This window comes from Streptomyces sp. NPDC046821 (assembly GCF_040645335.1).
GTDB lineage: Bacteria > Actinomycetota > Actinomycetes > Streptomycetales > Streptomycetaceae > Streptomyces.
Genome location: NZ_JBEYYB010000012.1, coordinates 168,708 through 226,378, shown reverse-complemented (window position 1 = coordinate 226,378; position 57,671 = coordinate 168,708). Strand labels below are relative to the sequence as shown.

Here is a 57,671-nt window from a genome sequence, read left to right as displayed (position 1 = left end):
CGATGTTCGGCGGTGCGGCGATCCTCGTCGCCGCGACCCTGCTGATGAGGGCGGTCTGATAGCAATGTCGTTTCCTCTGCTGACAGCGACGGCGGCGCTCCCCGCCGTGGGAGCCGTCGCCACGGCCGCCGTCCCGGCGGCGCGGCGCGGCGCGGCGAAGTGGCTCGCGCTGCTCGTCTCGCTCGCCACGCTCGGGCTCACCGCGGTCGTGCTCGCGCGCTTCGAGCCCGGCGGCGCCCGCTACCAGCTCACCGAATCGCACGCCTGGATCAAGGACTTCGGGGTGCGGTACGAGCTGGGGGTCGACGGCATCGGAGTGGCGCTCATCGCGCTCACCGCCCTGCTGATCCCGTTCGTGATCCTCGCGGGCTGGCACGACGCCGACCCGCAAGAGACGGGAGCTGAGTCTCTCAGCAGCTTCGCTGCGGGGCGCTGGCGGCCGACGCAGGGCTTCTTCGCCCTGATCCTCGGCGTCGAGGCGATGGTGATCATCTCCTTCGAGGCCACCGACGTCTTCCTCTTCTACATCTTCTTCGAAGCCATGCTCATCCCGATGTACTTCCTCATCGGCGGCTTCGGAGACCGCGCCCACGCGGGCAGCGACGAGAACGCGGCGGCCCAACGCTCGTACGCCGCCGTGAAGTTCCTCCTCTACAACCTCGTCGGCGGCCTCATCATGCTGGCGGCCGTGATCGGTCTCTACGTAGTGGCGGGGAACTTCTCCCTCCAGGAGATCGTCGCCGCGCGGGCCAACGGTTCGCTCCACATGGCGACGAACACGGAGCGGCTGCTCTTCCTCGGCTTCTTCTTCGCCTTCGCGGTGAAGGCGCCCCTGTGGCCGCTGCACACCTGGCTGCCGAACGCGATGGGGGAGGCCACCGCTCCGGTGGCCGTCCTCATCACGGCGGTGGTCGACAAGGTCGGCACGTTCGCGATGCTCCGCTTCTGCCTCCAGCTCTTCCCGGAGGCGTCGAAGTGGGCGACGCCGGTCATCCTCGTCCTGTCCCTGATCAGCATCGTCTACGGCGCGCTGCTCGCGGTCGGCCAGCGGGACATCAAGCGCCTGATCGCGTACGCGTCGATCTCGCACTTCGGGTTCATCATCCTCGGCATCTTCGCGATGACGAGCCAGGGCCAGTCGGGCGCGACGCTGTACATGGTCAACCACGGCATCTCGACGGCCGCGCTGATGCTGGTCGCGGGCTTCCTGATCTCGCGCCGCGGCTCGCGCCTCATCGCGGACTACGGAGGCGTGCAGAAGGTCGCCCCGGTGCTCGCCGGCACGTTCCTGATCGGCGGCCTCGCGACCCTGTCGCTGCCGGGGCTAGCGCCCTTCGTGAGCGAGTTCCTGGTCCTGGTCGGCACGTTCGCGCGCTACCCGGTCATCGGGATCATCGCGACGTTCGGCATCGTCCTCGCCGCGCTCTACACGCTCGTCCTCTACCAGCGGACGATGACGGGCCCGGTGAAGCCGTCGGTGTCGAAGCTGCCCGACCTGCGGGCGCGTGAACTCGCGGTGGTCTTCCCGCTGATCGCCCTCCTGATCTTTCTGGGCGTCTACCCGAAGCCGGTCACCGACCTGGTGAACCCGGCGGTCCAGCACACCCTGTCCGACGTACACAAGACGGACCCGAAGCCTGCGGTGGAGGCGGCCAAGTGAGCGCAGCAGCTGTCCACAGCCTGTGGACAACGGCGGCCGATCCGATTCTGAAGATCGAAGCGCCGAAGATCGAATACGGCCAATTGTCGCCCACCTTGATCGTCATCGGTGCGGCGGTCATCGGGGTCCTCGTCGAGGCGTTCGTGCCGCGCAGGTCCCGGTACTACGTCCAGGCGTTCCTCGCCGTCGTCGCCCTGGCCGCCGCGTTCGCCGCGGTCGTCGGGCTCGCCGCCGGCGGGTACGGCACCACGAAGGCGCACATCGCGGCCATGGGCGCGATCTCCGTCGACGGACCGGCCCTGTTCCTCCAGGGCGTCATCCTGCTGACCGGAATCGTCGCGATCTTCACGTTCGCCGAGCGCCGCCTGGACCCGGAGGCACACGGCAACCGCGTCGACTCGTTCGCCGCGCAGGCCGCGTCCGTACCCGGCAGCGACAGCGAGAAGGCGGCCGTGAAGGCCGGGTTCACCACCACGGAGGTGTTCCCGCTCGCCCTCTTCGCGATCGGCGGCATGTTGGTCTTCCCCTCGGCGAACGACCTGCTGACGCTGTTCATCGCCCTGGAGGTCTTCTCCCTGCCGCTCTACCTCCTGTGCGCCGTGGCCCGCCGCAAGCGGCTCCTGTCGCAGGAGGCCGCGGTCAAGTACTTCCTCCTCGGCGCCTTCGCCTCCGCGTTCACCCTCTTCGGCATCGCCCTCCTGTACGGGTACGCGGGCTCGGTCTCGTACGCGGCCATCGCCGACGTCGTCGACGGCACCGTCCAGAACGTCGACCCGGCGCTCGCCGACACCATGGGGAACGACGCACTCCTGCTCATCGGCGTCGCCATGGTCGTCATGGGGCTGCTGTTCAAGGTCGGCGCCGTCCCGTTCCACATGTGGACCCCGGACGTCTACCAGGGCGCGCCGACGCCCGTCACCGGCTTCATGGCGGCGGCCACGAAGGTCGCGGCCTTCGGCGCCCTCCTGCGACTCCTGTACGTCGTCCTGCCCGGCCTGCGCTGGGACTGGCGGCCGGTCATGTGGGGCGTCGCGATCATCACGATGCTGGGCGGCGCGATCATCGCGATCACCCAGACCGACATCAAGCGGCTCCTCGCGTACTCGTCGATCGCGCACGCCGGCTTCATCCTCGCCGGTGTCATCGCCACGACGCCGGCCGGTATCTCGTCCGTGCTCTTCTATCTGGCCGCGTACTCGTTCGTGACCGTCGGAGCGTTCGCGGTGGTCACCCTGGTCAGGGACGCGGGCGGCGAGGCCACGCACCTGTCGAAGTGGGCGGGGCTCGGGCGGCGCTCGCCGCTGGTCGCGGCCGTCTTCGCGGTGTTCCTGCTCGCCTTCGCCGGTATCCCGCTGACCTCGGGCTTCGCCGGAAAGTTCGCCGTGTTCAAGGCGGCGGCGCAGGGCGGGGCCGGGACTCTTGTCGTCATCGGTGTGATCTCGTCGGCGATCGCCGCGTTCTTCTACATCCGTGTGATCGTGCTCATGTTCTTCAGCGAGCCGAAGGCGGACGGCCCGACGGTCGCCGTGCCGTCGCCGCTGACGATGACCACGATCGCGGTGGGTGTGGCGGTCACGGTGGTGCTCGGCGTGGCGCCGCAGTACTTCCTCGATCTGGCTAATCAGGCGAGTGTGTTCGTGCGGTAACGCATCCGCTTAGGTCGTCTTAGGTCGTCTTAGGTCGCCGCCGCCCGGTGTCCCCGCGAGGGGGTGCCGGGCGGCGGCGTTTCCGGGCCACCGGCTCCCCAGCCTGTGGATAACTTTCCGGACTGTCGGCGGGGAGCCCTATCGTGGCAGCAGTGGTCGAACCACGGAGTACGGACGTACGGGGGACAGGGCGATGAATGGGATCGGTGGCATGAGCGAGGTGACGGAGCCGGGTGTGGCGCCGGGGATGACTACGGAGACGGGAGCGGTGGGGACGTCGGAGGTGGCGTCGGAAGGGTCGTCCGGGGTGGCGTCGGTCGTGCGGAGTGACGCGCTGGAGACGCTGCACCGGGTCTTCGGGTACGACGCGTTCCGGGGCGAGCAGGAAGCGATCATCGGGCACGTCGTGGACGGCGGGGACACCGTCGTCCTGATGCCGACCGGCGGCGGAAAGTCCCTCTGCTACCAGATCCCGGCCCTGGTCAGGCCCGGTACGGGCGTCGTCGTCTCGCCCCTCATCGCGCTCATGCAGGACCAGGTGGACGCGCTTCGAGCGCTCGGCGTCCGCGCCGGGTTCATGAACTCGACGCAGGACTTCGACGAGCGCCGCACGGTCGAGGCCGAGTTCCTCTCCGGCGAGCTCGACCTCCTCTACCTCGCCCCCGAGCGGCTGCGCCTCGACTCCACCCTCGACCTGCTCTCCCGCGGCAAGGTCTCCGTCTTCGCCATCGACGAGGCGCACTGTGTGGCCCAGTGGGGTCACGACTTCCGGCCCGACTATCTCGCCCTGTCCGTGCTCGGGCAGCGCTGGCCCGACGTGCCCCGGATCGCGCTGACGGCGACGGCGACGCACGCCACGCACCAGGAGATCACCCAGCGCCTCGGTATGCCGGACGCGAAGCACTTCGTGGCCAGCTTCGACCGGCCGAACATCCAGTACCGGATCGTGCCGAAGTCCGACCCGAAGCGGCAGCTCCTCTCCTTCCTCAAGGAGGAGCACGCCGGCGACGCGGGCATCGTGTACTGCCTCTCGCGCAACTCGGTCGAGAAGACCGCCGAGTTCCTCTGCCGGAACGGCATCGAGGCCGTCCCGTACCACGCGGGGCTCGACGCGGCCACGCGCGCCCGCCACCAGGCGCGCTTCCTGCGGGAGGAGGGGCTCGTGGTGACGGCGACCATCGCGTTCGGCATGGGCATCGACAAGCCGGACGTCCGGTTCGTCGCCCACCTCGACCTCCCGAAGTCCGTCGAGGGCTACTACCAGGAGACGGGCCGCGCGGGCCGCGACGGCCTCCCATCGACGGCGTGGATGGCGTACGGGCTCCAGGACGTCGTGCAGCAGCGCAAGTTGATCCAGGGCGGCGAGGGCGACGAGGCGTTCCGGCGCAGAGCCGCGTCGCACCTCGACTCGATGCTGGCGCTGTGCGAGACCGCGTCGTGCCGCCGCACCCAGCTCCTGACCTACTTCGGCCAGGAGGCGTCGAAGGCCTGCGGGAACTGCGACACGTGCCTCACCCCGCCCGAGACGTGGGACGGCACGGTCGCCGCGCAGAAGGTGCTCTCCACGGTGGTGCGGCTCCAGCGGGAGCGCGGCCAGAAGTTCGGCGCGGGCCAGATCATCGACATCCTGCTCGGCCGCAGGACCGCGAAGGTGATCCAGTTCGACCACGACCAGCTGTCCGTCTTCGGCATCGGCGAGGAGCTGGCCGAGGCCGAATGGCGGGGCGTGGTGCGGCAGTTGCTCGCCCAGGGCCTCATCGCGGTCGAGGGGGAGTACGGGACGCTGGTGCTCACGCCGGAGAGCGGGAGCGTGCTCGGCAGGGAGCGCGAGGTGCGGTTCCGCAAGGAGCCGAAGAAGCCGGCCGGGTCGCGCGGGTCGAAGGGCGAACGCAAGGCGAAGGCGGCGGCCGCCGATCTGCCGGAAGAACTGGTCCCGGTCTTCGAGGCGCTGCGCGCCTGGCGCGGAGCCCAGGCCAAGGAACAGGGCGTCCCGGCCTACGTGATCTTCCACGACGCGACACTCCGCGAGATCGCGACGCTGCGGCCCACGTCGGTGCGGGAGCTGGGCACGATCGGGGGAGTCGGCGAGAAGAAGCTGGCGACTTGGGGGGAAGGGGTGCTGGGGGTATTGGCGGAGTGTGCGTCGGGTGGCCCGGGGGCGAGCGACGCGGCGCCGGGTGGCGCGGCGGGGGCGGGTGCTGGTGCTGGGGCCGGGGCGGGCGCCGGGGTCGGCGCTGCGGCTGCGGTGAGGGGCGGGCGTGGCCCGGTCGAGGAGCCCGAGCCGTACTGGGGCCCGGAACCGGATCTGGGGCCGGAGCCGGAGGATGACTTGGGTTGGTGACAGGGCGGGGGCGGTGATCGGGCTGTGCCGGGCGCCCGGGAGTCGGGTGCCGGGGCGGGAGCCTGGCTGGGCCCGAGCGGGGGCGGGGGCTCACGGGCAGGTGGAGTTGAGAGCCCAGGCTCAGCCGTGCTGGCGATCCGTCAGGGACTCAGCCCGTCACCGATGACCTCGACCCATCACCGGCTCAGCCCGGAACCGGCGCCCCCGGCACGTCACCGACTCGGCCCGGCGCCGACGCCCCCGACCCGGCGCCGACTCAGCCCGGCACCGACGCCCCCGACCCGGCACCGATGCCCCCAACCCCTCCCCGACTCACCTCACCCCCACAATCCTCCCCGTCACCTCTCCGATCCCGACCCTCGTCTCCGGGGTCGGGCCCGGGGCCCAGGCCGTCATCGTGACTACGTCGCCGTCTTCGAGGAACGTCCGCTTGCCGTCGGGGAGTTCGATGGGGTCGCGGCCGTTCCAGGTGATTTCGATGAGGGAGCCGCGTTCGTCGTCGGACGTGCCGCTGATCGTGCCGGAGCCGTAGAGGTCGCCCGTGCGCAGGGATGCGCCGGCCACCGTCATGTGGGCCAGCATCTGCGCCGCCGTCCAGTAGAGCGTGGCGGACGAAGTGCGGGAGATGACATGGCCGTTGAGGGTGACCGTGATGTGCAGGTCGTAGCCGCCGGGCTCGTCCGCGGCGGAGTCGTCGAGGTAGGGGAGGAGCGGGACCGAGCGTTCCGGCGGAGCCACCCGCGCCGCGTCCAGGGCATCGAGTGGCGTGATCCAGGCCGACACCGACGTGGCGAACGACTTGCCGAGGTGCGGGCCGAGCGGCACCGTCTCCCACGACTGGATGTCGCGCGCCGACCAGTCGTTGAGGAGGCAGAGGCCGAACACATGGTCGCGGTACGAGGGCAGCGGCACCGGCGTGCCCTGCGCGGACGGCGCCCCGACGACGAAGCCCAGCTCCGTCTCGATGTCGAGCCGCACCGACGGCCCGAAGACGGGGACCGGGTCGGCCGGGCCCTTCCGCTGGCCCGACGGGCGGACCACGTCCGTGCCCGAGACGACGACGGTGCCGGCCCGCCCATGGTAACCCACCGGAAGATGCTTCCAGTTGGGCTTCAGCGGCTCCTCGTCCGGGCGGAACATCCGGCCCAGATTGTTCGCGTGGTTCTCGGACGCGTAGAAGTCCACGTAGTCCGCGACCTCGAAGGGGAGGTGCAGGGTGACGTCGTCGAGCGGGTGCAGCAGGGGCAGCACGGTGTCGCGGTGGGCCGGGACCGTGACCCACGCGGTGAGCGCGCGTCGCACGTCCGACCAGGCGGTGCGGCCGGCCGCGAGCAGCGGGTTCAGGGTGCGCCGCGCGAGCAGGGACACGTAAGGGGAGCCGAGCGCGGCCGCCGCGGCGCCCGCGTCGAGGACGTACGAGCCGAGGCGCACGCCGACCCGGCGGGAGTCCGCGGACTCGCCCGGCAGGGAGAAGACGCCGTAGGGGAGGTTGTGCGGTCCGAAGGGGTCGCCTTCGGGGAGGTCGAGGGGGGTGAGCGGGGTCTGCTCGGACATGCGTACCTGCCTCGCTTTCCATGTGGGTGGGCCACACGTTACGTGGGAGCGGAGCGTTCGGGCAGTGTCTAAAGAGTTCGCAATGTCCCGATAAGCCTTGCTGGAGCGGGCAATTCCGGCTTAGCGTCCTTTCGGGGGACGCGGACGGGGTGGGTCCGGGTCTAGAGGGACACGTGGGGGGACCCGTGGCCGTGCGTACCAGAGGCATTCCCTTCGGGGTGGACCGGGACATTCCGGGCCTGATCGTGAAGTTCGGCGACTATCCGCTGCATCACGGAGGCGTGGGGGCCATCCGCAGCCTGGGCCGCCTGGGCGTTCCCATGTACGCGATCACGGAGGACCGTTACACGCCCGCCGCGGCCTCGCGCTATCTGCACCGGGCCGTGCCCTGGCGGACCACCGGGGCCGAGGAACCGGAGCGCCTCGTCGAGGGCCTGCTGCGGATCGCGCGCCGGATCGGCAGGCCGACGGTCCTGATCCCGACCGACGAAGAGGCGGCCGTGCTGATCGCCGAGCATCAGGAGGCGCTGGGCGACGAGGGAAAGTTCCTGTTCCCGCGCGTGGAACGGGACCTGCCGCGCCGGCTCGCCAGCAAACAGGGCCTACACGAACTCTGCGTGGAGCACGGCATTCCGTCGCCGGCGGCCGCGTTCCCGGACTCGTACGCCGACATCGAGAAGTTCGCCGCGACGGCGCGCTTCCCGGTGGTCGCCAAGAATCGTGAGGCGTTCACCCGCCGAAGCCGGCCCGCGGTGAGCGGGACGACGAGGATCCCCACGCCGGAGGGCCTGCTCCGGCTCGCCCGCGACTGGGGCGCCCACCCAGGGGTGATACTCCAGGAGTACCTGCCGAGGGAGCAGGCGGAGGACTGGATCGTGCACGCGTACTTCGACGCGAGCTCGACGCCCCTCGCGCTGTTCACCGGCGTCAAGGTGCGTTCCTGGCCCCCGCACGCGGGCATGACGGCGAACGCGTTCGTCGTCGACAACCCGGAACTCGCGGACCTCGCCGCACGTTTCATCAAACAGATCGGCTTCACCGGCGTCATCGACCTCGACCTCCGCTTCGACCGCCGCGACGGCCGGTACAAACTGCTCGACTTCAATCCGCGCATGGGCGCCCAGTTCCGGCTCTTCGAGAGCGAGTCCGGGATCGACGTCGTCCGTGCCCTGCACCTCGATCTGACCGGCCGCGCCGTCCCGGAGGGCGAACAGCGCGCGGGCCACCGGTACGTCGTCGAGAACATCGACCTGCCCGCTCTCATCGCCTACCGCCGCAGCGGTTACACGACCCCGCACGCCCCGCCCCGCGCCACCGGCACGGAGCTGGCGTGGTTCGCCACGGACGACCTGCGGCCCTTCTTCACCATGCTCGCCCGGTTCGTGGGCCCGGGCGCCCGCCATCTCCACCAGCTGTGGCGCACCAACCGCCGCGGCGGCGCCTGACGGACGACGACTCAGCGCTTCTCGCGTTTCCCTGGGGAGGGGACTTCGTGATTCATCCGGTAGCTGTCATCGGGGCGGGCCCGTACGGCCTGTCGACCGCCGCCCATCTGCGGGCACGCGGCATTCCGGTACGGGTCTTCGGCGACCCGATGGTGAGCTGGCGCTCGCACATGCCCGAGAGAATGCTCCTGAAATCCGTCCCGTCCGCGTCGAACATAGACGCGCCACAGCCGGGCCATGACCTAGTCGACTACTGCGACGCGGCCGGGATACCGCGCCTCGTGACGGACGAGGACATCATCCCGGTCGAGACGTTCGTCGATTACGGGGACTGGTTCCAGGAGCAGCTCGTGCCCGGCCTGGAGCGGGTGCGGGTGGTGTCGGTCGACCGGCGCGCGCACGGGACCTTCGAGCTGAAGCTGGACTCCGGCGAGCAGTTCACGGCCCGCGCGGTCGTCGTCGCCACCGGGCTCTCGGGCCTGGACCATCTGCCGCGCGAGCTGGCCACGGCGGCGCCCGACGGACCGGCCCCCACGGCGGCCGTCTCCCACAGCTCGCAGCACCACGACCTGTCCCGGTTCGCCGGCAAGGAACTCATCGTGGTCGGCGCCGGACAGTCCGCCCTGGAGACCGCCGCCCTCGCCGCGGAGGCCGGGGCCAGCGTGCGGATCGTGGCGCGCGGCAAGGGCGCGGTGCGCTTCGGCGCGCCACCGTGGGAGCAGCCGAGGCTGCGCCCCGGGACGCCGTTCGGCCGGGCCTGGTCGCTGTACGCGCTGACGTACTACCCGCACCCGTACCGCCATCTCCCGCCGCAGGCCCGGCACTTCCTCGTCCGCAGAGTGCTCGGGCCGCTCGGGGCGTGGTGGCTGCGCGAGCGGTTCGAGGGCAAGGTGCGGGTGCGGGAAGTGGACGCGATCCTGGGTTCCGTCGAGGCCGACGGCGGCGCAGCCCTCACCGTACGGACGCCCGGCGGGCGCATAGCGGAGCTGACCGCGGACCACGTGATCGCCGCGACCGGGTACCGCGTCGACCTCGCCGCGATGGACTTCCTCGGCGACGGCCTGCGGACCCGGATCACCGCCAGCCGCGGCACCCCCAGACTCGGGGCCGGCTACGTCTCGTCGGTGCCGGGGCTCTACTTCACGGGGATGCTCGGCGGGTCCTCGTACGGGCCGGTGATGCGGTTCGTGTGCGGCACGGAGTTCGCTTCGCCGCGCCTGGCGAGACACCTCGCGGCGGCGCATGAGTGAGGCCTTCTGTGCCGTGACCGCAAGGGAGTTGAGAGGAAGAGACCAGGTCGAGTGACGGGCCGGAGTAGGAGGGCCGGGAGGTCCGTATTCTCTCGATCATGGCCGCTCCGTTTCGCTCCGCTCCGTTCGATCTCATCGCCACCGACCTGGACGGGACGCTGCTGCGCGGCGACGACACGGTCTCCGAAAGGACCCGCGCCGCGCTCGCGACGGCGGCCGCTGCCGGGGCGCACCACCTGGTGGTCACGGGACGGCCCGCACCCCGCGTACGGGAACTGCTCGGCGCGCTCGGCGGCCGGGGGCTCGCGGTCTGCGCGCAGGGAGCGCAGCTGTACGACGCGGCGACCGGCCGCATCGTGTGGTCCCTGACCCTCGACCGCGATCTCGCCGAGCAGGCCCTCGGCAAGATCGAGGCCGAGGTCGGGCAGGTCGACGCGGCGGTCGACCAGGCGGGGGAGGACGGACTGACGCTCATCGAGCCGGACTACGTGATGTCACACCCCCGGCTGCCGTCGGTGCGGGTCGGGCGCCGCGAGGAGCTGTGGGCCGCGCCCATCAGTAAGGTCCTGATCCGTCATCCCCGCCTCGCGGACGACGAGTTGGCGGCGACGGCGAGGGCGGTCGTCGGCGATCTGGCCACGGTCACGATGTCGGGCCCCGGCACGGTCGAGCTCCAGCCGTACGGGGTCACCAAGGCGACCGGGCTCGCGCTGGCCGCCGAGCGGCTCGGCCTGACGGCGGAGCGCACGATCGCGTTCGGGGACATGCCGAACGACGTCCCGATGTTCGCCTGGGCGGGCCACGGGGTGGCGATGGCCAACGCCCATGCCGAACTGAGAGCGGTGGCGGACGAGGTGACGCTGTCGAACGAGGAGGACGGGGTGGGGGTCGTGCTGGAGCGGGAGTTCGGGGGCTGAGCCGAGCCGCGTGCCGGGCGGCCACGGGCTCGGTCCCCTCAGCCCAGCGCCTCCACCCGGCCCGCCGCGCGCCTTGGGTGCGTAGTTCGGCGCGGCCGGCTCTGCTGTTGAGGCAGCGCAGTCCGGCGTTCGGTCCGCGTTGTGACAGCCGGAGCGGATCAGGTTTGCGCGGCGGCGGTCCAGCACGCGGCGTCGAGGCGGTCGGGGCCCGTCACGCGGCCCCGCCGCAGCTGTCACCCGGCCCGGCCGCACCCGTCACCCGGCCCGGCCACACCTGTCACCCCGCCCCGCCCCGCCCTGCCCCGCCGCACCCGTAACCCGTCCCCCGGAGGGCCCCGTCACCCCGCCGTCCGCGGAATCCTCTGTTCCCAAGTCCGGTGGAACACCACCTCACTCCCCTCCCGGCACACCACCTCATTACTCGTGATGAAGTCCCGCGCGTCACAGGTGATTTCGGAGCGCGTACGGATGGAGACGTCCCAGCCCAGTTCCGGACGGTGGAGGCGGATCGTCCAGTCGGAGCGGGTGCGTGCGCTCAGCGCGTCCGCCTCCTGGATGACGTACGTCTCCACGGCGTCCTCGGTGAACTCCAGGCCGTCCGGATAGACGCGGGTGCCGCCGTAGCGCGGGTCGACGTCGAGCCGCCATTCGCCCTTGGCGACATCGCGGACCAGGAGCCGTTCGGGGCGCTGCTCGTCGAGCGTCGCGGGGTACACGACGCCGAGCGGCTCGGACTGCTCCGGTCCCTCGAACCCGATGCCGCCGACCGATCCGCCCATCCTGACCGGCAGTTCGAGGGCGCTGCCCGCAGGATCGAGGGTGAAGCCGGCCTCGGAACCGGGCTGCGGCCAGATCCACGGCCAGTACGCGGAGGACACCGCGAGCCGGATGCGGTGCCCGGCCGGGAACGTGTGGCCGATGCCGTTCAGCTCGAAGGAGACCTCGTCCGTCGTGCCGGGCGGCCAGTCGACGGCCTTGTCGCGGCCCTCGCGCGCGGACAGGTTGAGCACGCCGCGCGTGACGAGCGTCGACGAGCCGTCCGGCGCCACGTCGCACACGCGCGCGATGACCTGCCCGCGCGGCACCTCCGAGGTGATCCGCAGCGTCACGCGAGGCCGCCCGAGTACCCGCACTTCGGACGGCACCTCGAACTCGAAGCACGCCGACTTCGCGTCCTCGTCGCGCTGGTCGGGCGGCAGGTCGCCGTCGTTCCCGAACGGGAAGAAGCGGCCCGCGTCCAGGCCCGTCTGCTGCGGGGAGCGCACCAGCACGGGCGGGCCCTGGAGCGCGTAGGCGAGCGGGGCGACGTTCGGGGACGGCCAGGACGGGTCGCCGACCCAGCGGCCGGGGAGTTCGGCGTAGACCGTGGCCGGCGGGTGCGAGTCGCTGATCCAGGAGCGGAGCTTGGGCTCGGCCATGACTCCGTTGTCGATGCCCTTGAGATGGTGGTCCCACCAGCGCAGCGTCTCCTGGAGGAAGCCGATCGCGGGACCCGGCGGAAGGCCGCGGTCCGGGTACTGGTGCGACCAGGGGCCGATGATCCCGCGTACCTGCTGGTCGGGCAGGTGCTCGACGAGGCGCAGGACGGTGTCGCGGTACGGGTCGTGCCAGCCGCCCACCGCGAGGACGGCGGCACGCACGGCCGAGTAGTCCTCGCAGACGCTGCCGTGCTTCCAGTAGGCGTCGCGGGTCTGGTGGCCCAGCCACGTGTGGATGAACGGATCGACGGCTTCCAGGCGCTTCTGCCACATCACGCGCCAGCCGTCACCCACGTACCGCGGGTCGGGCGGGCGGCACACGAAGGCGAGCATGGTCGCCGCCCACGCGTGCATGTCCACCGCGAGGAGGGAACCTCCCATGTAGTGCACGTCGTTGTCATAGCGATCGTCCGTCGAGCAGACGGTGACCACCGCCTTGAGCGGCTCGGGCGCGAGGGCCGCGATCTGGAGGGAGTTGAAGCCGCCCCAGGAGATGCCGAACATGCCGACGCGGCCGTTGCACCAGGGCTGTGCGGCGAGCCAGTTGACGACGGCGACACCGTCGGCGAGCTCCGTCGAGTCGTACTCGTCGCCGGGCATCCCCTCGGAGTTGCCGTGCCCGCGTACGTCGACGCGCACGGAGGCGTAGCCGTGGCCGGCGTACCAGGGGTGGCGCTGCCAGTCGCGGGGGGCGGTCCAGTCGCTGAGGCGGTAGGGCAGGTATTCGAGGAGGGCGGGCACCCGTTCCTCCGTCACCGGGCGCCAGACGCGCGCGAAGAGCGTGGTGCCGTCCGGCAGGGGCACGCGGACGTCCTGACGGACCGTCTCGTAGGGGAAGGAGGTGCGGATGATGACGGCTGGGGTCTCAGGCATGGGGGTCACCTCAGTGGACGGGGTGCATCGTCCTGCGCAGCCACGGCGCGAGAGCGATGACGACCAGGCCGGCGACGACGGCGATGGCGCCGTTGAAGCCGAAGTAGACGGGGTTGGAGACCGTGCCGTAGACCTTCACGGTCTGGGCCTGGATGCCGTTCGCGAGGGCGAGCGACAGGAACCACAGGGACATGGTCTGGCTGGCGAAGGCGTGCGGCGCGAGCTTCGTCGTGGCCGACATGCCCGAGGTCTCCAGGAGGATGTCGCCGAGCCCGAGCAGCAGGTACGAGCCGACGATCCACCAGGCGGCCATCCGGTACGTGTCCCCGCTGTGGCCCGAGGTCGGGATCACCATGAGCAGGAACGACAGACCGCCCAGGATGACGCCGAAGGCGATCTTGTTGGAGGCGTGCGGCTGGCGCGGGCCCATCCGCGCCCACAGGCCCGCCACCACGGGCGCGAGGGCGACCTCGAAGGCGCCGAGCGCCGACGCGTACCAGCCGGCGGGGAAGTGGAAGCCGAGGATCTCGGTCTTGGCGTTCGTCGAGGCCAGCAGGATCATCGTCGAGTAGGCCTGGAACAGGATGAAGTTGAAGACCACGGACGCCAGGAACAGGACGACGTAGGGCCGCAGCCGACCCCGTTCCTCGGCCGTCACGCGCGGGCTGCGGAACATGACGGCGAAGTACACGACCGGCGCGATCACGGATATGACGGTGAGGACGTCGACGAACCGACCCATCGTCAGCCAGCCCGCCCACGCGAGGATCACGGCGAGTGCGGCGACCACGACCGCGCCGGCGACCATCAGCCGGACGGCGCGCCGCATTCCTTCGGGCGGAAGCGCGTACTCCGCCGCGTGCTTGCGTCCGGCCAGGTGACGCCGCCCCAGGACGTACTGGACGAGCCCGAACGTCATGCCGATGGCGGCGGCCGAGAAGCCCCAGTGCCAGCCCTTGTGGTCGCCGAGCCAGCCGGTGATCAGCGGGCCGGCGAAGGCGCCGATGTTGATGCCCATGTAGTACAGCGCGAAGCCGGCGTCGCGGCGCTCGTCGTCGGTGCGGTAGAGCTTGCCGACCATGGTCGCGACATTGGGCTTGACCAGGCCCGTTCCCGCGCTGATGAGGCCGAGTCCGACCCAGGTCATGCCCGCGGTCGGCACGGCCATCGAGTAGTGCCCGCAGGCGATCAGGATGCCGCCGTAGAGGACCGCGCGGTACGAGCCGAGGATCCGGTCGGCGAGCCAGCCGCCGCCCACGGAGACCAGGTAGACGAGCGTTCCGTAGGCTGCCGATACGGACGCCGCCGTTCCGGCGGACATGCCGAGGCCGCCGTGGGCGACCGTGTCCGCGAAGTAGAGGACGAGGATGGCCTGCATGCCGAGGAACGAGAAGCGCTCCCAGACCTCCAGGCCCGACAGCGTGAGCAGGCCGCGCGGCTGGCCGAGAAACGCGTGGTCGTCCTCCGGTGGTGGCTGCCCGGTGTCCGGATCGTTCGGCTCGGCGTCGGCCGTGGTACGGGACATAGGGGTTACCCCCGCTCTACTCGGTCGTATGAGCCCATCAGGAACATACCGGGGGTGTTCGTGGAGCGCTCGGCCTGGACTGTCCGGGCAGGCCCCCACTGTGATCGAAACGCGACCGGATACGCTGACTCGAGTGATGGCAGCGACACATCGACAAACCGTGTCATCGAATAAATGATCGACCGAGTTCGCCATGTGATCGTCAGCAGACAGGAGAACCTCTCGTGACCGTCGTCGGGACTTTCGGTCTTAGCGTGCGGGACCAGGCTCTCGAAGCCGATGTCCAGGCCGGATTGGCGGCTGTCGAGGAGGGCCTGCTCGACGCGACGAAGAGCGAGGTCCCCTTCATCACGGAGGCCGCGCAGCACCTCGTGCGCGCGGGCGGCAAGCGCTTCAGGCCGCTGCTCGTGATGCTCGCCGCGCAGTTCGGCGACCCGTACGCGCCGGGCGTCGTGCCCTCCGCCGTCGTCGTCGAGCTGACGCATCTCGCGACGCTCTACCACGACGACGTGATGGACGAGGCGGACGTGCGCCGCGGCGTCGACAGCGCCAACACCCGCTGGGGCAACTCGGTCGCCGTCCTGACCGGTGACTTCCTCTTCTCGCGCGCCTCCCACATGCTGGCCGACCTCGGGCCCGAGGCCGTCCGCATCCAGGCGGAGGCCTTCGAACGCCTCGTCACCGGGCAGATCCTGGAGACGGCCGGCCCGCGCGACGGCCGCGACCCCGTCGACCACTACCTCGACGTCCTCAGCGGCAAGACCGGCTCGCTGATCGCCGTGGCCGTCCGGTTCGGCGCGATGATGTCCGGCGCCGACGAGCGCGTCGTGGAGATCCTCGCCCAGTACGGCGAGCGGCTCGGCGTCGCCTTCCAGCTCGCTGACGACGTCCTGGACATCGCCTCCGACTCGCACGAGTCCGGCAAGACGCCCGGCACCGACCTGCGCGAGGGCATCCCCACGCTGCCCGTCCTGCGGCTGCGCGAGCGCGCCGAACAGCTCGGCCTGCCCGAGGACCGCGCCCTGTGCGAGCTGCTCGACTCCGATCTGACGGACGATTCGCGGCACGCCGAGGCGCTGGCCAGGCTCCGCGTCCACCCGGCCCTGGAGCAGGCCCGCCGGGACACCGTGCGGTACGCCGAGGAGGCGCGCGCCACCCTCGCGCCGCTGCCCGAGTGCGACGCGAAGGCCTCCCTCCAGGAACTGTGCGACGCGGTGGTGCACCGGGCGGGCTGACGCCTGCGCGCGCCGGTGCGCCGGGTGGGTCTGCGCGCCGCGTTTTGGTGCGCCGGGTGGTTCTACGCGCCGCGCCGGTGCGCCGGGTGGGCTCACGCGCCCCGGTGGCGCGCCGGTCCGGCTCTCGCGCCGAGTTGTGCGCCGGTCCGGCTCTCGCGCCGAGTTGTGCCCCCGGTACGCATCTCGCACCGGGTCGGTGTGCCGGGGCCGGTACGGGTCTCACGCCGCGTCGCGCGCAGGCCCGGCTCTCACGCCGCGGCGGCGCGCCCGTTCGGTCAATAACCGGCGTTCAGCCGCTGTTCGGCTTCGAGACGCTCGGGTCAGTAACCACTGTTCGAGCTGCTCGACCCGCCTCCGCCGCCACTGCTGCTGCCGCTGGTGCTCATGGCCTTCCCGCCGGTGGGAGTGGCCGCGAACCATGTGCCGCCGACGCCCTGGCCGTACGCCTCCTTCGGCTGGTCGTCCTTGGAGTAGCGGTACAGAGGCCAGCCCGCGAGGGTGATCTGCGTGGTGCCGTCCGAACGCTTCACCGTCGAGACCAGTTTCTTGTCGATGCCCTTGACCGTGATGCTCTGCGTGTTCTTGGCGGTGGCGGCCGGCCACAGCGTGGCGCAGGAGCCGTAGCAGGTCACCTTGGTGGGCTTGGCCGAGTCCTGGTCGAAGCGGTACAGGACGAAGCCCTTGTTGTCGGTCACGACCGTGCCGACCTTGTCGACCTTGGCGGCGGTCAGGGTCGCGGAGTTCGTCATGGTGCTGCCGGCCGGCGTCGCGGAGCTGTGGCTCCCGCCGCCGCTGCCGCACCCGCTGAGGACGAGGGCGAAGACGGCGGCGCCCACGGCGGCGAAACCGGTGATGCGGGTGTTCTTCGTGGTGGCGAGCATGGCAACCCCTTTGCCGATGCGGATGTCCTGCCACCAAGAGGTACGGATTCGGGCCGCGTTCTACTCGACGTACTCCGCGGCGTTCTGCCGGGTGGCCGGAGCCGGGGTTTTCCCGTACGTCCCCCTACGGGACGGGAGACGTCTCGCCCGTCGGTGTCATACCGCGGTAGTACACGGAGTTGAGACTGCGGTCTGACGATTCCGTGCCGCCGATTTGGTCAGATGGTTAGCACCACTCCCGACCAATTCGGGTGAGAATGGCGGCTTGGGGTGGGCAGACGAGTGAGAACGACAGGCCGCCGCCCAATACGGAGGTAGGGCTTCAACATGGCACCGAACGAATCCGAATCCGCCGTCCGCCGCAAGGCGACCCGGTACGTGGTCCCGGTCGTGGTGGTGGGGGTGGCCGCGGCGGCGATCGGGCTCGTCCCCGCACTCGCCGACTCCGGAAATCCCGACCTGCCGAAGATCAGCGCGCAGCAGCTCCTCGAGAAGATCGCCAAGTCGGACGTCCAGCAGATGTCCGGCACGGTGAAGATCTCCACGGATCTCGGACTGCCGTCCCTGGGCGGCGCCGCGGGCACGTTCGCCCCGGGCGCCGGCGGCCTGTCAGGACATGGGGGCGGCAAGGGGGGTTCGTCGGCCGACCCGCAGTCCAAGCTGATGGAGCTGGCCTCCGGCACGCACACGCTGCGCGTCGCGACGGACGGCCACGACCGGCAGAAGCTCTCCGTCCTGGACAGCGCCTCCGAGTACAGCGTGATCCACAACGGCGACGAGGTCTGGGCCTACAACAGCGCGACGAACGAGGCGTATCACGCGAAGCACGCCGGGGCGGCCCAGGACCGGGCCGGCAAGCACGACAAGCGCGAGCTGAGGGACGGCGTCCCGGCCACGCCCAAGGAGTTCGCCGACCAGGTCCTGAAGCAGTCCGGCAAGACGACGTCCATCTCGGTCGAGGGCACGTCGCAGGTCGCGGGGCGTGACGCGTACAAGCTGCTCGTGAAGCCGAAGCAGTCCGGTTCGACGGTCGGCGGGATCACGATCTCGGTGGACGCGAAGACCGGTCTGCCGCTGAAGTTCACGCTGACGCCCGCGGGCGGCGGCAAGGCGGTCGTGGACGCGGGCTTCACCAAGGTGGACTTCGCCAAGCCCGCTGCTTCCACGTTCGACTTCACCCCGCCCAAGGGCACCAAGGTCACCGAGGGCGGCGACCACAAGGGGGCCGACGGGCAGCGCGGGCCGCGCGCGCCGCACGCACCTGTCGCGCCGCAGGGCTCCGGGAAGATGCCCAAGGAGATGCGGGGCGGCGGGAAGAACGACCTGAAGGTCCTCGGTGAGGGCTGGACGTCCGTCGCCGAGCTGAAGCTGCCCGGCGGGCACGGGCTGCCGAAGGGCGGTCCGGGCAAGGGCGACGTCCCGCCCGAGGCGCAGAAGTTCATGAACGCGCTGGGCGACCACGTGACGGGCAAGTTCGGCTCGGGCACGGTCTTCTCGACCCGCCTGATCAACGCCCTCGTCACGGACGACGGCAAGGTCTACGTCGGCGCGGTCACCAAGGACGCGCTGGTCAAGGCGGCGAACGCGGCGCAGTAGCCGCAGACGGCCGCCACACGTGGCAGGGGAGTGGGCGGCGCCGGGACCGATCCCGGCGCCCCCGCTCCCGCACTCCTCACTCCGCACGACCTCGGGAGCGACATGGCGGTGGCGACATGGCGGTGAGCACTGTTGGGGAGTCCGTGATCGAGACACGGGCCCTCACCAAGCGGTACGGCGGCGGGCAGTTGGCGGTCGACGGCCTCGACCTGACCGTCCCCGCCGGCAGCGTCTTCGGCTTCCTCGGGCCGAACGGCTCGGGCAAGACGACCACCATCCGGATGCTGATGGGCCTGATCGCGCCGACGTCCGGTGCGGCCCGCGTCCTCGGCAGCCCCATGCCTCGCGCCACCCGCACGGTCCTCCCGCACGTCGGCGCCCTCATCGAGGGCCCGGCCCTGTACGGGTTCCTGTCCGGCCGGGACAACCTGATCCGTTACGACAGCGCCGACCCGAACGCCGACCCGCGCACCCGGCGCGCCCGCGTCGCCACCGCCCTGGACCGGGTGGGCCTGACGGCAGCCGCGGGCAAGAAGGCGAAGGCGTACTCGCTCGGCATGAAGCAGCGCCTGGGGCTCGCCGCCGCGCTGCTCCAGCCCCGCAGACTCCTCGTGCTCGACGAGCCGACGAACGGGCTCGACCCGCAGGGGATGCGCGAAATCCGTTCCCTGGTGCGGGAGCTGGCGTCGGACGGCACGACCGTCTTCCTCTCCTCGCACCTCCTCGACGAGATCGAGCAGGTCTGCACCCACGCCGCCGTGATGGCGCGGGGCCGGCTCCTCACGCAGGGCCCGGTCGCCGAACTCGCGGCGGGCGCCCGCGGCCGGCTCGTCGTCACGACACCCGACCCGGGTGACGCGGCGCGCATCCTGAAGGAACGCGGCGTCACGGACGTGACCGTGACGGACGGCCAGGTGACGGGCGAGCCGCCCGGGCCCGGCACGGACCTCGCCGATCTGAACGCGGCACTGGTCGCCGCAGGCGTCCGCGTCCGCGGCTTCGGACTCGAACGGGCCTCGCTGGAGGACGCGTTCGTGGCGCTGACGGGAGAGGGATTCGATGTCGCAGGCTGAGGCGTCACCGGCTGAGGCCCCCGCGCCCGGGAGCACCGCTCCGGCGGAGGCCGCCCCCGTACGCAAGTGGATCTGGACCTTCGGCCTGTTCCGCAGCGAGCTGGCCACGACGTTCCGACGGTGGCGCACGATCGCGCTGCTCGCCGTCCTGGCCGGGGTGCCGATCCTCGTCGGGATCGCCGTGAAGATCGAGACGAGCGGCGGTTCCCAGCCCGGGGGCCGCGGCGGGGAAGGCCCCGCGTTCATCGCCCAGATCACCAACAACGGCCTGTTCCTGGTCTTCACGGCGCTCGCCGCGACGCTCCCGTTCTTCCTGCCGATGGCGGTCGGCGTGATCGCAGGCGACGCCATCGCAGGCGAGGCGAACGCGGGGACGCTGCGCTACCTGCTCGTCGCCCCCGCCGGCCGCACCAGACTCCTGCTCACCAAATACGCGACGACGATGACGTTCTGCCTGGTCGCGACGTTGACCGTGGCGGTGACCGCGCTCGTCACGGGCGCCCTGCTCTTCCCGCTCGGCGACCTCGTCACGATCTCCGGCACCCGCATCAGCTTCGCCGACGGTCTCCTGCGGGCCCTGCTGATCGCCCTCGTCGTGGCCGCGTCACTCGTGGGGATCGCCGCGCTCGGCCTGTTCGTCTCGACCCTCACCAACAGTGGCATCGCGGCGATGGCGACGACGGTGGGCCTGCTCATCACCGTCCAGATCCTCGACCAGATCCCCCAGCTGCACGCGATCCAGCCGTACCTGTTCTCGCACCGCTGGCTGTCCTTCGCGGACCTGATGCGCGAGCCGGTCTACTGGGACGACCTGCTCAAGAATCTGGGCCTGCAAGGCCTGTACGCCGCCGTCTTCGGCTCGGCGGCCTGGGCGAGACTGACGTCGAAGGACATCACGGCGTAGGAGGTCACCGGCGTAAGGCATCACGGCGTGGGGCGTCACCGGCGTAAGGCGTCACGGCGTAGGGCGTCACCCGCGTAGGACATCACCGCTCACGCACCCCTACTGCACGCAGAACTCGTTGCCCTCCGGGTCCGTCATCACGACCCACTCGCCGCCGGGCTGCTTCACGTGGTCCTGCGCCCTCGCGCCGAGGCCCTCCAGGCGGGCGACCTCGGCGTCGCGTACGGCGGGGCCCGCGTGCACGTCGATGTGGAGGCGGTTCTTCACCGTTTTGGGCTCGGGGACCCGCTGGAAGAGGACGCGCCGGCCGAGCCCCATGCCGCTCCGCTCGTCGACCGGGTCCTCGGGATGCCGTACGGCGATCAGGTCACGCCATGTGAGACGGCCCTGGAACTCGAGGGTGGCCTCTTTCGGCGCCGCGCCGGCGTCGAGGACGTGGGCGATCAGGGCGCTGTTGTCCTCGATCTCGTACCCGAGGGCCGCGGCCCAGAAGGTGGCCTGGGCGTGCGGATCGGCGGCGTCCACGACGAGCTTCCACTCCAGAGTCATGGACCACTTATAGCGCGTGGCGGGGCGTCAGGCGGCGGGTTCGGGCCGGGGCTCCGGGTCGGCCTCAGCCGGTACGGCGGCATCCAGAACGGCCTCCGCCGCCGGTACGCCGGCATCCGGAACCGTCTCCGTAGCGGCCGCCGCCCGTGCCTCCTGCTGCGCCAGGGCGATCCGTCCCTGCCGGGCCGTCCGCAGCGCGTCCCACGTCAGGAGGGTGAGCGCCAGCCACACGAGTCCGAATCCGGCCCACCGCTCGGCGGGCATCGCCTCATGGAAGTACAGGATGCCGAGCAGGAACTGGAAGACGGGCGCCAGGTACTGGAGCAGGCCAAGGGTCGACAGCGGGACGCGGATCGCGGCCGCGCCGAAGCAGACCAGGGGAGCCGCGGTGACGAGGCCCGCCGCCGCGAGCAGCGCCGAGTGGCCCCCGCTGGAGCCGAACGTGGACTCGCCCTGCGTACCGATCCAGATGAGGTAGGCGAGCGCGGGCAGGAACTGGATCGCGGTCTCGGCGGCGAGCGACTCCAGGCCGCCCAGGTTGACCTTCTTCTTCACCAGGCCGTAGGTCGCGAACGAGAAGGCGAGGATCAGCGAGATCCAGGGCGGCTGCCCGGCTCCGAAGGCGAGGACGAGGACCGCGGTGAGGCCGACGCCGACCGCCGCCCACTGCGCGGGCCGCAGCCGCTCGCCCAGGATCAGGACGCCCATGGCGATCGTGACCAGCGGGTTGATGAAGTAGCCGAGCGAGGCCTCGACCACGTGGCCCGCGTTCACGGCCCAGATGTAGACGCCCCAGTTGACGGTGACGACGGCCGCGGCGACGACCACGAGCCCGAGCCTGCGCGGGCTGCGCAGCAGCTCACCGGCCCAGGCCCAGCGGCGTACGAAGAGCAGTGCGACGGCGACCACGACCAGCGACCACACCATGCGGTGGGCGAGGATCTCGGCGGCGCCGGAGGGCTTGAGGAGCGGCCAGAACAGGGGCACGAGGCCCCACATCGCGTAGGCCGCGACGCCGTTCAACAGCCCTGTGCGCTGTTCGCTTCCCGACCGCCCAGCCGTCACGGCCCCTCCTCCACAGAAAAGGCCGCCCCACGACGGCCACTCATGAAGGTAGCGCCGCCGGGCACCGGCTGTCATGTCCGTATCCCTATACGGTCATGACATCCGCTGTCGGCCTGGTCACACGCCCGCGGCGCGGCTCACGGCTGTGCGGAGAGCTCCCGCTCCAGGCCGTCGAGCAGAGCTTGGAGACCGAACTCGAAAGTGCGGTCGGGGGCGGCGGCGTACTCGGCCGCCGCCGGGGTCTCCAGCCGGGCGCGCAGGCGCGGATAGCGCAGGGCGATCTCCCGCGCCTTGGTCATGGCCTCCTCGAACTGCTCCTCGGCGGCGGCCCGGTCCTCGTGGTGCTTCCGGGTGAGGGAGGCGGTCGCGGCGATGCCGGCCGCGTTGCCGAGGACGTAGGTGAAGACGGTGGCCGCGGCCTGGTCGGCCCGGGCGCCGGTGAACCCGGCGGCCTCGTAGACGCCCAGGCTGTGGTCGTCGTGGCGGGCCTTGCCGTCGCCGTAGACGACGTGCGCGGCGAAGACCTGCACCAGCCAGGGGTGCCGGACGAACATCCCGTACAGGTCCGTGGCCATCGCGGCGGCCGCCGCGCGCCAGCCGGCCGCGTCGGGGTCGGGCAGCGTGAGCTCGCCCCACACCTGGTCGGTGGCGAGCAGGACGAGGTTGTCCTTGCTCTTCACGTGCCAGTAGACGGCCGTGGCGGCGGAGTCGAGCCGCTTGCCGAGGGCGCGCATGTTCAGGCCTTCGAGGCCGTCGGCGTCCAGCAGCTCGACGGCGGTACGGACGATCTGGTCACGGGTGAGTGTGTCGCGCGGCATGACCTCACGGTACGCAGCGGCTTGCACAAAGTTCAAGAAGGGGCTTGCACAGTGTTCAAGTCTGGGCTTACGGTCTTTCTCGTCAGCCAGTTGAACTTAGTGCAAGTCGAGTGCGAGCCGAGTCCGAGTCCAAGTCCGAGTCGAAGGAGAGCCCCATGACCCCCATGGCCCCCATGAACACCGTCGCCGCTGTCATGCAGCTGCTCGTCGCCGCCGCTTTCGTCAGCATCCCGGTGGTCCGCCACCGCTTCGGCCCCGCCGCGAAGGCCGCCGCCGTCGCCGAACTCCGCCGCCAGGACGTCCGCCCCGAGGTGCTGGAGGAGAACAAGCTCCGCTTCGACGCCGGCGGTCACGAGACCGCGGCCCCGGTGACCGTCGCCGCGGTCATGGCCGCCACCGCCGCCCTGAACTTCGCGGGCGCCGACCTGGCCCAGCTGTTGACCTGGATCTTCTCCTCGCTGGTCCTGCTGATGAACGCGGTGATCGTCTACAGCAACCTCACCGCGGTGAAGTCCGTGGAGGCCGCGTTCCGCCGAAAGGGCGACCCGGAGCTGGCCCGCGTCGAGGTCGCGCCCTTCCTCAAGGCGGCCGAGGGCGCGTTCCCCGGCTGGGTGCGCGCCCAGACCTACCTGCGCAACACCCTGGTCTTCGGCGGCTCGGCCGTCGCACTGGCAGCGGTGACCCTGATCTGAACGGCGGGCCGAGTGACGGCCGTTGTGAACGACGAAGCCCGGCCCTGACGGTGTCAGAGCCGGGCTTCGTCGTGCCTAGGTTGCGCTTAACCGACCACGGTCCAGGTGTCGCCGCCGGCGAGCAGCGCGGCGAGGTCGCCTTTGCCGTTCTGTTCGATGGCGTCGTCGAGCTGGTCGGACATCTGGGTGTCGTAGACCGGGCGGTCGACGGAGCGGAAGACGCCGATAGGGGTGTGGTGGAGGGTGTGCGGGTCCGCGAGGCGGGACAGGGCGAACGCGGTGGTGGGGGAGGCGGTGTGCGCGTCGTGCACCAGGACCTGCGACTGGTTGGCCTCGGTCACCTCGACGACCTCCAGGTCACCGGTGCGGGGGTCGCGGATGACGCCCTTGGCGCCGTCGGTGCCGAAGCGGATCGGCTGCCCGTGTTCCAGGCGGATCACCGCCTCCTCGGCCTGCTGCTTGTCCTTGAGGGTGTCGAAGGCGCCGTCGTTGAAGATGTTGCAGTTCTGGTAGATCTCGACGAGGGCGGTGCCGGGGTGGGCGGCCGCCTCGCGGAGCACGCTGGTGAGGTGCTGGCGGTCGGAGTCGACGGTGCGGGCCACGAACGAGGCCTCCGCCCCGATGGCGAGGGAGACCGGGTTGAAGGGGGCGTCCAGGGAGCCCATGGGGGTCGACTTGGTGATCTTGCCGACCTCGGAGGTGGGGCTGTACTGGCCCTTGGTGAGGCCGTAGATCCGGTTGTTGAAGAGCAGGATCTTGAGGTTGACGTTGCGGCGCAGGGCGTGGATGAGGTGGTTGCCGCCGATGGAGAGGGCGTCGCCGTCGCCGGTGACGACCCATACGGAGAGGTCGCGGCGGCTGGAGGCGAGGCCGGTGGCGATGGCGGGGGCGCGGCCGTGGATGGAGTGCATCCCGTAGGTGTTCATGTAGTACGGGAAGCGGGAGGAGCAGCCGATGCCGGAGACGAAGACGATGTTCTCCTTCGCCAGGCCGAGTTCGGGCATGAAGCCCTGTACGGCGGCGAGGATCGCGTAGTCCCCGCAGCCGGGGCACCAGCGCACCTCCTGGTCCGACTTGAAGTCCTTCATGGACTGCTTGGCGTCGGCCTTGGGCACCAGGGAGAGCGCCTCGATGGTGCTCGTCGCCTGCACGGTGTCAGCCATCGATGGCCTCCTTGAGAGCCGTGGCGAGCTGCTCGGCCTTGAACGGCATTCCGTTGACCTGGTTGTAGGAGCGGGCGTCCACCAGGTACTTCGCCCGGATGAGGGTGGCCAGCTGGCCCAGGTTCATCTCGGGGATCACCACACGCTCGTAGCGCTTCAGGACCTCGCCGAGGTTGGCGGGGAACGGGTTGAGGTGGCGCAGGTGGGCCTGTGCGATGTGCTGGCCGTCCCTGCGCAGCCGGCGCACCGCCGCCGTGATCGGCCCGTACGTGGAACCCCAGCCCAGGACCAGGGTGTTGGCCTCACCCGACGGGTCATCCACCTCCAGGTCGGGCACGGTGATGCCGTCGATCTTGGCCTGGCGGGTGCGGACCATGAACTCATGGTTGGCAGGGTCGTAGGAGATGTTGCCCGTGCCGTCCTGCTTCTCGATCCCACCGATCCGGTGCTCCAGGCCCGGCGTGCCCGGCACCGCCCACGGGCGGGCCAGGGTCTGCGGGTCCCGCTTGTACGGCCAGAACACCTCGCTGCCGTCGTCCAGGGTGTGGTTCGGGCCGGACGCGAACTGCGTGCGCAGATCGGGGAGTTCATCGACCTCGGGGATCCGCCACGGCTCCGAGCCGTTGGCCAGATACCCGTCCGAGAGCAGGAACACCGGGGTCCGGTACGTGATCGCGATCCGCGCCGCCTCGATCGCCGCGTCGAAACAGTCCGCGGGCGTCATGGGGGCGATGACCGGAACCGGCGCCTCACCGTTACGGCCGTACATGGCCTGGAGCAGATCCGCCTGCTCCGTCTTCGTCGGCAGACCCGTGGACGGCCCACCACGCTGGATATCCACCACCAGCAACGGCAGTTCGAGCGAGACCGCGAGTCCGATGGTCTCCGACTTGAGCGCCACACCCGGCCCGGACGTCGTGGTCACCGCCAGCGATCCGCCGAACGCGGCGCCCAGCGCCGCCCCGATCCCGGCGATCTCGTCCTCCGCCTGGAACGTGCGCACACCGAAATTCTTGTGCCGCGACAGCTCGTGCAGGATGTCGGAGGCCGGCGTGATCGGGTACGAGCCCAGATACAGCGGCAGGTCCGCCTGACGGGACGCCGCGATCAACCCGTAAGACAGCGCCAGGTTCCCGGAGATGTTCCGGTAGGTACCGGTCGGGAACGCGGACGTGGCCGGGGCGATCTCGTAGGAGACGGCGAAGTCCTCCGTCGTCTCACCGAAGTTCCAACCCGCCTGGAACGCGGCGATGTTCGCTGCGGCGATCTCCGGCTTCTTCGCGAACTTCGACCGCAGGAACTTCTCCGTCCCCTCCGTCGGCCGGTGATACATCCACGACAGCAGACCCAGGGCGAACATGTTCTTCGAGCGGCCCGCGTCCTTGCGGGACAGATCGAAGCCCTTGAGCGCCTCGACCGTCAAAGTCGTCAAAGGCACGGGGTGGACGCGATACGCCTCAAGCGACCCGTCCTCCAGCGGACTCTCGGCGTAACCGACCTTCTGCATCGCCCGCTTCGTGAACTCGTCCGTGTTCACGATGATCTCCGCGCCGCGCGGCACATCCGCGATGTTCGCCTTCAACGCCGCCGGGTTCATCGCGACCAGCACGTTCGGCGCGTCACCCGGGGTGAGGATGTCGTGGTCCGCGAAGTGCAGCTGGAACGAGGACACCCCCGGCAGGGTTCCGGCAGGCGCCCGGATCTCGGCCGGGAAATTCGGCAACGTCGACAGGTCGTTCCCGAACGACGCCGTCTCCGACGTGAACCGGTCACCCGTCAGCTGCATCCCGTCACCCGAGTCACCCGCGAACCGGATGATCACCCGGTCCAGACGTTGAACGTCTTTGTCGCTCGCGTGTCTGCGCTGCTCTCCGACGACTGCACCATCGGCCTGCTCGGCCGGGCTACTGACCTGGCTGGTCACTGAACTGGACCTCCCTCGAGGCGGCTCTGCGGGAGGGGCCGGCCGCCCGGTCCCTCCATGGCCCACCCTACGTCGGTAAGGGTCGCCTTCCCTGGAGCGTTCGTATGGTGGACGTGACATTGAGACACCTTGATGACCGTATTTGTCATGATTTTCCCACCCCCGTGCCCCCCTCTATGAAGACGCGCCCACCCGGTCCTCCGGTTCAGGGACGCGCCCGGCCGAGTCCGGGCGACCGGATATCTGACAGAGTGTCAGGTCCTCATGAATTCAGGTAGGTGAGGACGGCCAGAACCCGCCGGTGATCCCCGTCACTCGGGGCGAGGCCCAGCTTCAGGAAGATGTTGCTGACGTGCTTCTCGACCGCACCGTCGCTGACCACGAGCTGGCGCGCGACCGCCGAGTTGGTCCGCCCTTCGGCCATCAGGCCGAGCACCTCCCGCTCGCGCGGGGTCAGTCCGGCCAGCACGTCCTGCTTGCGGCTGCGCCCGAGGAGCTGGGCCACCACCTCCGGGTCGAGCGCCGTCCCGCCCTGGGCCACCCGGACCACCGCGTCCACGAACTCGCGCACCTCGGCCACCCGGTCCTTGAGCAGATAGCCCACGCCATGGCTGGAACCGGCGAGGAGTTCGGTCGCGTACCGCTCCTCCACGTACTGCGAGAGGACCAGCACCCCGAGTCCCGGGTGCTGTGCGCGCAGCTGGACCGCGGCGCGCACGCCTTCGTCCGTGTGCGTCGGCGGCATCCGTACGTCGGCCACCACCACGTCCGGCAGTGTGCCCTGCGCGGCCAGGTCGTCGACCGTCTTGACCAGCGCGTCCCCGTCTCCCACGCCGGCCACCACGTCGTGCCCGCGGTCGGTCAGCAACCGGGTCAGGCCCTCTCTGAGCAGCACCGAATCCTCGGCGATGACGACGCGCACCCTGTTCTCCACCACGTTCCCCCGGTCCCCCGTAGCCCGTACGACACCTCGCGCTCGCCGTACTCGCCGTACTCGTCGTACTCGTCGCGGCCGTGCGACTGGCACCAGCATCTCAGCATCCGGACCGCGGGGGGCGGCAGTCACGGGATTGGCCGGTACGGCTGTGTGTGCGACGGGCGCGATCGGTGCGACCGGCGCGACGGGCGCGAGCGCTTGCACGCGGCGCGCGCCTCTTGCGTCCGGCACCAGCCCCGACGCGCCTACGCCTGGCGCCAAGGGAGTTCCGCCGTGATCCGGGTCGGGCCCGCGGCCGGTGAGTCGACCACGAGGATGCCGTCGACCGCGTCGACGCGGCGGGCGAGTCCCGCGAGGCCCGAGCCGGCGGAGGCGTCCGCTCCGCCCACGCCGTTGTCGGTCACCTGGAGCATCAGCCGGTCCCCGGCCCGCCACACGTCGACGGACGCCGACCGCGCCCCGCTGTGCTTGCTCACGTTCTGGAGGAGTTCGCAGACCGTGAAGTACGCGATGCCCTCGATCGCGGGAGCGGGCCGCGCGGGCAGGTCGACGTCGACCTTCACCGGAACGGTGCAGCGGGAGGCGACGGAGGAGAGTGCCGCGTCGAGGCCTCGGTCGGTGAGGACGGCGGGGTGGATGCCGCGCGCGAGATCGCGCAGCTCCTGGAGCGCCGTCTTCACCTCGCCGTGCGCCTCGTCGACCATGCGGGCCGCCGCGCGCGGGTCCTCCGCCAGCTTCTCCTTCGCGAGACCGAGGTCCATCGCGAGGTTGACGAGGCGGGCCTGGGCGCCGTCGTGCAGATCGCGCTCGATGCGGCGCAGGTCGGCGGCGGCCGTGTCGACGACGACGCCCCGGTCCGACTCCAGCTCCACGACGCGCGCGCCGAGCCGCGAGGGGGCGAGCAGCCCGCGTACGAGCAGCCGGTCCACGGAGGCCAGCGCCCGGATGATCCACGGCGCGACCAGCGTGAGCAGCAGCCCGACCGCCGAGGTGACCCCGATCTCGAAGGGGTTGTCCAGGTAGACGCTGTGCGCGCCGTCGCCGTACAGCTGGATGCCGCCCTGGCCCGCGTACATAGGGAAGACCCACTGCCACAGCGGGTACGTCAGGAGTGACCAGCCGACTGACCAGAAGACCAGGGCCACGACGGACGCGAAGACCGCCCACGGGAAGTGCACGATCCCGTAGAGCAGGTTCCGCCAGGACTCGCCGCTCTTGAGGAGGCTGCCGATCCAGGGCAGCGGGCCGGGGGCGCGGGGCCGCAGCGGGGCGGGCGTGCCGATGTCCATACGGAGGAGTGCGCGCGCCCTCGCCCGTTCCGCCGCGGCGATTCCGCGGGCCCCGGCCAGGGCACCGGCCAGCACCGGGACCCCGAGGAACGTGATCAGCAGGCCGGCGCCGAGCGCGACCATCGTCACCGTGTACGCGAACGTCACGACGCTCAGCGGAAGGCTCAGGAGCAGATAGCCGAACTCGCGGAACGTGCGGGCCTCGACCGGTGCGCGCAGCCCGGCGGGGAGGCGGTGCCGCCGTTCCCCGGCCGGGGCGTATCCCTGTCCGTACTGCGTGGGCGTGGTCATCTGCGAGGCCCGTCCCTTCGTGTTCGGCGTATCTCTCTTGGTACGTCCAGACTCCTCGCGGTGGCGGGCGGGAACCATGGAGCCGGTCGGCGTCTTGGACCGGGGGTTTTCCCTACCTCCGCAGCGGATTTACGTGGGACTTCCGCCGCGCTTTTGCGTGCGGCGCCGGACGCTCACGCTCACGCGCGACGCCGCCCGCTCACGCCCGGTCGCGCCACGGCAGCTCCGCCGTGACCGTCGTCGGGCCGCCGTCCGGCGAGTCCACGACGAAGAGCCCGTCCACCGCGCCGAGCCGGTCCGCGAGGCCCGCCAGGCCGGAGCCCTTGCCGGGGCTCGCGCCGCCGTGCCCGTCGTCCCGTACCTGGATGAGCAGCCGGTCCCCGGCGCGCCACACGTCGACCGACGCCGACCGGGCCCCGCTGTGCTTGCTGATGTTCTGCAGCAGCTCGGACACCGTGAAGTAGGCGATGCCCTCGATGGCCTCGGCGGGCCGCTCCGGCAGGTCCGCCGTGACCTTCACGGTGACCGTGCAGCGGGAGGCGACGGACGAGAGTGCCGCGTCGAGGCCTCGGTCGGTGAGGACGGCCGGGTGGATGCCGCGTGCGAGGTCGCGCAGCTCCTGGAGGGCCAGCTTCACCTCGCCGTGGGCCTCGTCGACCATGGCCGCGGCGGCGTCCGGGTCCTCGAGCAGCTTTTCCTTCGCGAGGCCGAGACCCATCGCGAGATTGACCAGGCGGGCCTGGGCTCCGTCGTGCAGATCGCGCTCGATCCGCCGCAGATCGGCGGCGGCCGTGTCGACGACCACCCCCCGGTCCGACTCCAGCTCGGCGATCCGCCGCTCCAGCTCGTCCGACGGCGAGAGCAGCCCCCGCGCCATCGCCCGGTCCGCGTTGGCGAGCCCCCGCACGATGAACGGCAGCACCGGCCACAGCACGAACAGCCCGACCAGCGTCACGGTGAACGTGAGCACGCCCCACGGCAGCCGCATGAACGCGTACAGCGTCGTCCGCCAGGCCACCGGGTCCTTCAAGCCCGACCACAGCCGGCCGAGGAAACCGTCCACGCCGCTCCCCGGCAGCGGGCTCGGCTCGTCGATCCGCACCCCGAGCAGGCCACGGGCCCGCGCCCGCTCCAGCTTCCCGAACAGCCGCGCGCCCAACAGCCCGCCCGCGAGCACCGGCAGCCCGATCACCGTCACGGCCAGGCCGATTCCGCAGGTCAGCGTCGTCACGACGTAGACGAACCCGATGACGGCGACCGGCAGATTGCACAGGAGATACGCGATCTCCTTCCAGGTGTGCCGGTCGAAGGCGAAGCGCGCGGCAGGGGGGCGGCCGGAGCCGGCCGGCTCCGTGCCCGGTGCGATGTCCGGTGCCGCGCCCGGTTCAGGCTCCGGCTTCGTGGTGATGATGCGAGCGGTCATACGCGACAGCGTGCCGGGCCGGGCGCGGGGAAGCCATGAGGCGGACTGCCGGACCCGACGGGGGATAACCCCACCTCAGGCGCGGAGGGGCCGCTGCCCTTCTGATCCGTGGACGGGCTGCTTACCCTGTCTTTAACAGGCCCTAGACTCCCGTGCGTACAGATCGTCGAACACCACGGAACGAGGGGCGGACGTGCCGGAATCGACCATGGTCGCCGCGGACTATTTCCAGACGTACTCCGTCGTCGGCGTAATCGCCGTCGTGGGCGTCCTGTTCGTGGCTGTCGCCTTCGGCGCGGGGCGGCTGCTGAGGCCGGTGGTCCCGACCCCCGAGAAGCTGCTGACGTACGAGTGCGGTGTCGACCCCGTCGGCGAGGGCTGGGCCCACACCCAGGTCCGCTACTACGTCTACGCCTTCCTCTACGTGATCTTCGCCGTCGACTCGATCTTCCTCTTCCCGTGGGCGACCGTCTTCGCCGGTCCGCAGTTCGGCGCGGCGACGCTCGTGGAGATGTTCATCTTCCTCGGCTTCCTCGCCGTGGGCCTGCTGTACGCATACAAGAAGGGCGTCCTGACATGGACGTGAACCCCGCCGCCGCAAAGAACGAGCCGGTGCTCCTGCCGGAGCCTGTCGCTCCGAAGAAGCTGGGCGTGCTGTCGCGGCTCGCCCCCGAGCCGATGAAGGTGGTCCTGAACTGGGGCCGCCGGTACTCGCTCTGGGTCTTCAACTTCGGCCTGGCCTGCTGCGCCATCGAGTTCATCGCCGCGTCCATGGCGCGCCACGACTTCATCCGGCTGGGTGTCATCCCGTTCGCGCCCGGCCCGCGCCAGGCCGACCTGATGATCGTCTCCGGCACGGTCACGGACAAGATGGCCCCGGCCGTGAAGCGCCTCTACGAGCAGATGCCCGAGCCGAAGTACGTCATCTCGTTCGGCGCCTGCTCGAACTGCGGCGGCCCCTACTGGGACTCGTACTCCGTCACCAAGGGCGTCGACCAGATCATCCCCGTCGACGTCTACGTGCCCGGCTGCCCGCCGCGTCCCGAGGCGCTCCTCCAGGGCATTCTCAAGCTCCAGGAGAAGATCGCGCGCGAGTCGCTCGGCGAGCGGTACGGGGCCGACGCCGCGGCGGGGCGGCCGTCGCCGGCCGCGCTGAGCAGCGGTCTCGTGCAGCCGCCCGCGCCGGGTGCGACTCCTGAGGGCGCTCCCGAAGGCGGTGACCGATGAGCTGGCTGCCGAGCCCCGTCGAGGAACTGTTCGGTGCCGGCGCCACCGTCGAGGAGGCGTACGACCTGCTGACGGTCGACGTCCCGGCCGACGCCTGGATCACCGCCCTGGAGACGGCCCGTACGACGCTTGGCTGCACCTATTTCGACTGGCTGAGCGCGGTCGACGAACCGGAGACGGGGTTCCGCGTGTGCGCCCACGTCGCCGCCGTCGCGCCCGGTTCCGTACGGCGGCTGATGCTGCGTACGACAGTGCCGCACTCGGCGCCGGTCCTGCCGACCGCCGTCGACGTGTACGCCGGTGCCGGGTGGCACGAGCGTGAGACGCACGAGATGTTCGGCGTCGACTTCACCGGTCACCCGCACCTGGTTCCGCTGCTGCTGCCCGAGGGCTTCGAGGGGCACCCGCTGCGCAAGGACTTCGTGCTCGCGGCGCGCGTCGTGAAGGCGTGGCCGGGCGCGAAGGAGCCGGGGGAGTCGGAGCACGGTGGGCCGAAGCGGCGCCAGATGCTGCCGCCGGGTGTCCCCGACCCGAACGACTGGGGCCCGCTCAAGGGCCAGCTCCCGCCCGCGCCGGCCCGCCCGGCACGCGGCGCGGGCCGCGCGGCGGGCGACCGCCCGGCGCGGCGCGCGCGTACGGCGGGGGAGGGGTCGGCGAGTCAGGCTGCCGCCCCCGACACGACTGGTGGGCCGGAGACGGCGCCTGCGGCCGCGCGGCCGAGGCGGTCGCGGAGTGCTTCGCAGGGGTCGGTCTCGCAGACGGCTGCGACTCCGTCGACGCCTACGACTCCGGCCGCACCGGAATCCCCGGCGCCCGAGACTCCCTCGGCGCCCGCGCCGAAGGGCAGCAGCGACGCGCCGTGGCACCACGCGCGCCCGGCCTTCGACGAACCGGAAACGGAGTCGAAGCGGGAGCCGGCATCGAAGCAGGAGTCGGCGTCGAAGCCGGAGCCGGAGCCGGCATCGGAGGCTGAGCCGAAGCCCGAGGCCGAGCCGAAGCCCGAGGCCGGGCCGAAGCCCGAGGCCGGGCCGAAGCCCGAGGCCGGGCCGAAGCCCGAGGCCGGGCCGAAGCCCGAGGCCGGGCCGAAGCCCGAGGCCGAGCCCGAGCAGGGGCCTGCGAAAGCGGAGCCCGTAGAGCCGGAAGCTCCCGAGACCTCTGGGACCCCCGACACCCCCCAGACCCCCGACGCCCCCGACACCCCCACAGGAGGAACGGAGTGAACGACGTGCTCGACGTCGCTCTGCGGCTCATCGTCGTCTTCGTCGCCTTCCTCGTCCTGCCCCTCGTGGTCGGCCAGACCGAGCACAAGGTGATGGCGCACATGCAGGGCCGCCTCGGCCCCATGTACGCGGGTGGCTTCCACGGCTGGGCCCAGCTCGTCGCCGACGGCGTGAAGTTCGCGCAGAAGGAGGACGTGGTCCCGGCCGACGCGGACCGCCGTATCTTCCAGCTCGCGCCCGCCGTCGCGCTCCTGCCGTACCTGCTCGTCGTCCTCGCCATCCCCGTCGGCCCGGCGAAGGGCGCCGTGGGGCAGGCCATCGACGCCGGCATCTTCTTCGTGCTCGCCGTCATGGGCGTCGGAGTGCTCGGTTCGCTCATGGCCGGCTGGGCGTCGGCCAACAAGTTCTCCCTGCTCGGTGGTCTGCGTACCGCCGCGCAGCTGCTCGCGTACGAGCTGCCGATGCTGCTCGCCGCCGCGTCGGTGGCGATGGCGGCCGGAACGGTTTCGCTGGTCGGCATCCTGGACGCCTTCCACTGGTGGTGGGTGCCGTGGCAGATCGTCGGCGGCCTCGTCTTCTTCGTGTCGGGCCTCGCGGAACTCCAGCGTCCGCCGTTCGACATGCCGGTCGCTGACTCCGAGATCATCTTCGGCGCGTACACCGAGTACACGGGGCTGCGGTTCGCGCTGTTCCTGCTCGCGGAGTACGCGGGGATCGTCGTCCTGTGCGGGCTCACCACCGTCCTGTTCCTCGGCGGCTGGCACGGGCCGTGGGGTGCCGACGGTCTCGGCTGGGTGTGGACCCTGCTGAAGACGGCTGTCCTCGCGTTCGTCGTGATCTGGCTGCGCGTCACCTACCCCCGTCTCCGAGAGGACCAGCTCCAGAAGCTCTCCTGGACGCTCCTCGTCCCGCTCGCGCTCGCGCAGATCGCGCTCACCGGCATCGTGAAGGTGGCGATCAACTAATGGCTCCGATCCCCGGCTCCGGCCTCGCCAAGGGCCTCGCCGTCACGCTCCGCACGATGACGAAGAAGACCGTCACCGCGCAGTACCCCGAGGTCCAGCCCGAACTGCCGCCGCGCACGCGTGGCGTCATCGGGCTGTTCGAGGAGAACTGCACGGTCTGCATGTTGTGCGCCCGTGAGTGCCCCGACTGGTGCATCTACATCGACTCCCACAAGGAGACGGTGCCGCCGGCCGTCGAGGGCGGCCGCGAGCGCAGCCGCAACGTCCTCGACCGCTTCGCCATCGACTTCGCCCTGTGCATGTACTGCGGTATCTGCATCGAGGTGTGTCCTTTCGACGCGCTGTTCTGGTCGCCGGAGTTCGAGTACGCGGAGACGGACATCCACGAACTCACCCACGAGCGCGACAAGCTCCGCGACTGGATGTGGACGGTCCCGGCCCCGCCCGCACTCGACCCGGCGGCCGAGGAACCGAAGGAGATCGCGGCGGCCCGCAAGGCGGCGGACAAACTTGCGGCAGCGCAGGCGGCTGCCGCCGGGGAACCGTCCACGGACGGGCGGGCGCCGGGCGAGCCCACCGCGGGCAAGCCCGCCCCCGCCGACCCCACCGCGGGCAAGCCCGCCCCCGCCGACCCCACCCCCGGAGAGGAGGGCCCCGCATGACCCCCGCCACCGCCCCCGCCTCCGCGGTCGTCGCCGCCGCGCAGACCCACGGCTTCCTCTCCCCGACCGGTGTCGAGATCGCGTTCCTGCTCGTCGGTGTCGTCACCTTCGGCGCGGCGATCGTCACCGTCACCACCCGGCAGCTGGTGCACGCCGCCCTGTGGCTGGTCATGGCGCTCGGTGGGCTCGCCGTCGAGTACCTGTTGCTCACGGCCGAGTTCATCGCCTGGGTGCAGGTCCTCATCTACGTCGGCTCGGTCGTCGTCCTCCTCCTGTTCGGGCTGATGCTCACGCGGGCGCCCATCGGCCGCTCGCCGGACGCCGACTCGGGCAACCGGTGGGCCGCGCTGACGGTCGCCGTCGCCGCGGCCGCCGCCCTCGTCTGGGTCGTCGTCGACGCCTTCCGCACCACGTGGGTCGACCTGTCCGGCGCCCCCCAGGGCACCACCGCGGTGACCGGTTCGATCCTCTTCCAGCACTGGGTGCTGCCCTTCGAGGCCCTCTCGGTCCTCCTCCTGGCGGCCCTGGTCGGCGCGATCGTCCTGTCCCGCAAGTCCGCCGCCGAAGCACAGGGCACCGACACCCGGGAGGGCACCCGCTGATGCACCTCGCCTACCCCGCCGTCCTCTCCGCCCTCCTGTTCTGCACGGGCCTGTACGGAGTGCTGGCCCGTCGCAACGCGATCCTGGTCCTGATGTCCGTCGAGCTGATGCTCAACGCCGTCAACCTCAACCTCGTCGCCTTCGACGTCTGGCTCAGCAAGGCCGCCCGCGACACCCTGCACTCCGGCCAGGCGCTGACCCTCTTCACCATCGCCATCGCCGCCGCCGAGATCGGTATCGGCCTGGCGATCGTCCTCGCCGTGTACCGCAACCGCGGCACCTCCGACATCGACAAGCTCCGCGACACCGCCGAGTCCCCGGACGACGGCGGACCGGACGGCCCCGCACCCGGCATCACGGCCGGGGCCGCGGCGGACGAGAAGGCCGAGGCCACCGCGTGACCACGACGACCCTCGCCGTACTCGTCCCCCTCGTCCCGTTCCTGGCCGCCGCGGCCGGCCTGCTCCTGGGCCGCACCGCCCCCGGCTTCGTACGGCCCCTCGCCGTCCTGCCGACCCTCGGGGCACTGGCCCTCGCCGTCCTCGTCGCCGTACGCCAGGGCGGCGGCGCGACCATCAACGCGTCGACCGAGCTCACCCCGACGGGCTCGGTCCCCATCGAGCTCGCCCTCTACATCGACGGCTTCGCCGCGCTCGTCGCCGTCCTGGTCTGCGTCGTCGCGTCCTGCGTGCAGATCTACTCGACGGCCTACCTGCGCGACGACCCGCGCTACCCGTCGTACGCCGCGCTCGTCTCCCTCTTCACCTCCGCGATGCTCCTCGTCGTCTACTCGGGCGACCTGATGGTGCTGCTCGTCGGCTGGGAAGTCATGGGCATCTGCTCGTACTTCCTCGTCGGCCACTACTGGGAGACCGCCGAGGCGCGCGCCGCGTCCCTCAAGGCCTTCCTGGTCACCAAGCTCGGCGACGTCCCCTTTCTGATCGGCCTGTTCGCGCTCGCCGTGGACGCCGGGTCCTTCCGCATCACGACGGTCCTCGGCACCGTCGCGAACGGCGGCCTCCACCACCCCACGCTGATCGCCCTGCTGCTCCTCGCGGGCGTGGCCGGCAAGTCCGCGCAGTTCCCGCTGCACACCTGGCTGCCCGACGCGATGGCCGGCCCCACGCCGGTCTCCGCGCTGATCCACGCCGCGACGATGGTCGCCGCAGGTGTCTACTTCATCGCGCGTCTCCTCCCCGTCTTCGAGGCCTCGGCAGCGGCCCTCGTGGTCCTCGCCGTCATGGCGGCCGTCACGATGGTCGGCTCCGGGCTCGCCGCGCTCGCGCAGGACGACATCAAGCGCGTCCTCGCGTACTCGACGATCGGCCAGCTCGGCTACATGACCGGCGCCCTCGCCGTCGGCGACCGCGGTGCCGCCGTCTTCCACCTCCTCGCGCACGGCGCCTTCAAGGCGCTCCTCTTCCTCGCGGCCGGCGTGATCATCCACGCCGCCGGCACCAACTCGCTCGCCGCCATGTCCCGTATGAAGGACCTGCGCGACCGCGTCCCCGACGCCTTCTGGACGATGACCGTGGCGCTGCTCGCGCTCGCCGCGATCCCGCCGTTCAGCGGCTTCTTCTCCAAGGAGGCCGTCCTCGGCGCCGCCGAGCACGCGGCCACCGGCGATGCCGCCGCGATCCCGTCCTCGGCCGGCTGGATCGTCCTCGTCTCCGGCCTCGTCACGGCCCTGCTCACCGCCGCGTACGCCACCCGCCTGTGGCTCCTCGCCTTCCGGGGCCGGGGCGCCGAGGCACCGGACCACGGCAGGCAGCCCCTCGCGATGAACGCCGTCCTGTGGGTCCTGGCGATCCCCTCGCTCGCCTTCGGCCTCACCGCCGGTGTCCTCCCCGGCTGGTTCGACGGTCGCTCGCTGACCCCGACCCTCACCACCTCCGTCCTCGGCACGGGCGTCGCCCTCGTCGGCGGACTCGTCACCTACGCGGCCTGGCGCCACACCACGGCCCTCGCCGCGCGCGTCCCGCTCGGCGCCGTCGCCGCCCACCCCGACGCGGACGGCGGGCTCGTCGAGGCCGAGGTCATCGCCACCCACAAGGCCGCGTACGGGGACATCGCCTACGCCCCCGATCCGGCGGACCCGGGCAGGCTCCTGCTCGGCCCCCTGCACCGCCACGCCGCCGCCGGCTTCCACGTGGACGCCGTCTACTCGGCCCTGTTCGTCCGCCCGGTCCTGGCCGCCGCCTCACTGGTCCGCTTCCTGGACCGCGAGGTCGTCGAGACCTACGTGAGCGGCGCCGCCGCCCTGCCCGTGTGGCTGGGCCGGGCCGTCCGCAAGGCCCAGACCGGCAACGTGCAGACCTACCTCAGCGCCCTGCTCGCAGGGACCGTCGTCCTGGCGATCGCCGTCGTCCTCGTCGCCACCGCCGGAGCGTGAGCAGCCGTGATCGATATCAGCGAATCCGTGATGCAGTTCCTTCTCGCATTGATCGTCGTCGGACCGCTCGTCGGCGCCGTCGCCGCTCTTCTCCCGGCCCCGCCCGGGCTGAAGGGGAAGTCCCCCGACCAGGCCGTGCTCCGCCACGGCGTGACCGTGACCGGCGTGATCCTGCTCGCCGCGATCGTCCTGGCGCTCGGCTTCGACCACGGCCACCCGTCGAAGATGCAGGCCACGACCGACATCAGCTGGATCCCCGCACTCCACGTGCGCATCCACCTCGGCATCGACGGCATCTCCCTCCCCCTCCTGGTCCTGACCGCGCTGCTGACCTTCCTCTGCGCGCTGTACAGCTACTTCAAGATGCCCGAGGGCCCGTCCCCCAAGGGCTTCGTCGCGCTGATCCTCGTCCTCGAGTCCGGCACGCTCGCGACCTTCGCCGTCCTCGACCTGCTGCTGTTCTTCCTGGCCTTCGAGATGGTCCTCATCCCGATGTACTTCCTCATCGCCCGCTGGGGCGGTGCCGGGCGGACCCGGGCGGCCTGGAAGTTCATCCTCTTCACGCTGCTCGGCTCCGTCGTGATGCTGCTCGGGATCCTCCTCATCGGATTCAAGACGGGCACGTTCGACATGGTGGCACTGGCCACTGACAATGGCCGGGGCCTGAGCACATCCGTGCAGGTCATCGCCGTACTGGCGATCGGCATCGGACTCGCCGTCAAGACGCCGATGTGGCCGCTGCACAGCTGGCTGCCGGACGCGCACACCGCCGCGCCCACCGTCGGCTCGGTCCTCCTCGCCGGCGTGCTGCTCAAGATGGGCACGTACGGATTCGTCCGGATCCTGCTGCCGATCACGCCCGAGGGAATGCACACGTTCGCGCCGTACCTCGCCGCGTTCGCCGTCGTCGGGATCATCTACGGGTCCCTGGCCTGCCTGGCGCTCGCGAAGACCGGGGCGAAGGGCGACCTCAAGCGCCTCATCGCGTACTCGTCCGTCGGCCACATGGGCTTCGTCCTGCTCGGCATCTCGACGATGACGCCGACCGGCGTGAACGGCGCGCTGTTCGCGAACATCGCCCACGGCCTCATCACCGGCCTGCTCTTCTTCCTCGTCGGCGCCCTCAAGGACCGCACCGGCAGCACCGACCTCGACACGCTCGCCGAGCACAGCGGCATGGCGCTCTACGGTAAGGCGCCCCGCCTCGGCGGCCTCCTCGCCTTCGCGGCCGTCGCCTCCCTCGGACTGCCGGGCCTCGCCGGGTTCTGGGGCGAGATGCTCGCCCTGTTCGGCGCGTTCAAGCCTGCCGCCGGACTGAGCCGTCCCGCGTTCCTCACGTTCATGGCGATCGCCGCGTTCGGCACCCTGCTCACCGCCGCGTACCTGCTCGTCGTCGTCCGCCGGGTCTGCATGGGCCCGCACGAGGCGGAGACCCCGAAACTCGCCGACGTCCAGGGCTACGAGTTCGCCGCCTGGACCCCGCTCGTCGCCCTCACCGTGGTCGGCGGCCTGTGGCCCGCGGCCCTGATCGGCCTCACTGACCCGGCCGTGCAGAAGCTCCTCGCAGGAGGCATCCGTTGATCGCCGTCGCCGCGCCCTCCGTGGCGTCCCTCGTCCAGTCCGTCGACTGGCTCGCGATCGCGCCGCCCACGATCACGGCCGTCGTCGCCCTCGTGGTGCTCGTCGCCGACCTGTTCCTCGCCGACCGGAAGAAGTCGCTCCTCGGCTGGGTCTCCGTCGCGGGTCTCTCCGTGGCTGCCCTGTCGCTGCTGCCCCTCCTGGACGGCGACCGCTCGACGTTCTGCCTCAAGGCGCTCAAGGGCGAGCAGGCGGCGTGCAGTTACACGGCCGACCACTTCACGCTCGTCATCCAGTTCCTCGTCCTGGCGGGCGCCCTGCTGACCGCGCTGCTGTCCGTCACGGGCATCAAGGACGTCAAGCACACGACCAGGGCGCTCCCCGAGGGCGAGTTCTGGTTCCTGCTGCTGTCCTCAGCCGCGGGCGCCGCGCTGCTGCCCGCGTCCCGCGACCTGGCGACCCTCGTCGTCGCCCTGGAAGTGGCCTCCCTGCCCGCGTTCGCCCTCGTCGGCATCAAGCGCGACGACAGGCGCTCCTCCGAAGCGGCCCTGAAGTTCTTCCTGTCCTCGGTCACGGCCACCGCGGTGACCCTCCTGGGCGTGAGCTTCGTCTACGCGACGACCGGCACCATGCACCTCACGCGGATCGCCACCGCCCTGACCCATGTCGACGGGCAGTTCCGGACCCTGGCCGAGGCGGGCGTCGCCCTCACCCTCGTCGGATTCGCGTTCAAGACCGCCGCCGCCCCCTTCCACTTCTGGGTGCCCGACACCTACGTAGGCGCGCCGCTGCCGATCGCCGCCTACTTGTCGGTCATCGGCAAGGCGGTCGGCTTCTCCGGCCTGATCCTCGTCACCGTCGTCGCCTTCCCGTCGTACGCGGACGTGTGGGGCCCGGCCCTCGCCGTGCTCGCCGCGCTCACCATGACCGTGGGCAACGTCGGCGCCCTGCGCCAGCAGGCCACGCGCGCGTACAGCGCGGTACGCCTGCTCGCCTGGTCCTCGGTCGGCCAGGCCGGCTACCTCCTCGTGCCGATCGCCGCGGCGGCCTACTCCAAGGACGCGAGCAAGGCCATCGGCTCGACCGTCGCGTACGCACTCATGTACGCGGCCGTCAACCTCGGGGCCTTCGCCGTGGCCGCCCTCGTCGCCCGTACGAAGCCGCTGAACCGGATCAGCGACTACCGCGGCCTGTACGCGACCCGGCCGCTGAACGCTCTGCTCCTCGCGTTCTTCCTGCTCTGCCTCGCGGGGCTGCCGCCCGGCATCATCGGCCTCTTCGCGAAGGTCACCGTCTTCTCGGCGGCCGTCGACGCGGGCCTCGGCTGGCTCGCCGTGGTCATGGCCGTCAACGTCGTGATCGCTCTCTATTACTACCTTCGGTGGACAGCGACGCTGTTCCGGCCGGCGGAGGCTGACGCGCCCGCACATGCGGACCTGAGGGTTCCGGCCCCGGTCACAGCCGCGATCGGGCTCACGGCGGTCCTCGCGGTGGCCCTCTCCGGGGCCCCGCAGATCGTTCTGCGTTTTGCTTCGACCGGTCTCTTCTAGGCACCCTTCGTACCGACCCAACGTCGTACAAACACAGGGAGAACAGCCGTGCTGAGCGGGTTCAAGGACTTCATCCTTCGCGGAAACGTTGTGACGATGGCGATCGGTCTCGCCGTCGGTGCCGCATTCACTGCCGTCGTGACCGGCTTCAGCACGGCGTTCATCGCGCCGCTCATCGGCATCGCGACCGCCTCGGCCGGTGACTTCAGCAAGGCGCACTTCACGGTCAACGGCACGAACTTCCCGTACGGCGTGTTCGTCGCGTCGGCGATCGCCTTCGTGATCACGGCCGCGGTGCTCTACTTCCTCGTCGTCGTCCCGATGATGAAGGTCCAGGCCCGCATGGACCGCGACAAGCCGGTCGACATCAAGGCCGCCACGCGCGACTGCCCGCGCTGCTACAGCCAGATCCCCGCCATCGCGACCCGCTGCTGCCACTGCACCAGCGAGCTGAAGGCCGACCCCGAGGCCCTCGCCCTCGCCGGTCTCCCCGAGCAGCGCTGACCGCGCCGTACGGGACTTCTGACAAGCAACACCCACCCGTACGGCCTACACGCGCCCTCCGTGCGCGCAAGGGAACTCGGCCTCCTCGTCTGGCGTTGACCAGTACGGGAGGTTCCACTGGACGGTGGAAGCACCAAGCACCACGCACCAGTAAGCAGAGGGTTCCCCTGCCGCACCACATGGAGGGCCTACCGTGCACCGCCGGCACAACGGGCTGAAGACCGCCGTACTGCTCGGGGCCCTGTCGGCCCTGATCATCGTCATCGGCAGCTTCTTCGGTCGTACGGGACTGATCGTGGGCCTCGGAATCGCCCTCGCGACGAACGCGTACGCGTACTGGAACAGCGACAAGCTGGCCCTGCGCGCGATGCGCGCGCGTCCCGTGAGCGAGTTCGAGGCCCCCGCGCTGTACCGGATGGTCCGCGAGCTCTCCAACCAGGCCCGACAGCCCATGCCGCGCCTCTACATCTCGCCGACCGAGGCCCCCAACGCGTTCGCGACGGGCCGCAATCCGAGGAACGCCGCGGTGTGCTGCACCGAGGGCATCCTGCGCATCCTCGACGAGCGGGAGCTGCGCGGCGTCATCGGCCACGAGTTGAGCCACGTCTACAACCGGGACATCCTGATCTCGTCGGTCGCCGGAGCGCTCGCCTCGGTGATCATGTTTCTGGTCAACTTCGCCTGGCTGATTCCCATCGGCCGCTCCAGCGACGACGACGGCCCGGGGATCCTCGGCTTTCTGATGATCATGATCCTGGGCCCGATCGCGGCCTCCGTCATCCAGCTCGCCATCAGTCGTTCCAGGGAGTACGAGGCCGACCAGTCCGGCGCCCAACTCACCGGTGATCCCCTGGCGTTGGCGAGCGCCCTGCGCAAACTCGACGCGGGGACCAAGCAGTTGCCCCTCCCTCCAGAACCCCGGATCGAGACGGCCAGTCATATGATGATCGCGAATCCCTTCCGTCCCGGTCAGGGCATGGCCAAGATGTTCTCCACGCATCCACCGATGGCGGAGCGCATCGCCCGACTAGAACAGATGGCAGGTCGCCACCGATGAAGACAATCCTCAACGTCATTTGGCTTGTCCTGAGCGGCTTCTGGCTGTTCCTGGGCTACCTCTTCGCGGGCGTGCTCCTCTGCATCACCATCATCGGAATCCCGTTCGGCATCGCCTCGTTCCGCATCGGCGTGTACGCGCTGTGGCCGTTCGGCTATACGACGGTCGAGCGCAGAGACGCGGGCGCCCCGTCCTGCATCGGGAACGTGCTGTGGCTGGTCCTGGCCGGCTGGTGGCTCGCCCTCACCCACATCGTGACCGGCATCGCCCAGTGCATCACGATCATCGGCATCCCCCTGGGCATCGCCAACTTCAAGCTGATCCCGGTCTCCCTGCTGCCGCTCGGCCGCGAGATCGTCCCCACGGACCAGCCGTTCGTGGGCAGGTAAGTCGCGCTCTCCGGGGGCATCTGGGACCGGCCGGGATCAACTCACCGGCATGGCCAAAGAGTTGCCCCCTCTTTCGCCCAGCAAAGAGCCCCCGCGTGCTCCGTGTGGAAGCATGGAAGGCGCACGGGGGAGGTGGGCAGCAGGCCCGATACGTCGTGAAGCCGCGGCCTGCGCGCGAAGATGCAGCAAGTTCCCGCACAGAGCCAGGATGATCCCGACGACGGCCCCCAGGGCCTTCCGGAACCCAGCGCCCAAGGCCTTACGGAACCCAGCTTCCAGGGCGATTCGGGACCCGGCTTCCAGGGGCCTTCGGATCCCAGCTCCCAAAGCCCGTCGAAGCCCGGCCCGGAGAGCCGTTCCGGAGAGCGCTCCGTAGGCCCTGCGGAACCCGGTCCGGAGCCCGGCTCCGAAAGCCGTTTCGAAGGCCGCTCCGTAGGTCGCCCGGCGTCGAGCCTGGGGAGCCGTTCGGAAGGCCGCTCCGTAGGCCCTGCGGAACCTGGCCCGGAGAGTCGTTCGGAAGGCGACTCCGTACGCCGTCGGGAACCCGGCCCGGAAAGCCACTCCGTAGGCCCTCCGGAACCCACCCCCGACAGCCCCCCCGAGCGCCGCCCCGACAACCGCCCCGAAAGCCGTTCCGGAGACGGCCCTCCCGGAGACGCCCCTCCCGGAGGCGGCCCTCCCGGCGGAAGCCCGCCCGCAAGCCGTCCCGCAAGTCGCCCCGTACGCCTCTTCACCGACGGGCTTCTCGACCCCGACGCCCTCGGCGACGACCGCACCGCCGCCGTCCTGCTGTCCGCCGCCGAGCGCGCCACCGACCAGCTGCGCCCCGGCGACCTTCTCCACGCCGTGCTCGACTCCCGCGATCACGCGGTGCTTCCCGCCATCGAGGGAGCGCTCACCGAGGGCGCGGCCCCGCAGCACCTCCTGGAGACGCTCGCGGTGTACGCGCCCGCGGGCAACGGGTACGCGTTCGATGGCGCGCGCGACCACGTATCGCCCGAACTGAGCGCGGCCTTCGATGAGTTCGAGAACCGCTGCGCACGGGACTCCGTCGGCTCGCAGGCCCGTCTGGAGCTGCTGCTCGCCTGCGTCCTGGAGGCCCCCTCCGCCGACGAGCGGGAATTCCTCGCCCCGCTGCTCGACCTGGACCGCGCCGCCGAGGCGCTGCGCCGGCAGGTCGGCGTACAGAGCACCGAAGCGCCGGAGCTGTACGACGACGTGTCGGGCCGGCTGCGCTCCGAGGAGTTCACGGACGACGCCTGGGCGGCCCTGGAACAGGCCTCCCGCCGAGCCGCCGAACTCGGCTACGACCGGCTGCTGCCGCCGCACCTGCTGCTGTCGCTCCTGTCGGAGACCGAAGGCCCCGCCGAACGCCTCTTCCGGCTCCAACTCCCGCTCCAGGTCGGCCTGGTGAAGGCCACCGAAATCATCACCCAGGCGTTCCGCATCACCGAGCGGAGCACCGCGGAAGCCCCCCGCCTCGACCGCGACAGCATCGGCGAGTCCCTGCGCGACGTACTGCACGCGGCCCGCGCGACGGCCGCCCGCTGGGACGCGGAACAGACCGACACCCCGCACCTGCTCGCCGCCCTCCTCGACAGCCCGCCCCAGCGCCTCACCGCCGTACTCGCCGCCGACCCGCTGCGCCTCGACGTCAAGCGGCTGCGGGAGAGCGTCCGCGACATCCTGAGCGAGTCCCGGTCGGCGGCGCCCCGCGAGGTCCCGTTCCGCCTTGCCGCCTTCCTGCCGCCGTCCGAGGATCTGACCTGGCTGGCCCGGTCGGGCGCCATCGGCCCGGCCGCCCACCTCGACGGCTACTTCGAACCGCTGTGCCGCGCCCTGCACCGCAGCGAGAACAACCACGTCCTGATCACCGGAATGCCCGGCATCGGCACCACCACGCTGCTGCGCGAACTCGCCCGGCGCGCAGCCACCGGCGAGATCCCGTTCCTGCGCCGCAAGCGGTTCCTGCGCGTCGACTGCAAGGACGTCGCCGCCGAGGACAGCGGAGACCAGCTCACCGCCCTGATCGGCCAGGTCGCGGGCCGCACCGACCTCGTCGTCTGCGTCGACGGCCTGGGCCCCCTGCTGCGCGGCCAGAGCGGCACCGACCACCTCCTCGAACTGCGCCGCGCCCTCAAGGAGCGCAGCATCCACCTCGTCGGGGTCCTCGCCGAGCACGACTACGAGGATCTGGTCGCCGCCGACCACGTCCTCCAGGAGCTGACCACCCGTATCGACATGGCCGAGCCGGAGCGGGACGCGGCGCGGGACATGGTGCGGCTCGCGGCGGACGCGCTGGAGAGCGAGTTCGCCGGGATCCGGGTCGAGCATCACGCGGTGGCCAGGGCCGTCGTCCTCGCCGGTGACTTCGTGCGGCACCAGCGGCTGCCGCTGTCCGCCGTCAAGGTGCTGCGGCGCGCCTGCGAAGACCTTGACTACGCGCGCCGCCAGCAGGGCGACGAGCGCAGCGTCGTGACCCTGTCCGAAGTGGCCGACGTGGTCGCCGAGTTGTCGGGGATGCCGCGCGAGCAGATCGCCGGGACGGGCGGGGAGCGGGTCGACTACGCGACGGCGCTTCGGGCCGAGGTGGTCGGGCAGGAGCAGGCGGTCCGGGTGGTCGCGGACGAGCTGCGGAGAATCAAGGCGGGCCTCGCGTCGGTCAGTTCGGGGCCCGCGTCGGTCCTGCTGTTCGCGGGTCTGACCGGCGTCGGCAAGACCGAGCTGGCCAAGCGGGTCGCGAGCCTCTACTCGGCGTCCAAGCGGCTCCAGACGTACCCCATGGAGAACTACACGGAGCCGCACAGCGTGTCCGGCATCCTCGGCTCGCCGCCCGGCTACGTCGGCCACGAGCGCGGCGGGCGGCTCATCAACGAGCTGAACAGCGACCCGTACTGCGTCTTCCTGCTCGACGAGGCGGAAAAGGCGCACCCCGAGGTGCTGCGGCCGTTCCTGAACCTCTTCGACGAGGGCTGGATCACCGACCAGCGCGGCGTGAAGGCGCACGGCGACCGGGCCATCTTCATCCTCACGACGAACGCCGGGCACGAGATCATCTCCCGCCTGGGCGAAGACAGTTCGGACGAGGAGATCTCGGCGGCCGTGCGCAAGAAGCTCGCGGCCGAGCGCAGCCGGGACGGCACGCCCGTCTTCACGCCCGAGTTCCTGGCCCGCATCCGCCGCGTCATCGTCTTCCGGCCGCTCGACGGCCCGGCGATGACCGCCATCGGCCGCAAGGTCCTCGACCGGCAGCGCGCGTTCTGGCGCGAGAAGCGCGAGAAGGAGCTGGTCGTGCCGGAGGCGCTGGTGCGCTACGCCGGTGACCTCGGGCACCGCCTCAACTCGGACGCGGGCGGCCGAGAGGGCGGCCGCATCATGGCCAAGGTCCTCTCCGACCTGGTCGAGAACCCCGTACTCGCGGCGGCCGACGACCGCCCCGAGGAGTTCCAGGCGTGTGCGCGGATCGTCGTCGGCTTCACGCCCCCGCCCCGCGCAGCCACCCGCGACGCCCTGTTCGCCGCCCCCGACGAGGAGACGGCGGCATCCCGCGTACGGGTGAGCTTCCTGGGACCGGAACCGGTTGGCGTTCCTCAACAGTCTTCTGGGAAAGGCGGGTTGCTCACGTCCTACCGGAGCGGAGAGGAGGGCAAGTGACGATCGATTCCGCACCCGGAGACTCCGCACCCGGCGAGTCCGATCTGCGCGGACTCCAGGGCCGGGTGGTCGACGGCCGTTACGCGCTGCGCGAGTGGATCGGCGGCGGCGGCTTCGGCGCCGTCTTCCGCGCCGAGCAGTACATCCTCGGCCATCCCGTACGCAGCGTGGCCTGCAAACTCTCCCGGCGCTCCGGCCTGACCGAGGAGAACGCGGCGGAGCTGTTCCAGGACGTCCTGCTGCTGGCCGAGGCGATGGACTCCATGACGGACGCCGAAGCCCGCCGCCACCTCGTCCACGTGTACGACGGCGGCCTGGCCCAGGGCCTCGGCGGCCGCGCGTTCCTCGCCATGGAGTACGTGCCCGGCGCCACCCTCGCCGGTGAGTTCGCCTCGATGGGACGCGTCCCGGCGACGCTCATGGTCAAGTGGGCCCGGCAGATCTGCGTGGCGCTGCGCGGCCTGCACCGCCTGAATCCGCCCCTCCTGCACCGCGACCTCAAGCCCGACAACGTCCTCCTGGGCAGCGACAACTGGGTCCGCCTCATCGACTTCGGCCTCGCAGCCCGGATGCTGGAGCTCGGCCACGCCCCCGGCACGGTCGGCACCCTCCAGTACATGGCGCCCGAGACCGCCGCCGGCTCCAGCGTCCCCGAGTCCGACCTGTACTCGCTCGGCCTCCTGATGTACGAGGGCCTGACCGGCCGCCACGCGTACGCCCATCTGACCCCGCCGCCCACGCTCCCCGACGCGGCGCACGGCGACTGGCTCCAGGAGCAGAAGCGGAACGCGCCGCCGCTGCGCCCCTCGGCCCACAACAACCTCGTGCCGCCCGCCCTGGACGCGCTCGTCATGCGCTGTCTCGAACCGCGGCCCGCACAGCGCTACCGCAGCGCCGAGGAACTGATCACCGCCCTGGACACGGTCCTCGACCAGCCCGTCGTGCGGCAGCCGGGGGAGGCCGGGCTCGAAGAGGGGCGGCGGCTGCGAGCCCAGCGGCAGTGGGCGCCCGCGGCCGCCGCACTGCGCCGGGCGCTCGCCCGCGGTGACCTCGCCGACCCGCTGCGGCTCGCCCTGCTCATCGAGATCGGGCAGGTGCACGAGTCCGGCGGCGACCAGCTCGCGGCCGCCCACTCCTGGGCCGACGCCTGCGAACTTGTCCGGGGGCGCGCCCTGATGCCGTCCGCCCAGGACCGCGCCCGGCTCGCCCGCCGCGCGGAGGACGCGTTCCGCAAGGCGGGGAACCGGTTCCAGGCGGAGCGGTTCGCCCGGCAGGCCCGAGCCGAGCGGGACCGGGGGTGACGGGTGAAGCCACAGCGGGCCCTGCGGAAAGGCCTGTCCCGGCGCGGCCGCCTGGAGAACGCGTGGGCGAGCGCCGTCGAAGAGACCGATCCGGGCAAGGGTTTGGAGGCCATGCGCCGGGTCCTCGCGAGCTTCGAGGAGAACCCGGACCGCATCGCCGATCTGTGGCAGGAGTTCCAGAAGTCGTTCCTCGGCCCCGCCTTCCTGCCGCTCCTCAAAGCCGACGACCTGGAACGCCTCGCCAACGCCGGTGAGGGCCTCGCCGCCGAGGGGCGCATCGGGCTCCACCAGAGCTGGGTCCCGCTGGCCACCGCCGCCGTCCACCGGTCCGCCCACGGCGACCAGGAATTCGCGGTGCGGCTCTACACGCGCCTCCACCGCAGCACGTTCGTCCACGAGGAGTCGCGCTCCATCGCCGCAGCCGCGCTCGCCCGGCTCGGCGCCGACGAGGACGACCAACTCGCCATCTACGTAGACATTTTGGCGCGCTACGCGGCCGTGCCGCCCGAGGTTTATCACGTGGCGGGACGGCTGCTCGGCGCCGGATTCACCGCCGAGACCGGGCGCGTGGAGCGGGCCTGCGCGTTCGCCACCCGGCTGCGCGATGCGGGCCTGTACCTCGCGGGGCTCGACCGGATGCTCGGCCTCGGCGCCCTGCTGGTGCGCCGCGACAGCGCCGAAGCGGCGGACCACTTCACCCGCGCCTGCGCCGCCGACCGCCACGACGGAGAGGCGCTGCGCGGACTCATCGCGGCCCGGTTGCACGGCGGCGCGTACGCGGACGGGGTCGCCGCGCTGCGGGGCCGGGACGACGCGCTCACGCCTCGCGTCGCCGAACTGGCCGATCTGTGCCGGATGTTGGAGTGGCTGGAGCTCGACCCCGGCCGCCACGGCCCGCCCGGCCCGGCGACGCCAGCCCCGCTGACCGCCGAGCGGCTCGCCGCGATCGCCGACGGCCCCGACAGCCGCCCCTGGGGCCGGTACGCGCTCGGCCGCGCTCAGCTCCTCGACGGCGACGCCGACCTGGCCGCCAAGAACCTGGTCGTCGTCGCCGACGAGTTCCCCGACCGCTTCGACCTGGGCTATCACGCGGCGTGGGCCCAGATGCTGTGCGGGGAGCAGGAGGCGGCGGCGCGTCGGTGCCGGGCGCTGGTGGCCGACGGCGGCGCGGGCGTCTGGCCGCTCGGCTGCCTCCTCACGGACGCCGACCCCGGCCGGCCTCCGTCGCCCGAGGAACGTACGGCCATGCAGGGCGCCGCCCACGCCTTCACGGCCGTCGTCGCGGCCCGCCTGAAACTCGCCGAGGGCAAGGAGCCCGGTGTCGATCTGGCCTGGGACCCGCTCGGCGCGGAGGACGCCACGGTCCCGGAACTCCTGGAGACGCTGCGCACGGTCCTCGGCGTGGAGATCGCCGCCGGGCGGCAGGCCATGGCCGGTCACCAGCTCACCGCTCTGTCGCTCTTCGGACGGCTTCCGCTGCCCGAACAGCTGTTGTGGCGCGGCCTGTTGGCGCTTCCTGGAGACCCTGACCGGGCCCGCTCGCTGCTCGACGAGGCACGCGGCCAGGGTCACGACCGCGCCGCCCTGATCCTCGCGGTGACCGAGCTGAACGCCGGGAACCCCGCTCGCGCGGCGGACCTTCTCGACGGCGTACGCGGACCCAAGGCGGAACTTGTGCGCGCCCGCGCGGAGCTGGCCCTCGGCCGGGTGGCCGAGGCGGAGCACCGGCTCGACCGGCTACCCACTCCGCGGGCGCGTTACGAGAGCGGGGTGCTCGGCCTGCGCGAGGCTGCCGCGTTGTGGGCCGGGGGTGACGGGGAACGGGCCGTTCAGCGGGCGGAGGAGGCGGCGGCGCGGCTCATTGACGCGCATGTCGCGGGGGCGGGGGCTCTTCCGGCGGTGCCGGGTGACGCGGTGCGTCTGGCTCGGGCGGCGCGGGTCCTGGCCGAGCGTGCGGGGCGGCCCGGTGGGGGCGGTGGTGCTCCGTGGCGGGTCGTCCGGCATCACCCTCGGGCGGCCTGGGTGCTGGGGCTCGGGGAGCTTCTGGTGGAGCCGGGGCGGGTGGAGCCGGTATTGGCCGAGGCGTTGGTGGAGTGGGCGGGGGAGTCCGACGGCGGTGACGCTCGGGCGGTTAAGGCGCTCGCGGTGGGGCTGGGGCGGGCCTGCCTGCTGGCTGAAAGTAACGACGTACAGCGGGAGTTGGCGGAGGCGCTGGGGCGGCTGGCGGAGGCCTGGCCGCTGCCGGAGGTGAGGGGCGAGGCCCGGAGGGCGGCTTCGCTGGCGGGCGGGGAGGCCGACGCCGATTTCGGGGGCGGACCGTTGATCGCCCTGTCACTCGCCGCGGCCGCCCTCGAAAACGGGGAGAGGCCGGAGGCGGTACGGCTACTGCGGGCCGCCGGCGAGGCCGATGCCGGCGAACCCACGGCCGCCGCTCAGGTCGCCGCCTTCCTCGCCCAGGCCCTGGACGGAAAACCCCCGGAAGCGCTGCCCGACGTAGAACACCCCGCCCCCCTCCTCGTGGTCCAGGCCGCCGGTCACCTCCCCGCACAAAAGGCGAAAGCCGCCGATGCGCTGACCCAGGCCCTCGGTGAGCACGACCTGACAGGCCTCGTCGACCTGGCCGCCGTACTGCCCGCGCTCTGCGCCAGGCTGGCCCGCGCCAGGCGCCGCGACGGCCGCGCCGAGGACCTGGCAGCGGTCGTACGCCGCCTCGCGGACGCCCTCCCGCCGGCGACCGACCCCGAGCCCGACCTCGGCCCCGTCACCCTCGCCCGCTGCGCCGCCGCCCTCGGCGACCACGTGACGGCCGACCTCCTGTGGCAACGCATCCTGAAGGCACCCGCGCCCCCACCCGCAGCCACAGACATGCCCCCCGAAACCGACACCCCCGCCGCCGAATACGGCAAGTACCTCTGCCACCGAGCAGTCGCCGCCCACGCCGCCGGCGACCCCATGCGCGCCCTGGAGCTGCTCGGCCGCGCCGTCCGGCACCTCCCCGAGGGGCACCCCGCCCACAGCCACCGCGCCGACCTGGAGCGCAGCGACCGTAGCGACGCCCTCCTGAGCCATCTCTTCCCGGACGCCGCCCCCGCCTGGGACCGTCCCGGCAGGCTCCCGGCCCTGGAGAACGCCATGGCCGGGAGCCCGGTGTGGGAGGCGCTGGCGACCGAGCGCACGGACCTCATCGAGGCGCAGCTGACCCGCTACTTCGCCAAGAAGGCGGCCCGCGGCGACATCCCCGTACTGCACTCCCTCGCCGTGGTCTACCGGGAGGAGGCGATCGCGAAGCTCACCCGGACCGGAGCCGCCGACGAGGACCTGGTCACGGCGACCGTGCTGTGGGCGCTGCTGCTCGCGCACCCGGCGTTCTGGGAGGCGTTCGCCGGGCGCCCCGGAACCGACGGGACACCGCCCGGCACCGGCGGGACACGGTCCGGCCACGACGCCGACCTGGACCCCGCAGCCGACCCCGACCCCGCGACCACCCCCGACGCCGAATACCTCCGCACCTCCCTCACCGACGAGCTCCTCACCCTGCACCGCAGCCACGGCGCCCGCGCCCTCGCCGAACACCGGGAGGACCAGGCCGGCCTGCACCTGAACTGCCTGACCGCGCTGCGCCAGGGCGCCCACGTCACCCGCACCCTCCTCTCCGAGGGCCCGCTGGCCGGCGTACTCCCGGGCGTCGACGACGAGTTGTTCACCGGGATCGCGGACCGCGCGGGCACGCTGCTCGACGACTGGTCGTCGGACCTGGTGGACGAGGCGGAGCAGCTGGCCGACGACCCCGAGCGGATCCGCGCCCTGCCGGACGGCATCGACAAGGACTACGAGGAGGGCATCGAGCAGCTCACGACCGCCGTCGACCACGGATTCGCCGCCCCCGGAGTCCTCTGCACCCTCCTGGCCTGGCACAACGAGTGGCAGAACTGCCTCTACCAGCTGGACGACCGGGACCAGATGCGTACCGTCGTGACCAGGGCCGTCCGCTTCGCGGAACTGCTCGCGCGCGGCTCCGCCAAAGGCCGCCCGCACCTGCGCGAGAACCAGCTCCTCGCCGCGCACTACGTGGACCGCGGACTCCTCGAACCGGACACGGCCAGGGCCATCGGCCACTTCGAACTGGCCCAGGACTGGAACCCGGCCAACACCAACGCGCCGCAGCTCCTGGAGCAGTACCGCCAGGACGCCCTGTTCGGCGACGCGCTCGACCACATCAAGGCGCGCCGCTACGCGCAGGCCCTCACCGCACTCGACCGCGTCCCCCGGGACGGCGCGACGGCGAAGACGCTCGACCGCCTCCGCGCCAGCACCCTGATCAACCAGGCCTACGTCCTCCTCGACGCCGAACGCCTCGACGAAGCGGAACGTCACGTGCGGGACGCGGAGCGCGTGGCCGCCGACAGCGACGACCCCCGGATGCGCGTCGAGGCCGCGAAGGCGCTGCGGGCCGTGGCCACCGGGATGAACAACCGCGCGGTGGCCATGAGCAACGCCGCGCTCAGCGACATCGAACGCTCGGTCCGTATCGGTCCCGGCGCCATGGAGGGTGAACTGCGGTCCGCGATCAGCTTGTTGAGGCGGGCGGAGCGGATCTCGCCGGAGGCCGCCACCCGGGACAACATCACCCGTATCGAAGACATCCTGCGAAGGCTGAGCTCATGACGACACCCGCGTCGGCGAACCGCCGGCCCAACCCGTTCCACGTACTCGGACTTCCCGTCGACGCCACCGAGGCGGCCATCGTGGAACGGGCCGAGGAAGGCATCCAGACCGCGTCCACCGCGCAGGACCGCGACCTCTACGACTGGGCGATGCGCGAACTCATCCGCAACCCGCGCGCCCGCCTGCGCTACGAGCTGACCGAGGCGCCCGGCACCGACTACCGCGACCGCCGCTGGGCCGCCTTCGCCCGTACCCACCGCACCTACCCGGCGGACCTCGGCGGCCGGAGCCTGCGCCCCGACGACTTCGACCTGCCGCAGGCGCTGCGTCGCACGGTCCGCGCGCTCGCGGCCGCGCCAGTCGCAGGGACGGGCGAGGCCGTGAGTACGCCCCCTGCGGCGGCCCGCGCGCAGGACCGGGAGCCGGAAGTGGAGGTGCGCGATGTCCTCTTCGGCTGAACCGGAAGATCTGCTGCCCGGCTGGGACGACTTCGCCGAGCGCCCCGTCCCGGAGGTCCACGGGACGACCACCGCCCCGGAAGCGGAACTGGCCGGAGTGCTCCAGCGCCGCCACGAGGACCTGGCCGCGGCGCGCGGCGCCTCGGCCGAGGCGGCGACTCGCGTCCGGTCCACGCTCTTCGAACTCGCCGTGCTCGTCGGCACGTTGGAGCAGCAGGTCACCCGCGCGGAGGAGCCCCTCGCTGCCCTCGGCGAAGAGCTCCGTCACCGCGAGCTGAAGAACGTCAAGGACCGAATGCTCGACCTGCTGCGCGGCGCCGGGGTCGAGGTCCGCGACCCCCTCGGCCTGCCCGCCGACGACGTCCTGGACTGGGCGGACCCGGTGCACTGGCGGCAGAGCCCGGAGTTCGCCGCCGAGGTGGTGGCCGAGACGAACGAGTACGCGGTGTTCCACGACGGCGCCCTGGTGCGCTTCGCCCAGGTGGTCATGGGCGCGCCGGCCCCCGAATCAGCCGAGAAGCCCGAACCCACGGACACCTGACACGCACCCACGGACACCTGACACGCACCCACGGACACCTGACACGCACGTATCAACCTGCACGCACCCCTGAACGAGCAGGCCAAGAAGGAGCGGTCACCCCACATGAGCCAGCAGATCGTCAGCAAGGCCGTAGGCATCGACCTCGGCACGACCAACAGCGCCGTAGCCGTGATGAACCCCTCCGACAGCGAGATCGTCATCCACCGCGACCCCGTCTCGAAGTCGTACACGACGCCCAGCTGCGTCTGGCGCAGCCCGGCCGGCGGTGAACTGGTCGTGGGCCGCAAGGCGTTCGCCCGCAAGGGCAGCAGTCCGGAGCCCGTCACGTCGGTGAAGCGCCTCATGGGCAGCCGTACGACGGTCGACCTGGCCGGCGAGGAGTACACCCCGGCGCAGGTCTCGGCCGCGATCCTCGCCGAGATGAAGCGCCGGATCGAGACGGACGTGGCGGCGTTCGACAGCCCGGACGTCCGCTGGATCGTGGACCGCGCCGTGGTGACCGTACCGGCGTACTTCGACCAGCCGCAGATCGACGCCACCCGCAAGGCCGCCGAGCAGGCCGGGCTCGAAGTCCTCGGCCTGCTCCACGAGCCGACCGCCGCCGCGAGCCACTACTGCTGGCGCACCGCCACCCGCGACGGCACGTTCCTCGTCTACGACCTCGGCGGCGGCACCTTCGACGTCAGCGTCCTGCGCTGCACGGCGGGCACGTTCGAGGTCCTCGGCATCAGCGGCAACAACCGCCTCGGCGGCGACGACATCGACGAAGCCTTCGCCCGCCACCTCCAGAAGATGCTCCAGGCGGACGGTTACGCCCTGGACCTCGACCCGGAGAACGACCCGGAGGACCGCCTCCGCTTCAGCCAGCTGAAGATCCTCGCGGAGGGCGCGAAGAAGGCGCTCACGGACCAGCCCGACTACATGCTGCGCGACACCGGCCGCCTCACCGACCAGGAGAACCGTCCGGTCGTCATCGACGCGCTCCTCGAGCGGCCCGAACTCGACGACATCGCCCGCCCGTTGATCGAGCGGACCTTCGCCTACTGCGACGAGGCGCTGCGCCGCGCGGAGGAACGGGCCGGGATCACGCTCGCGGACGTCGACCACATCATCCTGGCGGGCGGCTCCACGCACATGCCGCTGGTCAGGGAGATGGTGAGGGAGGAACTGTGCGCGGACCCGGCGCCGGGTTCCGCCCGACAGGTCCGCGCGGCCTGCGCCGAGCCGGTGTGCGACCACGCCGACACGGCGGTGGCCCTGGGCGCGGCGGTCCGCGCGGCGGCCGTCGGCGGCCTCGCCGTCTACGACGAGGACCGCACCGTCCGCGTCTCCTTCCACGGCTTCGCCGCCACGGGCTCCGAGGCCACGCACGTCGGCGGCACCGTCCAGGCCCTCGTCGACGGCCTCGACCTGTCCGGCGGCCGCGTCCACCTCACCACCACCGGCTTCGAGGACGAGGCGGACCTCTCCGAGGAGGGCGCCTTCGCCTTCACCCAGGTCCCGGTCCAGCCGGACGCGGAGAGCCTGCTCACCTTCGAGGTGTACGACGCCGAGGGCGACCTGCTCGCCACGGCGGGCCGCGCGCTGGCCCACAGCTCGGGCGCCCAGCGGCCGGGCGGCGGCACCGGGGGAGCGGCCATCACGTCCAAGTCCGTCCTCCTGGAAGTCGACACGGGTGACGGCCGCACAGGGCGCCGCGAGCTGATCCCGGCCATGCAGCAGCTGCCCTTCGAGGCCGACTTCGACTTCGGCCACCCGGGCCGGGAACACGTGGAGCTGCGACTCTTCCAGCAGGCGGTGCCGATCCAGGTGATCAAGGTGCAGGTCCCGTCGTCGACGCCACGCGGCACGGCGATCCGGATGAACGTGGCGATGCAGGAGGACGCCTCCATCACGGTCCGCGGCACCATCGGCGAGGACACCACGTTCGACGCGCTTCTCGAAGTGCCGGTGGACCCGCCCATGCCCGACGCGTCCGTCGTCCAGGAGCTCTACCACCGCTTCGAGGAGAACGTCGGCTATCTCGCGGCCGGCCCGCAGAACGTGGTCCGGGTCAAGTGGACCACCGCCCGCCGCGCCTTCGAGGCGGCCCGCGACCGGGGCGACGTCTCCGCGGCGGTCCACGAGTTCCGCGAACTGGAGGAGATCGTGGCCGGCCTGGGCGAGGGCGAGCAGGAACTGCGCCCGCCCAAGCGGGAGTTCGACTCCCTCGTGGACGACTGCCTGCGCCTGCACGCCCACCTGACCGAGTCCGGCCCGGCCGGGGACAAGCCGTTCGATGGCCCCGAGGTGATCCGCGCCATCGAGGCCCAGCGCAGCGAGGGCGAGCGCGCCCACGCGGCCGGCGACCAGCGCCGGTACGGCGAGGCGATCGCCCAGCTCCAGGGCCACTTCACGTACCTGCGGGGCCTGCTGCGCCCCTCCTCGGGCGGCGGCGAACTCTCCGCCCAGGACCGCGCCGAGGGCCTCCTGCGGTACGGACTCCAGCAGGTGGAGGAGCTGAGCCGGGTCGCCCTGGCCCGCGGCAGGACCTCGGAGGAACGCGACCTGGCCGCGATCCGGAGCCGCTTCGAACAACTCACCCCGCTCCTCACGACCAACCCGGAACAGGTCGTCCAGGACGCCGGCAAACTCGTCGCCCGCCTCCGCCAGCTCACCCAGATCCTCCTCGCCGACAAGACGGACGACACGGGCATCCCACTGGACCAGGCGGCTTCACGCGCATCGAGGGGGAACTGGTGACGGGCGCTCCGCGGGGGAGGAAGAGCTGGTGACGTCCGCACAGGGCACCCTCGCGTGCCCTCTCCCACGCTGCCGGGCCGTCAACGCCGCCACGGCCGAGACCTGCCAGGCCTGCGCCACACCGCTACGCGCCTGGGCCCGCCTGCGGACCCACCCCGCGAAACTCTTCAACGAGGGCCTGGAAGCGGCGAGATCAGGCCGTACGACGATCGCCCGCGACCACTTCGCCGCCGTCGTCCACTGGTGCCCGGGCGACGCGGAGGCCCGCAGCGCCCTGGCCCTCGCCTGCCTCCTCCTGAACGACCCGGACGAGGCCCGCCACCACTGGCACCAGGTCCTGACCCGCCGCCCGAACGACCCCACAGCCCTGAAGGGCCTCTCCCACCTGAATCCGGGAACGAAGCGACAACGTACGCCCCTGGAGCCCGAGCCCACCGAGCCCGAGCACCCGCCCACGGACACCGCACCGGAAGCCAAGCCCAAGCCCCCGGCCACCGACCCCCCCACCCACAAACCCCCCAACCCCCGCCCCCACCCAACCCCCGCCTACTACTCAGCCCCCCGCAGCGACTGAATAACCAGCTCCGGCGCCACGCCCAACCGCCGAAGCATCGTCCGCGCCGTGGAGTCCTCGTCGGTGAGCATCGCGATCAGCAACTCCCGCTCACCGACGGGCTCCTGAGCCTCCCGGCACACCTCCTGGACCTTCCCGAGCGTCCGCGACGAGAACTCCCCGGGCCGCGGATTCCCGAGCCCCGCCAGCTTCCGGAACGCGGCCGCCCCGTCGTCCCCCTGCGCGGCGAGCGCACCCCGCAACGCCTCGCTCCCGACGACCCCGAACGCCCGCAGCATCATGTACGTACTGATCTTCTTGCGCTGCACCGAAGCGAGCAGCCGCGCGACATGCACCGCCGAAGCCGCCCGCGGGTCGAGCGCCGCGATGTCCACCCGCTCGTCGTCGGCGCGCGCCGGCGCGTCAGCGTGCGGCAGCAGCAACCGTTCCGGCGCGACCCCGATCAGCTGCAACAACTCGGCACAGCTCCCACCCCCCGTGGCGAGGAACGCCAGCGAGATGTCGTCGACCCCGATCTCCCGCCCGGCCTCCCGAGCCGACGCCTCGGCCCCGTCGAGCACACGCGTGATGGTGTCGGAGAGCGCGATCCGCCGCCCGTGCCCGTTGACGGAGGCAAGAGCCGTACCGCTCGCCCCCGCCTGAGTCGCGTCACTCGGCCGCTGCCCCTGAAGCTCCCGGAGCACCTTGGCCAGCAGATCCATGCGCTGAGCCCCGATGCGCGCGGCGGCCCGCTCCCGTACCTCCGCGTTCTCAAGGAGCGCCATCAGCAGATCGACCGAGGTCACAAGCCCCCGCACGGCCGCGAACTTCCGTGTCCGCCGCAGGAGTTCGGCCGCCTCCGGAGTGAACTCGGGCCCTTCAGGAGCAGGCGGAACCGGAGAAGGCCCATCCGCAGCCGTAGAGATCCGCACCTCAGGATCCCCGTACAGCACGAACGACGCCCACGCCCAGTCCGCACGCCGCTCCAGATCGGCCCGCGCCTGCCGCATCGCGGCCCCGGCCGTGATCTGGTCCTGCAACTGCCCGTAGAACGCCTCGGCGAAGCGCAGCGCACTCGC

Annotated in this window: 45 protein-coding genes (2 of these 45 cut by a window edge); 32 read left to right on the top strand and 13 right to left on the bottom strand. The window is 71.5% G+C overall.

The window, feature by feature from the left end; translation table 11 throughout:
* The 4 genes from nuoL to recQ form a co-directional block, all read left to right on the top strand.
* Positions 1 to 59: the end of an NADH-quinone oxidoreductase subunit L gene (gene nuoL / locus ABZ893_RS25420; protein WP_361407608.1), read on the top strand. The gene continues 1,843 nt to the left of window position 1, outside the view; only the last 59 of its 1,902 coding nucleotides appear in the window; the start codon falls outside the window, past its left edge; its stop codon occupies positions 57 to 59.
* 5 nt (positions 60 to 64) lie between these two features.
* Positions 65 to 1,660: an NADH-quinone oxidoreductase subunit M gene (locus ABZ893_RS25415; RefSeq protein WP_361407606.1), complete on the top strand. Its 1,596-nt coding sequence runs from the start codon at positions 65 to 67 to the stop codon at positions 1,658 to 1,660.
* The gene (gene nuoN, locus ABZ893_RS25410) at positions 1,657 to 3,306 is read left to right on the top strand and encodes an NADH-quinone oxidoreductase subunit NuoN (protein WP_361407604.1); all 1,650 of its coding nucleotides are present in this window, start codon (positions 1,657 to 1,659) and stop codon (positions 3,304 to 3,306) included. Before ABZ893_RS25415 ends, nuoN begins: the two co-directional genes overlap by 4 nt.
* A 211-nt stretch (positions 3,307 to 3,517) precedes the next feature.
* Positions 3,518 to 5,647 (top strand): DNA helicase RecQ, encoded by a 2,130-nt coding sequence (gene recQ, locus ABZ893_RS25405; protein WP_361407602.1) that lies wholly within the window; start codon positions 3,518 to 3,520, stop codon positions 5,645 to 5,647.
* A 312-nt stretch (positions 5,648 to 5,959) separates the two neighbouring features.
* On the opposite strand, the gene fahA is transcribed toward recQ, so the two are convergent.
* On the bottom strand, positions 5,960 to 7,201 hold the full coding sequence (gene fahA / locus ABZ893_RS25400) for a fumarylacetoacetase (RefSeq protein WP_361407600.1): 1,242 nt from the start codon (positions 7,199 to 7,201) through the stop codon (positions 5,960 to 5,962).
* Positions 7,202 to 7,386: 185 nt separating this feature from the next.
* On the opposite strand from fahA, the gene ABZ893_RS25395 reads away from it, so the two are divergent.
* The 3 genes from ABZ893_RS25395 to ABZ893_RS25385 all read left to right on the top strand — a co-directional run bounded on the left by ABZ893_RS25395 (position 7,387) and on the right by ABZ893_RS25385 (position 10,813).
* Positions 7,387 to 8,646 (top strand): ATP-grasp domain-containing protein, encoded by a 1,260-nt coding sequence (locus tag ABZ893_RS25395; protein ID WP_361407598.1) that lies wholly within the window; start codon positions 7,387 to 7,389, stop codon positions 8,644 to 8,646.
* Positions 8,647 to 8,693: 47 nt separating this feature from the next.
* Entirely contained in the window at positions 8,694 to 9,896 is a 1,203-nt protein-coding gene (locus ABZ893_RS25390) for an FAD-dependent oxidoreductase (RefSeq protein ID WP_361407596.1), read from the top strand.
* A 98-nt stretch (positions 9,897 to 9,994) separates the two neighbouring features.
* On the top strand, positions 9,995 to 10,813 hold the full coding sequence (locus tag ABZ893_RS25385) for an HAD family hydrolase (RefSeq protein WP_361407594.1): 819 nt from the start codon (positions 9,995 to 9,997) through the stop codon (positions 10,811 to 10,813).
* 338 nt (positions 10,814 to 11,151) lie between these two features.
* Here the strand turns inward: ABZ893_RS25385 and ABZ893_RS25380 are convergent, their stop codons facing one another.
* The gene (locus ABZ893_RS25380) at positions 11,152 to 13,164 is read right to left on the bottom strand and encodes a CocE/NonD family hydrolase (RefSeq protein ID WP_361407592.1); all 2,013 of its coding nucleotides are present in this window, start codon (positions 13,162 to 13,164) and stop codon (positions 11,152 to 11,154) included.
* 10 nt (positions 13,165 to 13,174) lie between these two features.
* Entirely contained in the window at positions 13,175 to 14,689 is a 1,515-nt protein-coding gene (locus ABZ893_RS25375) for a peptide MFS transporter (protein ID WP_361407590.1), read from the bottom strand.
* 224 nt (positions 14,690 to 14,913) lie between these two features.
* Here ABZ893_RS25375 and ABZ893_RS25370 point away from each other — a divergent pair, with 224 nt between their 5' ends.
* Positions 14,914 to 15,924, top strand: coding sequence for a polyprenyl synthetase family protein (locus ABZ893_RS25370; RefSeq protein ID WP_361407588.1), 1,011 nt, complete (start codon positions 14,914 to 14,916; stop codon positions 15,922 to 15,924).
* 320 nt (positions 15,925 to 16,244) lie between these two features.
* Here ABZ893_RS25370 and ABZ893_RS25365 read toward each other — a convergent pair whose 3' ends face one another.
* Positions 16,245 to 16,805, bottom strand: a complete 561-nt coding sequence (locus ABZ893_RS25365; RefSeq protein ID WP_361407586.1) for a hypothetical protein — start codon at positions 16,803 to 16,805, stop codon at positions 16,245 to 16,247.
* A 327-nt stretch (positions 16,806 to 17,132) separates the two neighbouring features.
* Between ABZ893_RS25365 and ABZ893_RS25360 the strand changes: the two genes are divergently transcribed.
* The 3 genes from ABZ893_RS25360 to ABZ893_RS25350 all read left to right on the top strand — a co-directional run bounded on the left by ABZ893_RS25360 (position 17,133) and on the right by ABZ893_RS25350 (position 20,378).
* Complete coding sequence (locus ABZ893_RS25360) at positions 17,133 to 18,401, top strand: sigma-E factor regulatory protein RseB domain-containing protein (RefSeq protein ID WP_361407584.1); 1,269 nt, start codon at positions 17,133 to 17,135, stop codon at positions 18,399 to 18,401.
* A 116-nt stretch (positions 18,402 to 18,517) separates the two neighbouring features.
* Complete coding sequence (locus tag ABZ893_RS25355) at positions 18,518 to 19,474, top strand: ABC transporter ATP-binding protein (RefSeq protein ID WP_361407582.1); 957 nt, start codon at positions 18,518 to 18,520, stop codon at positions 19,472 to 19,474.
* Positions 19,461 to 20,378, top strand: a complete 918-nt coding sequence (locus ABZ893_RS25350) for an ABC transporter permease subunit (protein ID WP_361407581.1) — start codon at positions 19,461 to 19,463, stop codon at positions 20,376 to 20,378. The genes ABZ893_RS25355 and ABZ893_RS25350 overlap by 14 nt, the downstream gene beginning before the upstream one ends.
* 99 nt (positions 20,379 to 20,477) lie before the next feature.
* On the opposite strand, the gene ABZ893_RS25345 is transcribed toward ABZ893_RS25350, so the two are convergent.
* The 3 genes from ABZ893_RS25345 to ABZ893_RS25335 form a co-directional block, all read right to left on the bottom strand.
* Positions 20,478 to 20,927 carry a VOC family protein gene (locus tag ABZ893_RS25345; RefSeq protein WP_361407579.1) on the bottom strand — a complete coding sequence of 150 codons (450 nt, stop codon included), beginning with the start codon at positions 20,925 to 20,927 and terminating at the stop codon, positions 20,478 to 20,480.
* Between the two features lie 27 nt (positions 20,928 to 20,954).
* Complete coding sequence (gene rarD / locus ABZ893_RS25340) at positions 20,955 to 21,992, bottom strand: EamA family transporter RarD (protein ID WP_361407577.1); 1,038 nt, start codon at positions 21,990 to 21,992, stop codon at positions 20,955 to 20,957.
* Positions 21,993 to 22,129: 137 nt separating this feature from the next.
* On the bottom strand, positions 22,130 to 22,810 hold the full coding sequence (locus ABZ893_RS25335; protein ID WP_361407575.1) for a TetR/AcrR family transcriptional regulator C-terminal domain-containing protein: 681 nt from the start codon (positions 22,808 to 22,810) through the stop codon (positions 22,130 to 22,132).
* 155 nt (positions 22,811 to 22,965) lie between these two features.
* Between ABZ893_RS25335 and ABZ893_RS25330 the strand changes: the two genes are divergently transcribed.
* Positions 22,966 to 23,502, top strand: coding sequence for a hypothetical protein (locus ABZ893_RS25330; protein WP_361407573.1), 537 nt, complete (start codon positions 22,966 to 22,968; stop codon positions 23,500 to 23,502).
* A gap of 86 nt (positions 23,503 to 23,588) precedes the next feature.
* Here ABZ893_RS25330 and ABZ893_RS25325 read toward each other — a convergent pair whose 3' ends face one another.
* From ABZ893_RS25325 to ABZ893_RS25305, 5 genes are all read right to left on the bottom strand, one after another.
* The gene (locus ABZ893_RS25325; RefSeq protein WP_361407571.1) at positions 23,589 to 24,665 is read right to left on the bottom strand and encodes a 2-oxoacid:ferredoxin oxidoreductase subunit beta; all 1,077 of its coding nucleotides are present in this window, start codon (positions 24,663 to 24,665) and stop codon (positions 23,589 to 23,591) included.
* Entirely contained in the window at positions 24,658 to 26,589 is a 1,932-nt protein-coding gene (locus tag ABZ893_RS25320; protein ID WP_361407569.1) for a 2-oxoacid:acceptor oxidoreductase subunit alpha, read from the bottom strand. The genes ABZ893_RS25325 and ABZ893_RS25320 overlap by 8 nt, the downstream gene beginning before the upstream one ends.
* A gap of 262 nt (positions 26,590 to 26,851) precedes the next feature.
* On the bottom strand, positions 26,852 to 27,511 hold the full coding sequence (locus tag ABZ893_RS25315; RefSeq protein ID WP_361407801.1) for a response regulator transcription factor: 660 nt from the start codon (positions 27,509 to 27,511) through the stop codon (positions 26,852 to 26,854).
* 260 nt (positions 27,512 to 27,771) lie between these two features.
* Positions 27,772 to 29,106 carry a sensor domain-containing protein gene (locus tag ABZ893_RS25310; RefSeq protein ID WP_361407567.1) on the bottom strand — a complete coding sequence of 445 codons (1,335 nt, stop codon included), beginning with the start codon at positions 29,104 to 29,106 and terminating at the stop codon, positions 27,772 to 27,774.
* A gap of 199 nt (positions 29,107 to 29,305) precedes the next feature.
* Positions 29,306 to 30,529 carry a sensor domain-containing protein gene (locus tag ABZ893_RS25305; RefSeq protein ID WP_361407565.1) on the bottom strand — a complete coding sequence of 408 codons (1,224 nt, stop codon included), beginning with the start codon at positions 30,527 to 30,529 and terminating at the stop codon, positions 29,306 to 29,308.
* A gap of 208 nt (positions 30,530 to 30,737) precedes the next feature.
* Here ABZ893_RS25305 and ABZ893_RS25300 point away from each other — a divergent pair, with 208 nt between their 5' ends.
* The 20 genes from ABZ893_RS25300 (at position 30,738) to ABZ893_RS25205 (ending at position 56,613) form a co-directional block, all read left to right on the top strand.
* Positions 30,738 to 31,115 (top strand): NADH-quinone oxidoreductase subunit A, encoded by a 378-nt coding sequence (locus ABZ893_RS25300; protein ID WP_361407799.1) that lies wholly within the window; start codon positions 30,738 to 30,740, stop codon positions 31,113 to 31,115.
* On the top strand, positions 31,106 to 31,756 hold the full coding sequence (locus ABZ893_RS25295) for an NADH-quinone oxidoreductase subunit B family protein (RefSeq protein ID WP_361407563.1): 651 nt from the start codon (positions 31,106 to 31,108) through the stop codon (positions 31,754 to 31,756). Before ABZ893_RS25300 ends, ABZ893_RS25295 begins: the two co-directional genes overlap by 10 nt.
* Positions 31,753 to 32,976, top strand: a complete 1,224-nt coding sequence (locus ABZ893_RS25290; protein WP_361407561.1) for an NADH-quinone oxidoreductase subunit C — start codon at positions 31,753 to 31,755, stop codon at positions 32,974 to 32,976. The genes ABZ893_RS25295 and ABZ893_RS25290 overlap by 4 nt, the downstream gene beginning before the upstream one ends.
* Positions 32,973 to 33,941 (top strand): complex I subunit 1 family protein, encoded by a 969-nt coding sequence (locus tag ABZ893_RS25285; protein ID WP_361407559.1) that lies wholly within the window; start codon positions 32,973 to 32,975, stop codon positions 33,939 to 33,941. The genes ABZ893_RS25290 and ABZ893_RS25285 overlap by 4 nt, the downstream gene beginning before the upstream one ends.
* A complete protein-coding gene (locus tag ABZ893_RS25280; protein WP_361407557.1) occupies positions 33,941 to 34,603 on the top strand; it encodes an NADH-quinone oxidoreductase subunit I in 663 nt (220 codons plus the stop codon). The genes ABZ893_RS25285 and ABZ893_RS25280 overlap by 1 nt, the downstream gene beginning before the upstream one ends.
* Complete coding sequence (locus tag ABZ893_RS25275) at positions 34,600 to 35,205, top strand: NADH-quinone oxidoreductase subunit J (RefSeq protein ID WP_361407555.1); 606 nt, start codon at positions 34,600 to 34,602, stop codon at positions 35,203 to 35,205. Before ABZ893_RS25280 ends, ABZ893_RS25275 begins: the two co-directional genes overlap by 4 nt.
* Positions 35,205 to 35,606, top strand: coding sequence for an NADH-quinone oxidoreductase subunit NuoK (nuoK, locus tag ABZ893_RS25270; RefSeq protein ID WP_361407553.1), 402 nt, complete (start codon positions 35,205 to 35,207; stop codon positions 35,604 to 35,606). The genes ABZ893_RS25275 and nuoK overlap by 1 nt, the downstream gene beginning before the upstream one ends.
* Complete coding sequence (locus ABZ893_RS25265) at positions 35,603 to 37,597, top strand: NADH-quinone oxidoreductase subunit L (protein WP_361407551.1); 1,995 nt, start codon at positions 35,603 to 35,605, stop codon at positions 37,595 to 37,597. Before nuoK ends, ABZ893_RS25265 begins: the two co-directional genes overlap by 4 nt.
* A 6-nt stretch (positions 37,598 to 37,603) precedes the next feature.
* Positions 37,604 to 39,178, top strand: a complete 1,575-nt coding sequence (locus ABZ893_RS25260) for an NADH-quinone oxidoreductase subunit M (RefSeq protein WP_361407549.1) — start codon at positions 37,604 to 37,606, stop codon at positions 39,176 to 39,178.
* Positions 39,175 to 40,725 carry an NADH-quinone oxidoreductase subunit N gene (locus ABZ893_RS25255; protein ID WP_361407547.1) on the top strand — a complete coding sequence of 517 codons (1,551 nt, stop codon included), beginning with the start codon at positions 39,175 to 39,177 and terminating at the stop codon, positions 40,723 to 40,725. The genes ABZ893_RS25260 and ABZ893_RS25255 overlap by 4 nt, the downstream gene beginning before the upstream one ends.
* A 48-nt stretch (positions 40,726 to 40,773) precedes the next feature.
* Positions 40,774 to 41,229 (top strand): MscL family protein, encoded by a 456-nt coding sequence (locus tag ABZ893_RS25250; protein ID WP_361407545.1) that lies wholly within the window; start codon positions 40,774 to 40,776, stop codon positions 41,227 to 41,229.
* A gap of 193 nt (positions 41,230 to 41,422) precedes the next feature.
* Positions 41,423 to 42,286: a zinc metalloprotease HtpX gene (gene htpX / locus ABZ893_RS25245; RefSeq protein ID WP_361407543.1), complete on the top strand. Its 864-nt coding sequence runs from the start codon at positions 41,423 to 41,425 to the stop codon at positions 42,284 to 42,286.
* The gene (locus ABZ893_RS25240; protein ID WP_361407541.1) at positions 42,283 to 42,675 is read left to right on the top strand and encodes a YccF domain-containing protein; all 393 of its coding nucleotides are present in this window, start codon (positions 42,283 to 42,285) and stop codon (positions 42,673 to 42,675) included. The genes htpX and ABZ893_RS25240 overlap by 4 nt, the downstream gene beginning before the upstream one ends.
* 846 nt (positions 42,676 to 43,521) lie before the next feature.
* On the top strand, positions 43,522 to 46,329 hold the full coding sequence (locus ABZ893_RS25235; RefSeq protein ID WP_361407539.1) for an AAA family ATPase: 2,808 nt from the start codon (positions 43,522 to 43,524) through the stop codon (positions 46,327 to 46,329).
* The gene (locus tag ABZ893_RS25230; RefSeq protein ID WP_361407537.1) at positions 46,326 to 47,630 is read left to right on the top strand and encodes a serine/threonine-protein kinase; all 1,305 of its coding nucleotides are present in this window, start codon (positions 46,326 to 46,328) and stop codon (positions 47,628 to 47,630) included. Before ABZ893_RS25235 ends, ABZ893_RS25230 begins: the two co-directional genes overlap by 4 nt.
* A gap of 3 nt (positions 47,631 to 47,633) precedes the next feature.
* Positions 47,634 to 52,295, top strand: a complete 4,662-nt coding sequence (locus ABZ893_RS25225) for a hypothetical protein (protein ID WP_361407535.1) — start codon at positions 47,634 to 47,636, stop codon at positions 52,293 to 52,295.
* Positions 52,292 to 52,753 carry a hypothetical protein gene (locus tag ABZ893_RS25220; RefSeq protein ID WP_361407533.1) on the top strand — a complete coding sequence of 154 codons (462 nt, stop codon included), beginning with the start codon at positions 52,292 to 52,294 and terminating at the stop codon, positions 52,751 to 52,753. Before ABZ893_RS25225 ends, ABZ893_RS25220 begins: the two co-directional genes overlap by 4 nt.
* Positions 52,737 to 53,294: a hypothetical protein gene (locus tag ABZ893_RS25215; RefSeq protein ID WP_361407531.1), complete on the top strand. Its 558-nt coding sequence runs from the start codon at positions 52,737 to 52,739 to the stop codon at positions 53,292 to 53,294. The genes ABZ893_RS25220 and ABZ893_RS25215 overlap by 17 nt, the downstream gene beginning before the upstream one ends.
* 105 nt (positions 53,295 to 53,399) lie before the next feature.
* A complete protein-coding gene (locus ABZ893_RS25210; RefSeq protein ID WP_361407529.1) occupies positions 53,400 to 56,039 on the top strand; it encodes an Hsp70 family protein in 2,640 nt (879 codons plus the stop codon).
* A 28-nt stretch (positions 56,040 to 56,067) separates the two neighbouring features.
* Positions 56,068 to 56,613 carry a hypothetical protein gene (locus ABZ893_RS25205; RefSeq protein WP_361407527.1) on the top strand — a complete coding sequence of 182 codons (546 nt, stop codon included), beginning with the start codon at positions 56,068 to 56,070 and terminating at the stop codon, positions 56,611 to 56,613.
* Here ABZ893_RS25205 and ABZ893_RS25200 read toward each other — a convergent pair.
* A protein-coding gene (locus tag ABZ893_RS25200; RefSeq protein WP_361407525.1) for a CHAT domain-containing protein crosses the window boundary here: on the bottom strand, positions 56,589 to 57,671 show its 3' portion. The gene runs 894 nt beyond the window's last position; 1,083 of the gene's 1,977 nt are visible here — the last part of the coding sequence; its start codon lies off the right edge, out of view; the stop codon is at positions 56,589 to 56,591. The two genes, ABZ893_RS25205 and ABZ893_RS25200, sit on opposite strands and share 25 nt — an antisense overlap.

Coding starts and splice junctions, on each gene's coding strand:
- fahA (WP_361407600.1), bottom strand. CDS start 7,201: ATGTCCGAGCAGACCCCGCTCACCCCCCTCGACCTCCCCGAAGGCGAC.
- ABZ893_RS25375 (WP_361407590.1), bottom strand. CDS start 14,689: ATGTCCCGTACCACGGCCGACGCCGAGCCGAACGATCCGGACACCGGG.
- ABZ893_RS25275 (WP_361407555.1), top strand. CDS start 34,600: ATGACCCCCGCCACCGCCCCCGCCTCCGCGGTCGTCGCCGCCGCGCAG.
- ABZ893_RS25345 (WP_361407579.1), bottom strand. CDS start 20,927: ATGACTCTGGAGTGGAAGCTCGTCGTGGACGCCGCCGATCCGCACGCC.
- ABZ893_RS25305 (WP_361407565.1), bottom strand. CDS start 30,529: ATGACCGCTCGCATCATCACCACGAAGCCGGAGCCTGAACCGGGCGCG.
- ABZ893_RS25240 (WP_361407541.1), top strand. CDS start 42,283: ATGAAGACAATCCTCAACGTCATTTGGCTTGTCCTGAGCGGCTTCTGG.
- ABZ893_RS25300 (WP_361407799.1), top strand. CDS start 30,738: ATGGTCGCCGCGGACTATTTCCAGACGTACTCCGTCGTCGGCGTAATC.
- ABZ893_RS25365 (WP_361407586.1), bottom strand. CDS start 16,805: ATGCTCGCCACCACGAAGAACACCCGCATCACCGGTTTCGCCGCCGTG.
- ABZ893_RS25295 (WP_361407563.1), top strand. CDS start 31,106: ATGGACGTGAACCCCGCCGCCGCAAAGAACGAGCCGGTGCTCCTGCCG.
- ABZ893_RS25330 (WP_361407573.1), top strand. CDS start 22,966: ATGACCCCCATGGCCCCCATGAACACCGTCGCCGCTGTCATGCAGCTG.
- ABZ893_RS25310 (WP_361407567.1), bottom strand. CDS start 29,106: ATGACCACGCCCACGCAGTACGGACAGGGATACGCCCCGGCCGGGGAA.
- ABZ893_RS25360 (WP_361407584.1), top strand. CDS start 17,133: ATGGCACCGAACGAATCCGAATCCGCCGTCCGCCGCAAGGCGACCCGG.
- ABZ893_RS25210 (WP_361407529.1), top strand. CDS start 53,400: ATGAGCCAGCAGATCGTCAGCAAGGCCGTAGGCATCGACCTCGGCACG.
- ABZ893_RS25220 (WP_361407533.1), top strand. CDS start 52,292: ATGACGACACCCGCGTCGGCGAACCGCCGGCCCAACCCGTTCCACGTA.
- nuoK (WP_361407553.1), top strand. CDS start 35,205: ATGCACCTCGCCTACCCCGCCGTCCTCTCCGCCCTCCTGTTCTGCACG.
- ABZ893_RS25355 (WP_361407582.1), top strand. CDS start 18,518: ATGGCGGTGAGCACTGTTGGGGAGTCCGTGATCGAGACACGGGCCCTC.
- ABZ893_RS25415 (WP_361407606.1), top strand. CDS start 65: ATGTCGTTTCCTCTGCTGACAGCGACGGCGGCGCTCCCCGCCGTGGGA.
- ABZ893_RS25335 (WP_361407575.1), bottom strand. CDS start 22,810: ATGCCGCGCGACACACTCACCCGTGACCAGATCGTCCGTACCGCCGTC.
- ABZ893_RS25280 (WP_361407557.1), top strand. CDS start 33,941: ATGGCTCCGATCCCCGGCTCCGGCCTCGCCAAGGGCCTCGCCGTCACG.
- ABZ893_RS25325 (WP_361407571.1), bottom strand. CDS start 24,665: ATGGCTGACACCGTGCAGGCGACGAGCACCATCGAGGCGCTCTCCCTG.
- ABZ893_RS25385 (WP_361407594.1), top strand. CDS start 9,995: ATGGCCGCTCCGTTTCGCTCCGCTCCGTTCGATCTCATCGCCACCGAC.
- ABZ893_RS25290 (WP_361407561.1), top strand. CDS start 31,753: ATGAGCTGGCTGCCGAGCCCCGTCGAGGAACTGTTCGGTGCCGGCGCC.
- recQ (WP_361407602.1), top strand. CDS start 3,518: ATGAGCGAGGTGACGGAGCCGGGTGTGGCGCCGGGGATGACTACGGAG.
- ABZ893_RS25215 (WP_361407531.1), top strand. CDS start 52,737: ATGTCCTCTTCGGCTGAACCGGAAGATCTGCTGCCCGGCTGGGACGAC.
- ABZ893_RS25380 (WP_361407592.1), bottom strand. CDS start 13,164: ATGCCTGAGACCCCAGCCGTCATCATCCGCACCTCCTTCCCCTACGAG.
- ABZ893_RS25350 (WP_361407581.1), top strand. CDS start 19,461: ATGTCGCAGGCTGAGGCGTCACCGGCTGAGGCCCCCGCGCCCGGGAGC.